General features: G+C 67.6%; 49 protein-coding genes (2 of these 49 running past the window's edge). 15 read left to right on the forward strand and 34 right to left on the reverse strand.

Annotation, left to right across the window (positions count from 1 at the left end; translation table 11 throughout):
* Both J2728_RS06780 and J2728_RS06785 read left to right on the forward strand, forming a co-directional pair.
* On the forward strand, positions 1–544 hold the 3' portion of the coding sequence (locus J2728_RS06780) for a TonB-dependent receptor (protein ID WP_309997737.1). 1625 nt of this gene lie to the left of the window's left edge; 544 of the gene's 2169 nt are visible here — the last part of the coding sequence; its start codon lies beyond the left edge, outside the window; it ends in the stop codon at positions 542–544.
* Positions 544–1623, forward strand: coding sequence for a PepSY-associated TM helix domain-containing protein (locus J2728_RS06785; RefSeq protein ID WP_309997740.1), 1080 nt, complete (start codon positions 544–546; stop codon positions 1621–1623). Before J2728_RS06780 ends, J2728_RS06785 begins: the two co-directional genes overlap by 1 nt.
* Positions 1624–1633: 10 nt before the next feature.
* On the opposite strand, the gene J2728_RS06790 is transcribed toward J2728_RS06785, so the two are convergent.
* From J2728_RS06790 to rhmD, 13 genes are all read right to left on the reverse strand, one after another.
* Positions 1634–2098: a hypothetical protein gene (locus tag J2728_RS06790; protein ID WP_309997741.1), complete on the reverse strand. Its 465-nt coding sequence runs from the start codon at positions 2096–2098 to the stop codon at positions 1634–1636.
* 70 nt (positions 2099–2168) lie between these two features.
* Positions 2169–2711: a DUF6702 family protein gene (locus J2728_RS06795; protein ID WP_309997743.1), complete on the reverse strand. Its 543-nt coding sequence runs from the start codon at positions 2709–2711 to the stop codon at positions 2169–2171.
* Complete coding sequence (locus J2728_RS06800) at positions 2708–5131, reverse strand: M1 family metallopeptidase (RefSeq protein ID WP_309999415.1); 2424 nt, start codon at positions 5129–5131, stop codon at positions 2708–2710. The genes J2728_RS06795 and J2728_RS06800 overlap by 4 nt, the downstream gene beginning before the upstream one ends.
* An 86-nt stretch (positions 5132–5217) precedes the next feature.
* The gene (locus tag J2728_RS06805) at positions 5218–7212 is read right to left on the reverse strand and encodes a TonB-dependent receptor (protein WP_309997745.1); all 1995 of its coding nucleotides are present in this window, start codon (positions 7210–7212) and stop codon (positions 5218–5220) included.
* 45 nt (positions 7213–7257) lie between these two features.
* Positions 7258–8205 (reverse strand): UDP-glucuronic acid decarboxylase family protein, encoded by a 948-nt coding sequence (locus J2728_RS06810; protein ID WP_309997746.1) that lies wholly within the window; start codon positions 8203–8205, stop codon positions 7258–7260.
* A 176-nt stretch (positions 8206–8381) separates the two neighbouring features.
* Positions 8382–9953, reverse strand: coding sequence for an MFS transporter (locus J2728_RS06815; protein ID WP_309997747.1), 1572 nt, complete (start codon positions 9951–9953; stop codon positions 8382–8384).
* Between the two features lie 90 nt (positions 9954–10043).
* Positions 10044–11153 (reverse strand): beta-galactosidase BglB, encoded by a 1110-nt coding sequence (gene bglB / locus J2728_RS06820; protein ID WP_309997750.1) that lies wholly within the window; start codon positions 11151–11153, stop codon positions 10044–10046.
* A 39-nt stretch (positions 11154–11192) separates the two neighbouring features.
* Positions 11193–14972, reverse strand: a complete 3780-nt coding sequence (locus tag J2728_RS06825; protein ID WP_309997752.1) for a beta-galactosidase — start codon at positions 14970–14972, stop codon at positions 11193–11195.
* Positions 14973–14976: 4 nt separating this feature from the next.
* Entirely contained in the window at positions 14977–15312 is a 336-nt protein-coding gene (gene rhaM / locus J2728_RS06830) for an L-rhamnose mutarotase (protein ID WP_309997754.1), read from the reverse strand.
* Between the two features lie 29 nt (positions 15313–15341).
* A complete protein-coding gene (locus J2728_RS06835; protein WP_309997755.1) occupies positions 15342–16250 on the reverse strand; it encodes an amidohydrolase family protein in 909 nt (302 codons plus the stop codon).
* Positions 16251–16263: 13 nt separating this feature from the next.
* Positions 16264–17016 carry an SDR family NAD(P)-dependent oxidoreductase gene (locus tag J2728_RS06840; protein ID WP_309997756.1) on the reverse strand — a complete coding sequence of 251 codons (753 nt, stop codon included), beginning with the start codon at positions 17014–17016 and terminating at the stop codon, positions 16264–16266.
* The gene (locus J2728_RS06845; RefSeq protein ID WP_309997757.1) at positions 17013–17876 is read right to left on the reverse strand and encodes a fumarylacetoacetate hydrolase family protein; all 864 of its coding nucleotides are present in this window, start codon (positions 17874–17876) and stop codon (positions 17013–17015) included. Before J2728_RS06845 ends, J2728_RS06840 begins: the two co-directional genes overlap by 4 nt.
* Before the next feature lie 21 nt (positions 17877–17897).
* The gene (rhmD, locus tag J2728_RS06850) at positions 17898–19076 is read right to left on the reverse strand and encodes an L-rhamnonate dehydratase (protein ID WP_309997758.1); all 1179 of its coding nucleotides are present in this window, start codon (positions 19074–19076) and stop codon (positions 17898–17900) included.
* A 252-nt stretch (positions 19077–19328) separates the two neighbouring features.
* Between rhmD and J2728_RS06855 the strand changes: the two genes are divergently transcribed.
* The 5 genes from J2728_RS06855 to J2728_RS06875 are packed head-to-tail and all read left to right on the forward strand — an operon-like array spanning position 19329 to position 24078.
* Positions 19329–20126, forward strand: coding sequence for an IclR family transcriptional regulator (locus J2728_RS06855; protein WP_309997759.1), 798 nt, complete (start codon positions 19329–19331; stop codon positions 20124–20126).
* A 26-nt stretch (positions 20127–20152) separates the two neighbouring features.
* Positions 20153–20914 carry an L-rhamnose 1-dehydrogenase Lra1 gene (locus tag J2728_RS06860; RefSeq protein WP_309997762.1) on the forward strand — a complete coding sequence of 254 codons (762 nt, stop codon included), beginning with the start codon at positions 20153–20155 and terminating at the stop codon, positions 20912–20914.
* Between the two features lie 4 nt (positions 20915–20918).
* Entirely contained in the window at positions 20919–22061 is a 1143-nt protein-coding gene (gene lldD / locus J2728_RS06865) for an FMN-dependent L-lactate dehydrogenase LldD (protein WP_309997765.1), read from the forward strand.
* Positions 22058–22837, forward strand: coding sequence for a rhamnogalacturonan acetylesterase (locus tag J2728_RS06870; protein ID WP_309997767.1), 780 nt, complete (start codon positions 22058–22060; stop codon positions 22835–22837). Before lldD ends, J2728_RS06870 begins: the two co-directional genes overlap by 4 nt.
* Before the next feature lie 2 nt (positions 22838–22839).
* On the forward strand, positions 22840–24078 hold the full coding sequence (locus tag J2728_RS06875; protein WP_309997768.1) for an SGNH/GDSL hydrolase family protein: 1239 nt from the start codon (positions 22840–22842) through the stop codon (positions 24076–24078).
* Positions 24079–24100: 22 nt separating this feature from the next.
* On the opposite strand, the gene J2728_RS06880 is transcribed toward J2728_RS06875, so the two are convergent.
* The gene (locus J2728_RS06880; protein ID WP_309997769.1) at positions 24101–25441 is read right to left on the reverse strand and encodes an oligogalacturonate lyase family protein; all 1341 of its coding nucleotides are present in this window, start codon (positions 25439–25441) and stop codon (positions 24101–24103) included.
* Positions 25438–27408: a rhamnogalacturonan lyase gene (locus J2728_RS06885; RefSeq protein ID WP_309997771.1), complete on the reverse strand. Its 1971-nt coding sequence runs from the start codon at positions 27406–27408 to the stop codon at positions 25438–25440. The genes J2728_RS06880 and J2728_RS06885 overlap by 4 nt, the downstream gene beginning before the upstream one ends.
* Positions 27409–27674: 266 nt before the next feature.
* On the opposite strand from J2728_RS06885, the gene J2728_RS06890 reads away from it, so the two are divergent.
* Positions 27675–31316, forward strand: coding sequence for a TonB-dependent receptor (locus J2728_RS06890; protein ID WP_309997772.1), 3642 nt, complete (start codon positions 27675–27677; stop codon positions 31314–31316).
* Between the two features lie 74 nt (positions 31317–31390).
* Here J2728_RS06890 and J2728_RS06895 read toward each other — a convergent pair whose 3' ends face one another.
* The 6 genes from J2728_RS06895 to J2728_RS06920 form a co-directional block, all read right to left on the reverse strand.
* Complete coding sequence (locus tag J2728_RS06895; RefSeq protein WP_309997774.1) at positions 31391–32086, reverse strand: DUF6250 domain-containing protein; 696 nt, start codon at positions 32084–32086, stop codon at positions 31391–31393.
* Positions 32083–33483 carry a rhamnogalacturonidase gene (locus tag J2728_RS06900; protein WP_309997775.1) on the reverse strand — a complete coding sequence of 467 codons (1401 nt, stop codon included), beginning with the start codon at positions 33481–33483 and terminating at the stop codon, positions 32083–32085. The genes J2728_RS06895 and J2728_RS06900 overlap by 4 nt, the downstream gene beginning before the upstream one ends.
* Entirely contained in the window at positions 33480–34448 is a 969-nt protein-coding gene (locus J2728_RS06905) for an alpha/beta hydrolase (protein WP_309997777.1), read from the reverse strand. Before J2728_RS06905 ends, J2728_RS06900 begins: the two co-directional genes overlap by 4 nt.
* Complete coding sequence (locus J2728_RS06910; RefSeq protein ID WP_309997779.1) at positions 34438–35658, reverse strand: rhamnogalacturonan acetylesterase; 1221 nt, start codon at positions 35656–35658, stop codon at positions 34438–34440. The genes J2728_RS06905 and J2728_RS06910 overlap by 11 nt, the downstream gene beginning before the upstream one ends.
* 97 nt (positions 35659–35755) lie before the next feature.
* Positions 35756–36763 carry a flippase-like domain-containing protein gene (locus tag J2728_RS06915; RefSeq protein ID WP_309997781.1) on the reverse strand — a complete coding sequence of 336 codons (1008 nt, stop codon included), beginning with the start codon at positions 36761–36763 and terminating at the stop codon, positions 35756–35758.
* Entirely contained in the window at positions 36760–37962 is a 1203-nt protein-coding gene (locus J2728_RS06920; protein ID WP_309997783.1) for a glycosyltransferase family 4 protein, read from the reverse strand. The genes J2728_RS06915 and J2728_RS06920 overlap by 4 nt, the downstream gene beginning before the upstream one ends.
* Positions 37963–38339: 377 nt before the next feature.
* Between J2728_RS06920 and J2728_RS06925 the strand changes: the two genes are divergently transcribed.
* Positions 38340–39101: a phosphocholine cytidylyltransferase family protein gene (locus J2728_RS06925; protein ID WP_309997785.1), complete on the forward strand. Its 762-nt coding sequence runs from the start codon at positions 38340–38342 to the stop codon at positions 39099–39101.
* Here J2728_RS06925 and J2728_RS06930 read toward each other — a convergent pair.
* Genes J2728_RS06930 through J2728_RS06950 form a run of 5 tightly spaced genes read right to left on the reverse strand, consistent with a single transcriptional unit; the run spans position 39098 to position 43716 of the window.
* The gene (locus tag J2728_RS06930; protein ID WP_309997787.1) at positions 39098–39949 is read right to left on the reverse strand and encodes a nucleotidyltransferase family protein; all 852 of its coding nucleotides are present in this window, start codon (positions 39947–39949) and stop codon (positions 39098–39100) included. The genes J2728_RS06925 and J2728_RS06930 overlap by 4 nt on opposite strands.
* Positions 39853–41007: a ceramide synthase gene (gene bcerS, locus J2728_RS06935; RefSeq protein WP_309997788.1), complete on the reverse strand. Its 1155-nt coding sequence runs from the start codon at positions 41005–41007 to the stop codon at positions 39853–39855. Before bcerS ends, J2728_RS06930 begins: the two co-directional genes overlap by 97 nt.
* On the reverse strand, positions 41007–42068 hold the full coding sequence (locus J2728_RS06940; protein ID WP_309997790.1) for an LptF/LptG family permease: 1062 nt from the start codon (positions 42066–42068) through the stop codon (positions 41007–41009). The genes bcerS and J2728_RS06940 overlap by 1 nt, the downstream gene beginning before the upstream one ends.
* On the reverse strand, positions 42065–43282 hold the full coding sequence (locus J2728_RS06945) for an LptF/LptG family permease (protein ID WP_309997792.1): 1218 nt from the start codon (positions 43280–43282) through the stop codon (positions 42065–42067). Before J2728_RS06945 ends, J2728_RS06940 begins: the two co-directional genes overlap by 4 nt.
* Positions 43279–43716, reverse strand: a complete 438-nt coding sequence (locus J2728_RS06950; protein WP_309997793.1) for an HIT family protein — start codon at positions 43714–43716, stop codon at positions 43279–43281. The genes J2728_RS06945 and J2728_RS06950 overlap by 4 nt, the downstream gene beginning before the upstream one ends.
* A gap of 63 nt (positions 43717–43779) precedes the next feature.
* Between J2728_RS06950 and J2728_RS06955 the strand changes: the two genes are divergently transcribed.
* Positions 43780–44271 carry a DUF2141 domain-containing protein gene (locus J2728_RS06955; protein WP_309997795.1) on the forward strand — a complete coding sequence of 164 codons (492 nt, stop codon included), beginning with the start codon at positions 43780–43782 and terminating at the stop codon, positions 44269–44271.
* Here the strand turns inward: J2728_RS06955 and J2728_RS06960 are convergent.
* Entirely contained in the window at positions 44259–45170 is a 912-nt protein-coding gene (locus J2728_RS06960) for a metallophosphoesterase family protein (RefSeq protein ID WP_309997796.1), read from the reverse strand. The two genes, J2728_RS06955 and J2728_RS06960, sit on opposite strands and share 13 nt — an antisense overlap.
* A 161-nt stretch (positions 45171–45331) precedes the next feature.
* Here J2728_RS06960 and J2728_RS06965 point away from each other — a divergent pair, with 161 nt between their 5' ends.
* From J2728_RS06965 to J2728_RS06975, 3 genes are read left to right on the forward strand one after another with little or no spacing between them, the layout of a single operon-like run.
* Complete coding sequence (locus tag J2728_RS06965) at positions 45332–46390, forward strand: CDP-alcohol phosphatidyltransferase family protein (protein WP_404979741.1); 1059 nt, start codon at positions 45332–45334, stop codon at positions 46388–46390.
* Positions 46309–47304, forward strand: a complete 996-nt coding sequence (locus tag J2728_RS06970) for a diacylglycerol/lipid kinase family protein (protein WP_309997799.1) — start codon at positions 46309–46311, stop codon at positions 47302–47304. Before J2728_RS06965 ends, J2728_RS06970 begins: the two co-directional genes overlap by 82 nt.
* Positions 47301–48194: a hypothetical protein gene (locus J2728_RS06975; protein ID WP_309997802.1), complete on the forward strand. Its 894-nt coding sequence runs from the start codon at positions 47301–47303 to the stop codon at positions 48192–48194. Before J2728_RS06970 ends, J2728_RS06975 begins: the two co-directional genes overlap by 4 nt.
* A 57-nt stretch (positions 48195–48251) precedes the next feature.
* Here the strand turns inward: J2728_RS06975 and spt are convergent, their stop codons facing one another.
* From spt to lptC, 7 genes are all read right to left on the reverse strand, one after another.
* Positions 48252–49466, reverse strand: coding sequence for a serine palmitoyltransferase (gene spt, locus J2728_RS06980; protein ID WP_309997804.1), 1215 nt, complete (start codon positions 49464–49466; stop codon positions 48252–48254).
* 3 nt (positions 49467–49469) lie between these two features.
* Positions 49470–49721 (reverse strand): acyl carrier protein, encoded by a 252-nt coding sequence (locus J2728_RS06985; RefSeq protein WP_013079816.1) that lies wholly within the window; start codon positions 49719–49721, stop codon positions 49470–49472.
* Positions 49722–49813: 92 nt separating this feature from the next.
* Positions 49814–50752: a ceramide reductase gene (gene cerR, locus J2728_RS06990; RefSeq protein WP_309997812.1), complete on the reverse strand. Its 939-nt coding sequence runs from the start codon at positions 50750–50752 to the stop codon at positions 49814–49816.
* Positions 50742–52460 carry a fatty acyl-AMP ligase gene (locus J2728_RS06995; protein WP_309997814.1) on the reverse strand — a complete coding sequence of 573 codons (1719 nt, stop codon included), beginning with the start codon at positions 52458–52460 and terminating at the stop codon, positions 50742–50744. Before J2728_RS06995 ends, cerR begins: the two co-directional genes overlap by 11 nt.
* Positions 52423–53802, reverse strand: a complete 1380-nt coding sequence (locus tag J2728_RS07000) for a lipopolysaccharide biosynthesis protein (RefSeq protein ID WP_309997817.1) — start codon at positions 53800–53802, stop codon at positions 52423–52425. Before J2728_RS07000 ends, J2728_RS06995 begins: the two co-directional genes overlap by 38 nt.
* The gene (locus J2728_RS07005; RefSeq protein WP_309997818.1) at positions 53799–54920 is read right to left on the reverse strand and encodes a glycerophosphotransferase; all 1122 of its coding nucleotides are present in this window, start codon (positions 54918–54920) and stop codon (positions 53799–53801) included. Before J2728_RS07005 ends, J2728_RS07000 begins: the two co-directional genes overlap by 4 nt.
* 1 nt (position 54921) lies before the next feature.
* Positions 54922–55551 (reverse strand): LPS export ABC transporter periplasmic protein LptC, encoded by a 630-nt coding sequence (gene lptC, locus J2728_RS07010; protein WP_309997819.1) that lies wholly within the window; start codon positions 55549–55551, stop codon positions 54922–54924.
* Positions 55552–55703: 152 nt separating this feature from the next.
* On the opposite strand from lptC, the gene J2728_RS07015 reads away from it, so the two are divergent.
* Both J2728_RS07015 and J2728_RS07020 read left to right on the forward strand, forming a co-directional pair.
* Positions 55704–57359 carry a sulfatase-like hydrolase/transferase gene (locus tag J2728_RS07015; RefSeq protein WP_309997822.1) on the forward strand — a complete coding sequence of 552 codons (1656 nt, stop codon included), beginning with the start codon at positions 55704–55706 and terminating at the stop codon, positions 57357–57359.
* On the forward strand, positions 57356–57671 hold the start of the coding sequence (locus J2728_RS07020) for a formylglycine-generating enzyme family protein (RefSeq protein ID WP_404979719.1). The gene runs 704 nt beyond the window's last position; 316 of the gene's 1020 nt are visible here — the first part of the coding sequence; its start codon is at positions 57356–57358; its stop codon lies off the right edge, out of view. The genes J2728_RS07015 and J2728_RS07020 overlap by 4 nt, the downstream gene beginning before the upstream one ends.

Consider the following 57671-nt stretch of genomic DNA (forward strand, 5'->3'; position numbering starts at 1 on the left):
CGCCAGCGTCGCCTACTTCTGGTCCTCTTCGAAGCTCGGTCAGCTGCTGGTCAAGAACGCCGGCGGCGTCTTCGACGTGCAGCGCCAGCGCGTGGCGATCGAGGGGCTGGAGGTCAATCTGAAAGCGCGCACGCCCGTGCCGGGTCTTGATCTCTCGGCCGGCTACGCGCGGCTGCGCGGCAAGACCGACTCCAACGCCGACGGGAAGGTCGAAACTGATCTCGACGGCGCCAACATCTCGCCCGACCGCCTGAACCTCGCCGCCGACTACCAGACGGGCAAGTGGGCGCTGCGCGTTCAGATGCAGTCGTACCTGTCGCGGAACATGCAGCGCGCGCTCGTGAAGGACGACTTCGAGGGCTACACGGTCGCCGACGCCTTCGTACGCTACCAACTGCCGGTCGGCGCCGTGTCGCTGGGCGTCCAGAACCTCTTCGACAAGCAGTACCTGACCTACTACTCGGACACGACCCTGCCGGCCAAGGACAAGGTCTACGCCGGACGTGGCCGTACCGCGACCCTGGGCTGGGAAGCCCGCTTCTGATGAAGACCCTGCGTCTGCTGCACCGCTGGACCGGCGGCTTCGTCGGGCTGCTGCTGGCGCTGCTGGGCCTGAGCGGCGCGCTGCTGGTGCACGAGGACGCCTTCCTGCGCGCCACCGTGCCCCACGCCGCGGACGCGCAGCGGCAGGACACGGCCAGCCTGGCGGCGGCGGCGACGAAGATCTTCGCCGCCGAGGATCGTCCGCGCTCCATCGTTCTGGCGACCGACCGGCTGGGCCTGCACAAGCTCGCCTATAAAAGCGAGCGGGGCGCCTACGCCGATCAGGATGGGAATATCGTCCAAAGCTGGACGTCGAACTGGGCGCGGCCCGAGGCGTGGCTGTTCGACTTCCATCATCATCTCTTCAATGGCGACGCCGGCGAAATCGTCGGCGGCGTCATCGGGCTCGTGGGCCTGGGCTTTGTGGCGACGGGCCTGATCCTGTGGTGGCCCACGCGGCGGCTGTTCCAGTTCCGGCCATGGCCCAAGGCGGCGAAGCGCGCGGCCATCGTCCATCATCACCGCGATCTGGGGGCTTGGGTGGCGCCGCTGCTGATCCTGTCGCTGACGACCGGCGCGGCGATGAACCTGAAGTGGTTCTCCCGGGCGCTTCGAGCGCCGTTCTCGCCGCCGGCCGTGGTCGAAGCCGCGTCCGCCCCGCCCAAGGTGGTCGGGGGCAAGCTGGCCAAGGACCTCGATTGGGCGAAGGTGATCGGGGCGGCGAAGGCGCGCTTTCCGGACGCCGAGGCGCGGACGATCGCCTTGCCGGCCAAGAAGGGCGGCCTGATCCAGATTCGTCTTAGACGCCAGGCCGAGTGGTTGCCGAACGGCCGGACGGTGGCCTGGTTCGATCCCGCCGATGGCCGCATGGTGGCCAGTCGCGACGCCCTGGCCCTGCCGCTGGGCGCCAGGATCGCCAACGCCGACTATCCGCTGCACGCGGCGAAGGTTGGCGGCCTGCCTTACCGCCTCGTGATGACGACATCGGGTTTGGCGCTGGCGCTGCTCGGGAGCCTGGCGGTGGTGACCTTCTGGGGCAATCCAAGTGGCCTGCCGCGTCGCCGCGTCGCTCGGCGGTAGCCGCGCGTCGTCAGCGCGGTTCGAGCGCCCGCAACGCCTTCACCAGGCGCTGGATCTTGGCGTGCGCGCGGCGCGCGGCGTCCAGGCGCTCGGGCGAACGGTCGCTCGCTTCGGGGATGACAAAGCCATCGCGGCCGCGGCGAACGATCTGGCCGGCGGCCTCCAGCGCGACAAAACGGCGGCGCACGGTCTCGTAAGGCTGGCCTAGGGAATAGGCGACCTGTCGTATCGTGAGGGGACGGCGCTCGCGATCCGGCGGCGCCCTGTCCAGCGTGGCGAACTGGTCAGCCGGCAGATGGGCGCAATTGCCCGCGCCTAGCGCGGCCAGCACGAGAACCGCCAGCAGATCGCCATCATGGGCGTCGATCCCCGCCACCAGCTGGTCCAGCAGGAAGTCCATGGCGACGCGACAAGCGGCGCCGCCCGGCGGGCCGCTTTCGGCGAAGGTCTGGGGCGGCGTGCTCGGGTCCGCCAAGGCTAAGCTCTGCATGCCTATGCAAAAGGCCGACAGCGCGCCAAAGGCCATAGGACAGGTTGCCGCGGCGTCAGGGCGAAGCGGCTTCCCGCGAGGAACTCGCCAGGGCTTCCACCGTCTGCGGATCGCCGGCGTCGGACGCGCTGAAGATCAGAGTGCGGGTCACGCCCAGGCGGCGGATATTCACCTGATTGACCTGGTCGCCATAGACGTCAGCGAACATGGGCGCGCGCACCGTGACGGCGGTCGAGACATCGGCCGGCGAGGCTTGCCCCGCGTACTCGAAGCGGACCTCGTCGGCGCCCAGGGTCATGTCCTTGAGCGTGAGCGGCACGGGCCGGCCGGCCACGGAGACGCTGAAGCGCTGGGCCATGTAGCGCTTCAGCGTCTCGACCGCTTCGGGGTCGTCCAGGCTGGCCTGGGCGTTCGGCGCGATGACCGCCAGGGCCGGCTCGGCGTCGTGCGCGGGAACGCGGTGGCTGACCGTCACCGCGCCGGTCTTGGCGTCGATCTCCACGACGCTCAAGGCGCCGTGGCCGCGGTGCGCGGCCGCCGGAGACGCGGCGAGGGCGAGCCCCGCCGCCGCCAGCAGGACGGCCGCGCGTGGGATCACTTGGCGCCTTCGCCCTTCTTGGCGTCGCCGCTGGGACGAGTGGCCAGGCTGTCGCGACCGACTTCCAGATCGGCGTCCTTCATCCGGTTGCCGGCTTCCGGCGGCTTGGAGATCTTGAGGGTGGTTGGGACGATCGCGCCTTCGTAGACGTTGTTACCGCGATCGGCGTCGGCGGTCTCCCATAGCGGGTCGAGCTCGGCGCCCTTCAGTTGCTTGGCCGAGGCGTACTGCCAGGTCACTTGCTTGGAATTCCGCCGCCAGATCTCGGCCGGGATGCGGACGGTCTCGGACGTGCCGTCGGCGAAGTCCATTTTCAGGATCACCGGCATGACCAGGCCGCCGACATTGCGGAAGGTGAAGCGGTAGAGGTTGTCCTTGAAGTTCTGCGCGGCCTGTTCCTCGGGGGTCAGGTCCTCGCGCGACGACTTGGCCTTCTTGCGGGCGCTGTCGAAGACGGTGAACTCGTCGGTCTGGTCGTAGAAGTCGCGGGTCTTCGGATCCAGTTCGACGACCGTCTTGCCGGTGTTGCGGCTGGCGGTCAGCGATTCCGGCTCCTTGGCGCGTTCGGCCTTGCGCACGGCGGCCTCGGCGTCCGGATCGCCGCTGTCGACGCGGCCTTGGACGATCTTGTCCAGCGCGATGTCGACGTGATCGGTCGAGTAGAACCAGCCGCGCCAGAACCAATCGAGGTCGACGCCCGACGACTCTTCCATGGTGCGGAAGAAGTCATACGGCGTCGGGTGCTTGAAGCGCCAGCGGTTCGAATATTCCTTGAAGGCGCGGTCGAACAGCTCGCGGCCCATGACCGTCTCGCGCAGCACGACCAGCGCCGTCGCGGGTTTGCCATAGCCGTTCGGGCCGAACTGAATCACCGAGTCCGACTGGGTCATCAGCGGCACCTGGTCCTGGCTGACCATGTACTCGACGATGTTCTTGGGCTCGCCTCGACGCGAGGGGAACTTCTTGTCCCATTGCTTCTCGGCCTGGAACTGCAGGAAGCTGTTCAGGCCCTCGTCCATCCAGGTCCACTGACGCTCGTCGGAATTGACGATCATCGGGAAGTAGTTGTGGCCCACCTCGTGGATCACAACGCCGATCAGGCCGTACTTGGCGCGGTCGGTATAGGTCAGCTTGCCGGTCTTCTTGTCCTTCACCGGCCGGGGGCCGTTGAAGCTGATCATCGGATATTCCATGCCGCCGACCGGACCGTTGACCGACTGGGCCACGGGGTAGGGATAGGCGAAGGTGAAGTCCGAATAGACCTTCAGCGTGTGGGCGATCGACTTGGTCGAATAGGCGTCCCAAAGCGGCCGGGCTTCCTTGGGGAAGAACGACATGGCCATCACCACCGGGTGCTCGGCCTTGGGGTCTTCCTGCTTCACGCCCAAGGCGTCCCAGACAAACTTGCGCGAGCTGGCCCAGCCGAAATCACGGACGTTGCTGGCCTGGAAGACCCAGGTCTTCTCGGTCGTGGCCTTGCCCTTCTCGGCGGCCACGGCCTCCTCGGGCGTCACGACATAGACTGGCTCGCTGGCCGTACGGGCCTTGGCCAGGCGGTCGCGCTGGGCCGGCGAGAGCACCGCGGCCGGGTTCTGCAGCACGCCGGTGGCCGAGACCACGTGGTCCGATGGCACCGTCAGGGCGACGCGGTAGTCGCCGAACTCCAGCGTGAACTCGCCCGAGCCGAGGAACGCCTTGTTGTGCCAGCCTTCATAGTCCGAATAGACGGCCAGGCGCGGGAACCACTGGGCGGCCTCGTAGATGCAGTTGCCGTCCTCGTCCTTGCCGGTGAAGCACTCATAGCCGCTGCGACCACCGACGATCTTGTTCTCGATCAGCGGCAGCGTCCATTCGATCACGATCTTGGTTTCGCCGCCGTTGGCCTTGACCGACTGGGGCAGGTCGACGCGCAGCAGCGTGTCGACCACGGTGAACTTCAGCGGACGGCCCGAGGCGTCCTTCACCGACTTGATCGTGAAGCCGCCTTCCCACTCCTTGAAGCGCTGGATGCGGCGGATCTCGTTCAGGCTGACGCTGTCGCCCGAGACGGTATCGGTCATCTCGGCGATCGAATTGCGCTTGGCGTCCTGTTCCAGCAGCAGCCACAGATAGGGCAGGCTGTCCGGCGAGTTGTTGCGATAGTTGATCGTCTCGCGGCCGGTCAGGGTCTTGGTGTCTTCGTTCAGGCGCACGGCGACGTCGTAGTCGACCTTCTGTTGCCAGTAGCGATAGCCCGGCGCGCCCGAGGCGTTGCGGTAATCGGTCGGGGTGGGCCAGTCCTCGCCTTCTAGCTGCCGGAACTTGTCCTCGAACGGCGCCTTGGTCTGCTTGATGGCGTCGGCGTGAGCAACGGAAGCGGACAACGCGGCCGCGATGACGCCGGCCACGGCGTAGCGAATGGAACCCTTGGACAAGCTCAGCCCCTCAATTCAGAACCCTGATGAACCCCGCCGGCACCTTGACCATGGCCGAGGGGGAAATCATCCCTTTTTTCCGTCCGGGAGCGTCAGAAACTGATCTTGATCCCGGCGCGTGCGGTCCGCGGCTCCACGGGATGGAAATGGACATCCTCGACGCCCTCGGCCGGCTCGCCGGGCAGCCTCGACGCATACAGGTAGGCGATGTCGTCGCGCTTGCTGTTGGTCAGGTTCAGCACCTCCACCATCAGGCTGGCGCGGCCCAGGTCCTGGACGAACAGGGCGTTGACCAGGCTGGTGGGGCGCGAGCGGACCGAATTGTCCTCGATCAGCGGCGCGCCGCCCAGGCGGCGATAGGTCAGCGACAGGGTCGAGCCCTTGATCGGTGTCCAGTTGGCGCCCGCGCTTAGCACCGAGCTCACCGCGTTCGGAATGCGGTCGCCGTCCGGCGGATCGCCGGCGAAGCGGGCGTGGGTGGCGGCGTACGAACCTGTCAGGCCGAGGCTGGACGTTGGCCGCCAGTCGGCCAGCAGCTCCACGCCTCGTCGGCGCGTCGCGCCGCTGGCCTCGGTGAACCCGGCGTCGCCGACATAGACGAGCTCCGAGTCCACTCGCAGCGCCCAGGCGGCGGCGGTCAGCGTCAGGTCGCCGCGCCGCCAGCGTAGGCCCAGCTCCGCGCCGTCGGTGGGCGACAGCAGCGGGGCGCGTTCGGCGGGATCGCCGGTGACCGGATCGACCGTGATCACCGCGCCGCGCGCGTCGTTGGAGTGGAAGCCTCGTCCCGCGTCCGCATAGAGCTCGAAGGACTTGGAGACGCGCCAGGCCAGGGCCAGCTTGGGGCTGAGCTGGAGGTCGCTGACCGTTCCGGCGTTGCGAGGATCGCCGGCGTCGACGTCCGCGCCCATGGCGTCGGCGCGCAGGCCGAAGGTGGCGTCCACCTTGCCAAAGCGTCTGGAAGCCTCGCCCCACAGGGCCGTCGACCATTCCGTCAGCGCGTCCTGGCGAACCGTCGCGCGCCGGGCGCGGGCGGTGGTGCGGTAGAGACCAACCTTGCCGATGTCGTCCACGCGGGCCGAGACGCCCGTGCGGGCGTTCCAGCCGTCGCCCAGGCTCCATCGCTTGATCAGCGAACCGCCATAGACCCAGCGGCGGTCAACCTGCTCGAACTGGTCGCCGTTCACCGGATCGTCCAGGAAGTAGGTGAAGTTCGAGTAGAGATCGAGCGTGTAACGCTGGACGTAGACGACGGCGTCCAGGCCCCTCAGCAGGTCGCGGCGGCGGGCCGACAGCATGTAACGCGAGGTGTTTCCGCCGTCGGTCGTGTCGACGGCGTCGAGCCGGCCCAGAGCGCCGGCCTCGACCGCGCGGCGCGGAATCTGGTCGGTGGCGTCCCACTTGGCGTCGTAGGCGAGGGCGGTGATCGACCAGCCACCGACAAGCGCGCGGCTCAGGATATTGATCTTCCGGAGGTCTTCGGGGTTCGACCACGCGCCGCGCGTGGTCGAAAGGTCGGCGGCCACCAGCAGGTTGTCGGTCAGCGCCTTCGAGCCGACCGCGCGATAGTAGTCGTTCTCGCCCGCCCAGGCCTGGAGCCCGTCGCCATGCAGGTGGTCGGCGGTCTCGAAGGCGACCGCGCCAGCGGTGGCGAAGTCGCCGTTCTCGGCCGAGTAGGGGCCTTTCTTGAAGCCGATGTCGTGGACGAACTCGGGCGTCAGCAGGTTCAGGTCCAGATAGCCTTGGCCATGACCGTGTGAAGGCAGGTTCAGCGGCACGCCGTCCAGCGAGGCGGCCAAATCCGTGCCGTGGTCCAGGTTGAAACCGCGCAGGAAGTATTGGTTGGCCTTGCCCGCGCCGGAATGCTGGGTCGCGGCCAGACCTGGCACCGCCTCGATCAGCTCGCCGGGCCGGAGCAGGGGACGGACGGCGAAGTCCGCGTAGGCGATGCGCCCCTCGCTGGCCGAAGTCGCGCGGCCAAGGTCGTTGGCCCGCCGGCCCCAGACCGAGATCGCCTCGACCTCCTGGGCTTCAGCGAAAGCGGGGAGGGTGGCTAGCACGAGGGCCAGCAGGGAAATGTTACGCGCCATGGCCGGCTGTTACCGGCGAGCCCCGATGGGAGCAAGATGGTCGCGTCACGCCGCTTTCAGCAGGCCATCGAAGTACTCGATGGTCTTCATCAGCCCGACCTTGAGCGGCGCGGTCGGCGTCCAGTCCAGATGCCGCTTGGCCAGCGTGATGTCGGGCTGCCGCTGCCGCGGGTCGTCGGAGGGCAGGGGACGGTGAACGATCTCCGATGGACTGCCTGTCAGTTCCAGCACCAGTTCAGCCAGTTGCTTCATCGTGAACTCGACCGGATTGCCCAGATTGATCGGGCCGGTCATTTCGTCACCGGTGTTCATCAGCCGGATCAGGCCTTCGACGAGGTCATCGACATAGCAGAACGAGCGCGTCTGGGTTCCGTCGCCATACAGCGTGATGTCCTCGCCCTTCAGGGCCTGAACGATGAAGTTCGACACCACCCGCCCATCGTTGGGGTGCATGCGTGGACCATAGGTGTTGAAGATCCGCGCGACCTTGATGCGTAGCTTGTGCTGGCGCCAGTAGTCGAAGAACAGGGTCTCGGCGCAGCGCTTACCCTCGTCGTAGCAGGAGCGGATGCCGATCGGATTGACGTTGCCCCAATAGCTCTCGACCTGGGGGTGGATGGTGGGGTCGCCGTACACTTCGGAGGTCGAGGCCTGCAGGATCTTGGCCTTCACCCGCTTGGCCAGGCCAAGCATGTTGATCGCGCCGTGGACGCTGGTCTTGGTCGTCTGCACGGGGTCGAACTGGTAGTGCACCGGGCTGGCCGGACAGGCCAGATTGTAGATCTGATCGACCTCGACATAGAGCGGCATGGTCACGTCGTGACGCAGCAGCTCGAAGCGCGGGTTCGACAGGTTCTGGGCCACGTTCAGGCGCGACCCGGTGTAGTAGTTGTCGACGCAGAGCACCTCGGCGCCGCTTTCGAGCAGCCGGTCGCACAGATGCGATCCGACAAAACCCGCGCCCCCGGTCACGAGAATTCTCTGCGTATGCATCGCGCGATCGGTCTCCCCAGGGACTCAAGTCGATTCTGGTTGTAACGCGCCGCGGGTCGCGTCTCCAAGTTCGGGTTTCGCGAGGAGCCGTGACAAGGTGACGTTGGTCATTTCGGCCTGGTGAAGGATGTCGCTGATGCGCCGGCGGAGCGGTCGAACGGCTGAACTCCAGTCCGCTAGCCGCGCCCCCAGAGCCGTTCCCATTTCCAGCCGGTCAGGTCCTCGACGATCCGCTTGGACTCGGGACTCTCGGCCTCGGTCGCGCCCGCGCGCAGGCGCTCGACCTCGTGGACCAGAACCTCGTGCGTGCGGGCGTTCAGGCGGAAGCGCCAGGAGATGAGCATGCCAGCGATCATCACCAGCAGCGGCCCGCCGACCATGACCAGCACCAGAGCCTGGATAGCTTCCGGCGTCTGCTGGGCGAGCGGCTGGCCCTTGGGGGCCGAGACGAAGCCGCCCAGGCCGATCAGGCTGGTGGTCAGCAGGATCGCGCCGGATTGGGCGACCTTGCGGGTCAGGGTCATGACGCCGGCGAAGATGCCTTCGCGACGCTGGCCGGTGACCGCCTCGTCCACATCGGGCAGGTAGTTGTAGACGCCCCAAGGCACGAAGTTCAGCGTGCCGCGGCCCAGGCCCGCCAGGATGATCGGGACGAACAGCCAGAACAGCACCGCCGGGCTCGAAGCCAGATTGAAGATGTTGCCGTTCAGCGCCGCGACGCCTTCGGCAAAGCCCGCCGGACGGATCAGGTAAAAGGCCAGGAACAGCAGCAGGGCCGCGCCGACGCTGGTGATGGCCATGCGGTAGGCGACCACCGGGCCGGTGCGGATGATGACCCGGATGGCGATCATCACCGAGATCAGCTGCGCCACGTACATGGTCGTCATCAGCTGCGAGATGATCAGCGTCGAGCCGACCATCACCGTCGCCACGAACAGCGGGAAGGCGGTGTTGAAGATGTCCTGGCTGATATAGCCGCCCAGATACAGCGACAGGTGCTGGCGGAAGGCCTTGATCTTCAGGGTCGAGAACAGGTCGCGGAACATGTTGACCGGGATCAGCGCCGCCTTGCCCCAGTCCATCGGTTCGGGGCGGATCAGCTTCTCGTCCTCGGTGTAGGGGCGCTCCCACGACAGCAGGATCACCAGGGTCACGACCAGGCTGAACAGCACGCCGAAGATCGCGGCCATGATCAGGAAGGTGTTGGGCGAGTCCTTGCCGCCGAAGTGGTTGATGATCAGGGTCGGCAGGTACGAGGCCAGGATCGCCGAGCTCTGGGCCACCAGCATGCGCGCGCCGGCGAACTTGGCCTTCTCCTTGTAGTCCTTGGTCATCTCCGCCGCGAGGGTCTCCCACGGGATCAGGAACATCGTGTAGACGAACTCGAAGAAGATGAAGGTCGTCAGGTAGTAGGCGAAGGTCTGGCCCGTCACGAAGATCAGGGCGAAGGCCGGCAGCAGCGGGATGGTCAGGATCAGGAAGATCTTCCGCCGCCCGATCTTCCGCCCCACCCAGGTGTGACGCAGGTTGTCGGAGATGTAGCCGATCAGCGGACACGTGATCGCTTCCAGCAGGCGCGGCAGGCCCAGGATCAGACCCGTCTCGACCGGCGAGAGCCCGCAGAATGTGATGAAGAAATAGGCCAGCCAGCCGGTGATCACCGCCTGGGCGCCAGCGCCGAGCATGTCGCCCGAACCCCAGCCCCAGTAGTTGATCCAAGTGGGCTTGCGCGCGTCCGAACTGGCCATGTGCTTCCGTTCCCGGTTCCGGGGTCTTACCGCCCCATCCGGTCCGACCGCGAGGGCCGGACCGGTAATCGATACAAAGGCTTGTGGGGCCTAGATGAAGGCGCGCTGGAACTCGCCCAGCGCCAGCATGGCCAGCGACTGGCCGTAGGGCATCGAGGTCAGCGGGATGTCCTTGTAGCCCTGGATCGTGTCGAACACCGGGGTGCCGAACGAGACCTGCTGCAACTCGCCCTTGTCGTCGATATTGGCCAGCACGCCCTTGATCGCGCGGATGGCGACGGTCTCGTATTCCTTGCCGATGTAGCGCTTACGCACGGCCTTCAGGATGCCGTAGGCGAAACCCGCCGTGGCCGAGGCCTCCAGGTACGAGGTCTTGTCGTTGATGATCGTGTGCCACAGGCCCGTCTCCTGGTCCTGGAACTGCGTCAGCGCCTTGATCTGAGCTTCCAGCGCGTCGATCAGGAAGGCGCGCAGGCCATCGCCCGGCTTCAGGTCGAGCAGCTCGATGAACTCGGGGATCGCGATCGTCACCCAGCAGTTCCCGCGCGCCCAAAGGGCGTCGGCGAAGTTGTGGCGGCCCAGGAACGTCCAGCCGTGGAACCACAGGCCGGTCTTGCGGTCGGCCAGGTACTTGATGTGGACCATGAACTGGCGCTTGGCCTCCTCGACGAAGTCGGGGCGGTCGAGCAAGAGGCCGATCTTGGCCAGCGGCAGCACGCTCATCATCAGCGTGTCGTCCCAAAGCTGCTGGGGGTTCTCGCTGTTGAAGACGATGTGCTGGAAGCCGCCTTCCTCGGTGCGCGGGCCCTCGTACATGACGTAGTCGGCCCAGGTCTCGAGATAGGGGATGTAGGTGTGGTCGCCGGTGGCCTCGTACAGATGGGCCAGGGTCAGGAACGGCGAGACCGTGTTGATGTTCTTGGTCGGGGTGCCGGCCTCGAAGCGGTCGGCGAACCACTGGGTCATGATGTCGAAGGCGCGTTCGTCGCCGTGCATCTCGTACTGCTTCCACAGGCCGTAGAGGCCGACGCCGTGGGTCCATTCCCAGTCGTTCCAGCCCTTGGTGTCGATCACCCGGCCGTCGTCGAGGCGCAGCAGGAATTCGCCGGTCTCGTCGGTGATGTCGACCAAGTTGCTGATCAGGGCGGCGATCTTGGCCTTGATGTCCTTGGCCTCGAGGCCGTGGGCGAGATTGGGCACGGGTGTCTCCAGTATCAGTCGGCGGGGGAGCGCCGGTCTTTAGGGTTTGAAGTCGGGCGCCGGGACGCGGGCGACGGGGACACCGCCGCGCACCGTGCGCAGGTTGACGAGCTTGACGGATTCCAGCGCGTCGCCGGGCGCGCCGTCGCTGGTCACGGCCAGGGCGATGGTGTTCTTGCCGCGCGGATCGATGATGCCGGTCGGCAGCACGAAGGTCCGTTGCGGGCCGACATGGGCGATGAACTGCCCCATGTTCCAGCCGTTGACGAAAATCAGCACGCGATAGCGCTTGTTCGGCGAGCGCGGCTTGTCCGGATCGCCGATGGTCAGGCCCAAGCTCACGTCGTGATCCTTGGGCAAGGCGAGGTCGAAGCTCGTCCGATACCAGGTCGTGCCGGCGTAGGGCTGGGTGGCGGCCATGTCGGCCTTGGCCCAGGCCGTATCTGGGAAACCCGGCAGGTGCCAGCCCTGGCGCTCGCCGTACTGGCCGCCATTGTTGAGCGAGCCGCGCACGGGATCGACGATGTCCTCGCCGCCCTTGTTCCCCTGGATCTTCCAGGCGATCGGGACCGCGAAGCTGTAGGTTCCTGGGCCCGACAGCGAGGCCGAGACCAGGCCGCGCGCCTCCTTGTGGAAGTCGTCGGCGTCGAGATCCCAGTTGTGGCCGTTGTTACGGACCATGACAGAGAGCACGTGCTCGCCTGTCCCGCGCAGCTCGGCGGGAATCTGGAAGGTCGCGACGCCGGTCGTGATCGGACGCGGAAGGCCGCCGTCCAGCTCGTGCTGGCCCAGGAACTTACCGTCCAGCCAGACCTGAAGCATCCCCGCGCCGCCGGCGCCGTAGTGCAAGGTCAGGGTGTCGATGTCGGCGCGGCCCTGATAGCGGCCGCGATACCAGACGTCGCCGTTGTGGAAGCCGTAGGTGCTCATGTCGAGCGCTGGCTGGCCGGTCGGGCCGCGCACGGTTGACGCGCTGCGCCGGCCTTCGGTTTTCATCCAGGCGCTGTCGTCGAACTTGGGATCGGCCTCGGGCGAGCCGGTGGCGGTCTTCCAATCGAGTTTGGCCAGATCGGGCAGGGTGATCGCCGCCGGGCCGGCCAGCGGCTTGTCGGCTAGCAGGCTGCCCGACGCGGTGGCTTTGGCCACGACCTTGGCGCCGTTCCAGTGAAGGGCGGTCGCGGCCTTGGGCGCGAAGACTTCCAGCGGACTGTCGGCCTCGGTGTCGCCGGTCAGGCTGAGCACGCCGCCCTTGACGGGAGCGCCGCGCACCAGGCCTGGGCCGCGCAGCAGCACGTCGTCACGTCGCCAGAAGGTCTGGCCGGTCTCGGCGTCGGCCAACAGCAGGGTGAGGGGAGGACGGCCGCCGCCGGTGATCCGGACGCGGGCCAAGCCCTTGTGCGCGTAGGTCAGCTTCAGGTCGCCCTTGACCGCGTCGAAGCTCGACGCCACGTCGCCCTCAATGATCTCGACCTTCGGGGCGCTCGCGTAGCGCAGCACCGTCTCGCCAGCCTCGCCAGCGCGGCCGTATAGCAGGGCCAGATCGCCGTCGTTCCACTTCAGGTGCGTCTGGATCTCGGACGTCGAATAGACCAGCCGCTGGCCGCCCAGGTCATAGCTGGCCATCAGCAACTTGCTGTCCTGGCCCTTGATCCGCGAAGGGACCACGTACTCGCCGTCGCGGGTCTTCACCGTGAAGGTGAAAGCCTCGTCGCCCGTGGCGCTGCTGGGGTTATGGACCACCACATAGAGGTGGCTGCCCGTCTCGGCGTTGACGTTATGATAGACCCGGACCTTGTCGTTCGAGGGAACGACGGCCTCGCCCTTGTCCATGCGGGTGAGGTCGGGGACGGCGTTGATGAAGTCGCCCATCTGCTTCATCACCCGCGCCTTGTCGCGCAGGCCGCGAGCCTCGTCGATGGCCGAGCCGTAGTCGTAGGACGTGAACACCACCGGCGCTGGCAGCCAGCCCCAGCTGGTCCCGCCATAGGTCATGTAGAAGCTCTGCAGGGTCAGGCCGTTGGCGATGTTCGTGCCGTAGAACACGCGCTGATAGCCGACGCCGCGGTGAAGGGCCGTGCAGTCGTAGTCGCCGTTGCTGCCCCAGTAGTCGAACCAGCCGCCGCCAAACTCCGCGAGGAAGCCCGGCGTATTCGGGCTGGCCGAGGCGCCGCCCTTGGCGCCGCCGGTTCCGTAGATCCCCCAGTCCGGCGCGACACCGGGGCTGGAGGGCGTGGAGTCGACCTTGCAGCTCCCGCCAGGATAGCCGTCGAACGCGTAGAGGTCGTTGGGTCCCTCGACCGTCCCCGGGACGTTGGAACCCTTGGGGACCCAGTAGCCGTTGCGACCCTTGTCGTTATGGAAGATCGGAACGGTGATCCCGTCCGCCTTGGCTTTGTCGGCCAGCCACTTCATGTAGCGCTGCTGCGGCGCGCCGACGACGTCCAGCTCGTTCTCGATCTGGTGAGCGATCACCGTGCCCTGGCCGGTGGTCAGCTGGTGGCGCGCGATGACGGCGTTGATCTGGGTCAACCACTCGTCGGCGGCCGTGATGTATTCCGGCGCGTCGGTGCGGGCGCGGGCCTGCTGGTTGACCAGCCAGCCGGGGAAGCCGCCGCGCGTCAGCTCTGCGTTCACATAAGGCCCGGCGCGGGTGATGACGTAGAGGCCTTCTTCCTTGGCCATGGTCAGCACGCGGTCCATGTCCCGGATGCCCGAGAAGTCGTAGACCCCTTGCTTGGGCGAGTGGTAGCCCCAGTCGAAATAGATCGCGACCGTGTTATAGCCGCTGGCCTTCATCTTCTGGAGGATGTCGCGCCACAGGTCCGGGCTCGGGACGCGGAAGGGGTGGAACTCGCCGCCCCACGAGAAGAGCCGCTGGCCGTCGACCATCAGCGAGTACTTGTCCCAGGTGATCTTGTGGGCCTGCGCCGGCTTGGCCGCGACTGCCTTGTCGCCGCCCTCCTTCAGCACGGTGAAGTGACGGACCGTGCCCGAAAGCTCGGGCAGCTCGGTCTTCGGCGTCCAGGTGCGGAAGCCGTCCTTGCTGTCCGAGAACCAGTAGCGCTTGGACATGTACTCGTCGAAATAGATGCGCCAGCCGCCGTCGGGCGTCCGGGCCATGGCCGGCCCTTCCAGGAAGCGGCCCCAGCCAGCCCAGTCGCCCGTCCCCTTGGGCTGCCAGGGGCCGTCCAGCGAGGGCGCGGTCCAAAGCTCGATGAACTTGCTGGTCTCGTTCTTGGCGAAGGCCTGGTAGAGGCTTCCCTCGCGCAACACGAAGGTGTCGATGAAGTTTGGACCCAGGCCCGCGAGTGGCTTTGGCGCGGTCCAGTTGGCCAAGGACGTGTCGTTGGCGGTGATCCGGTAAGGCTGGAACTGGCCGGCGATTCCCGTGGTCGAGACTGAAAGGATCAGGCTGATCGAGCCGTCGGCGTCGACGAACCATTCCGGCGCCCAGCTGTTGGTGGCGCCCGGAACCTCGATCTTCACATCGCGCAGGAACGTCCAGTCCGTGAGGTCCTTGCTACGCGCTAGGCCGATCGTGTCGCCCGACCAGCCGGTGGTGTAGGCGACGTAGTACCAGCCGTCGGTGTGCTTCATCACGCTGGGATCGCGGATCAGCCCCTTGGGCGGCGTGTAGGCCAACGGTTTCTTCAGGGTGAAGCGCGTCCCGTCCGCCGAGTCGTAGACGCTCATGTTCGACTGGCTGGCGTTGGTGAACGCCGTCATCGTGTAGCGGACGGGCTCGGCCCCAAAAGACGGGATGGGGGCCGAGGTCGCCAGCAGGGCGGCTGTCAGGCCAAGGGCGGGGAGGGCGCGCATGCTCTCAACCCTCGAAGTAGAAGACGGGCTTGAGCGGCCATTCGACCGGCTTGTTGTCCGGATGCACGTCCATCAGGTCGGCCATGTAGGCCCACCAGCGCTTCATCACCGGCTGTAGCGGCAGGGCGTCCTTCTTGTGGTCGGGGCGCAGGCGCAGCACGGCGAAGAGGCTCATGGTCTCTTCGTCCAGGAAGATCGAATAGTCATGGACGCCCGCTTCGCGCAGGGCTTTGGCGAGGTCCGGCCAGAGTTCGTCATGGCGGCGCTCGTACTCGGCCGCGACGCCCGGCTTCAGCTGCATGCGGAAGGCGAGGGGGCGGCTTTCCGTGGTCGTGCTCATGTCGTCCTCCCGTTTTGGTCTTGTTCTTGTCAGTTTGGCAGTCGGTAGATCCGCCGGGCGGAGCCGGCGAAGAGCGCCTCTCGCTCGTCGTCGCTGAAGCGGGCCGTGATCGCGTCGTAGGCCGCGTAGAAGCCGCCGAAGCTCCCGTGAACCTTCTCGACCGGGAAGTTGCTGGCGAACATGCAGCGCTCGACGCCGAAGGTCTCGATGACCTGGAGGACGAAGGGCCTGAGGCTCTCGACGGTCCAGGCGCGATCGATCATGGCGAGACCGGAGATCTTGCAGCTGACGTTCGGACGCTGGGCCAGCGCCGCTAGGCCGTCGCGCCAGGCGGCGAGGCCGGCCTCGTCCCGGTCCGTGGGCATGCCGGCGTGATTGATGATCAGCGGAATGTCCGGATGGGCGTCGGCCAACTCGGCGGCGACGGCCATCTGCGAGGGATAGAGCTGGAGATCGAAGGACAGGCCGTACTTGGCCAGCAGAGCGAAGCCCTCGCGCCAACGGGCGTCGAGCAGCTTGTCCGTGGGGCCGTAGGTCTTGGCCGGGTCCTGGTGCCAATTGACGATCTGGCGGATCCCTCGGACGTTCCGCCGCGCCGCGTGCGCCGCCAGAATCGCCTCGACTCCCGGATCATCGAGATTGGCCCCGGCGACGATGCCGCCGATCACGCCGCTCTGGTCGGCGATGGATTGCAGCCAGTCGGTTTCCGATAGCTGGTCCTTCGGCGGCAGGCCGCATTCGACATGGACCACCTCGACGACGTTCCAGCCCTTGGCGTCGGCCAGATAGTCGTCGAGGCGATAGGACTTGTAGGCGATCGGGGACATGTCGCCGGCCGGATTGTTCGGCAGCGGCGTGTCCTGAAGCCAGGCGTAGTAGTGCCGATCGAGGTCCCACAGATGCATGTGGGGATCGACGATGGGGCCCGTGTACGCCATGGCTCCAACCTTCCTAGAACGTGGTCCGGCCGCCGGAGGTGTCGAAGGTCGCGGCGGTGGTGAAGCTGCACTCCTCCGACGCCATGAAGCAGACCATGGCGGCGCTCTCGTGGACTTCGCCGAGGCGGCCCATCGGGATCTTGCCCTTCATGTACTCGACCTGGCTCGGCGGAAGCTGTTCCAGGATCGGGCTTTCGAAGGTGGCCGGGGTGATGCTGTTGGCGATCACGCCCTTGGTGGCCAGCTCCTTGCCCAGCGACTTGGTCAGGCCGATCACCGCCGCCTTCGACGCCGAATAGGCGCCGGCGTTGGGATTGCCCTCCTTGCCCGCCACCGAGGCGACGTTGACGATTCGGCCGTAGCCGTTCGTCAGCATGAACGGCACGACGGCCTTGCAGCTGTAGAAGACGCCGTTGACGTTGATGTCGAACACGCGCTTCCAGCTGTCGGTTGGATACTCGTACACGGTTGCCGTGGCGCCGGTGATCCCGGCCGAAGCGATCAGGATGTCGATCCGACCCAGCGCGGCGTTGGCCGCTTGGGCGGCGGCCAGGACGGCGGCTTCGTTGGAGACGTCGAGCGCCACGGCGTGGCTCGCGCCGATCTCCTCGGCGGTGGCCGTCAGGGCTTCCGCATGGAGGTCCCACAGCGAGACCTGGCCGCCCTCGGCGATGATCCGGGCCGCGACCGCCTTGCCGAGACCCGAGGCCCCACCGGTGACGACGGCCGTGCGGCCAGAAAAGCGATTGGCGTAGACGGTGCTCACGCGACGCCTTCCTTGGTCCAGGAAACGACGATCTGGCGCTGCTCGCCCAGCTTCTCGATGCCGAGGCGCATCTCGTCGCCGGCCTTCAGATAGACGGGCTCGGGCTTCTGCCCCATGCCCACGCCGGGCGGGGTCCCGGTGGTGATCAGATCGCCCGGCTCCAGCGTCATGAATTCGCTGATGTACGAGACCAGCTTGCTGATCGGGAAGATCATGGTCTTGGACGAGCCGTCCTGCTTGCGCTGGCCGTTGACCTCCAGCCACATGCCGAGGTTCTGCGGGTCGCCGACCTCGTCCGAGGTCACCAGCCAGGGGCCGATCGGGCCGAAGGTGTCGCAGCCCTTGCCCTTGTCCCAGGTGCCGCCGCGCTCGATCTGGAAGGCGCGCTCGGAGACGTCGTTGATCAGCACGTAGCCGGCGACATAGCCCAGCGCCTCGGCTTCGGAGATGTAGCGGGCGCGCGAACCGATCACGACGCCCAGTTCGACTTCCCAGTCGGTCTTCAGCGCGCCCTTGGGCAGCATGACCGGGTCGTTCGGGCCCTGGATGCAGCTGACGGCCTTGGTGAAGATCACCGGCACTTCGGGGATCGGCAGGTTCGACTCCGCGGCGTGGTCGGCGAAGTTCAGGCCCACGGCGATGAACTTGCTGACTCCGGCGACCGGGCAGCCATAGCGGGGCGCGCCCTCGACGAGGGGCAGGGTGGTCGGGTCGATCGCGGCTAGCGCGTTCAGGCTGGCGGGCGACAGCTGGGCGCCGGTGATGTCGGACACGTGAGCCGACAGGTCGCGGATCTTGCCGTCGGCGTCGAGGAGGCCAGGCTTTTCGGAGCCCTTGGGGCCGTAGCGGAGCAGTTTCATAGGTCTCGCCTTGAGGGAGGACTAGCGGACGTAAGGCCGGTGCAGACCGACCTCGCGATTGAGTTCGACGCCGAAGCCCGGCGCGTCGGAAAGCTTGAGCTTGCCGTTCACCGGCACGGGTTCGCCGATCAGCTGCGGGTGGAACATCGGCACCACCTCGTCGGCCTTCGGAGCCATCATCAGGAACTCCGCGAACGGGCTGTTGTGGCGCGTGATGACGAAGTGGTAGCTGTAGACGGACGAGCCGTGCGGGATCATCATCACGCCCTTGCTGTCGGCCAGGTTGGCGATCTTGATCAGCTCGGTGACGCCGCCGCACCAGCCCACGTCCGGCTGGATGATGTCGCAGCACTCCATCTCCAGCAGCATGCGGAAGCCCCAGCGGGTGGCTTCGTGCTCGCCGGTGGTGACCAGCATCCCGGGGGGCGCGTTCTTCTTCAGGTCGCGATAGCCCCAGTAGTCGTCGGGGCTGAGCGCTTCCTCGATCCACTTCAGGCCATGCTCATGGGCCTTGTGGGCCAGCCTGGTGGCGTAGTTGAGGTCCAGCGACATCCAGCAGTCGAACATCAGCCAGAAGTCCTCGCCGCAACGCTCGCGCATCGTGGCCAGCTCTTCGATGTTCTTGCGCAGGCCTTCCTCGCCCTCGGCGGGGCCGTGGTGCAGGGGCATCTTGCCGCCGATGAAGCCCATCTGCTTGGCGAGGTCCGGGCGCGCGCCGGTCGCGTAGAAGGTCAGCTCGTCGCGGACCTTGCCGCCCAGCAGGGCGTAGACGGGTTCTTGGCGCAGCTTGCCGAGAAGGTCGTAGAGAGCCAGGTCGACGCCCGAGATGGCGTTCACCACCAGGCCTTTGCGGCCGTAGTACTGGGTCGAGAAGTACATCTGGTCCCAGATCTTCTCGACCTCGGTCGGGTCGCGGCCTTCCAGGAAGCGGGAGAGGTGCTTTTCGACGATGTAGGCGGCCGGTTCGCCGCCGGTGGTCACCGCGAAGCCGATCGTGCCGTCGGCGGCCTCGATCTCGACGACCAGCGTGCCCAGCACGTTGATGCCGAACGATTGGCGGCTTTGACGGTACTGGGGATAGCGCGACATCGGCGTGGCGATGTGATCGTCGATCCAGTGACCCGCGCCCTGATCATGATAGTCGGCGCCGCCCCCTCGGACGACGAAGGCGCGGACGTGTTTGATGACGGGGAACGCCATGGACGACGAGGCTCCAACCTAATGGGCGGTCGCCCTAGACGACACCCGAGACAAGGAAGGCTCTCCCGCCGAACATTTCGACAAGACTCGGCGCGGTTTGGCCGCGCCTACCTCCCCAACACAACCTATGACACGCTATCGGTTCATCTGGCTCGTCGGCGAGAAGAGTCGCCGAGCGCCCGCTTGCCTTGCGTTCCACAATATGAGAGGTAGTGCTATAAAATGAAACGAGCGTCAAGGGGACCGGAGACAATGGCGGAGGGCGATAAAACGGCGCCGAAGTCTCCCAGCGGTAGTCAGACCCTGTTTCGGGGCCTCGACCTTCTGGACGTGGTCGCCGAGTCCGGAACCATCGCCCTGCCGGCGCTCGCCAAGCAGTTGGGCCTCACCCGCAGCACGACCCATCGCTTGGCCACCGCCCTGGTCGAGCGCCGGTTCCTGTCGCAGGCGCCGCGCGAGGGCTACAGCCTTGGCTCGAAGCTCCTGGAGCTGGGCTATCTGGCCAGCCAGCAGATGGACCTGCCGCGGATCGCCCGGCCACATCTCGAGAAGCTCTGGGAAGACACCGAGGACACCGTGCACCTGGGCGTGCTCGACGACGGGCGGGCGCTCTATCTCGACAAGCTGACCGGCCGGCGTCGGATCAACATCAGCTCGCGCGTCGGTGATCGCCAGCCGATCCGCTCGACGGGTCTGGGCAAGGCTCTGGTGTTGGACGAGGTCGAGGACCGTTGGCGCGCGCTCTATCGCTCGGAAGGCGCGCCAGCCCCAGGCGCGCCCGATGAAGCCCAGTGGATCGACTGGATGCGAGACTACGCCAAGCGCGGCGTGGCCTTCGACCTCGAGGAGAACGAGGACCGCATCCGCTGCGTCGCCGCGCCGATCCGCGGCCCCTCGGGTCAGATCGTCGGCGCGATCAGCGTGTCGGGCGCGGCCCAGTACATGGACGATGACCGCATGAAGGCGCTGGTCGACGACGTGCGCGACACCGCCGACGCCATCGGCCGCGACCTGGGCTGGAACGGCAAGAGAACCGTCGGCAAAAGCTAGGCGGACTGTAACGGAGTGGAGAAACGATGCTTCTGAAGGACAAGGTGGTGCTGGTGACCGGCGCCTCGCAGGGGATCGGCAAGGCCGCCGCGATCGGCTGCGCGCGGCACGGCGCGGACGTCGCCATCAACTACCACTCCGATGAAGCGGGCGCGGCCGACGCCGTGCGCGAGATCGAGGCTCTGGGCCGTCGCGCCATCGCCGTGAAAGGCGACGTGGCCGAGGTCGAGACCGCCGCGACCTTCGTTCAAGCCGCGGTCGATGCGTTCGGCAAGGTCGACGTCTTCGTCAACAACGCCGGTATCTGCCCCTTCCACGCCTTCCTGGACATGCCGCCCGAGGTCATGGAGCGGACGATGAAGGTGAACCTGTTCGGCGCCTACTACATGGTGCAGGCGGCGGCCAATCAGATGGTCCGCCAAGGCCACGGCGGCGCGATCATCGCCGTCAGCTCGATCAGCGCCCTGGTCGGCGGCGGCATGCAGACCCACTACACCCCGACCAAGGCCGGCGTGCACAGCCTGATGCAGTCGACGGCCATCGCGCTGGGCAAGCACGGCATCCGCTGTAACTCGGTGCTGCCGGGCACCATCGAGACTGCGATCAACAAGGAAGACCTCGCCGACGTCGCCAAGCGCGAATACATGAGCGGCCGCATTCCGCTGGGCCGTCTGGGCGAGCCCGACGACTTGGCCGGGCCCATCGTGTTCCTGGCCTCGGACCTCGCCAAGTATGTCACCGGCGCGGCGCTGCTGGTCGACGGCGGCGCTTTCGTGAACCTGCAGTAGGCTGATGATCGTTTCATCCACGACCGATTTTCGCGAGGCGGCGCGGCGCAAGCTGCCGCGCTTCCTGTTCGACTATATCGACGGCGGCGCCTATGCCGAACGGACCCTGGGCCGCAACGTCTCGGATCTGGCCGACATCGCCCTGCGCCAGCGGGTGCTGAAGGACGTCTCGGCCGGCGATCCCTCGACCACCCTGTTCGGCGTCAAGCAAGCCCTGCCGGTCGCCCTGGCGCCGGTGGGTCTGACGGGCATGTACGCGCGGCGCGGCGAGTGCCAGGCCGCTCGGGCCGCCGCCAAGAAGGGTGTTCCGTTCTGCCTGTCGACGGTCTCGGTCTGCGATGTCGACGAGGTCAGCAAGGCGTCTTCCGCGCCGATCTGGTTCCAGCTCTATGTCTTGCGTGACCGCGCCTTCATGCGCGACCTGCTGATCCGGGCGCGAGAGGCCGGCGCCACGGCCCTGGTCTTCACGGTCGACATGCCCGTGCCCGGGGCCCGCTATCGCGACGCCCATTCGGGCATGAGTGGCCCGAACGCGGCGGCGCGGCGCATAGCCCAGGCGATGTTCAAGCCGTCCTGGGCCTGGGACGTCGGCGTGATGGGGCGTCCCCACACCCTGGGCAATGTCGCGCCGGTGCTGGGCGAGAACTCCGGGCTCGAGGACTTCATGGGCTGGCTGGGGGCCAACTTCGACCCGTCCATCCAGTGGAAGGACCTGGAGTGGATCCGCGACCTCTGGAAAGGCCCGCTGATCATCAAGGGCGTGCTTGATCCCGAGGACGCCAAGGCCGCCGCCGATATCGGCGCGGACGGCGTCGTGGTCTCCAACCATGGCGGCCGGCAGCTGGACGGGGTTCTGTCCAGCGCCCGCGCCTTGCCGGCGATCGCCGACGCGGTGGGCGACCGCCTGACCGTCCTGGCCGACAGCGGGGTTCGCTCGGGCCTCGACGTGGTTCGGATGCTGGCGCTGGGCGCTAAGGGCGTCCTGCTTGGGCGGGCCTTCGTCTACGCCCTGGCCGCGCGCGGCGAAGCGGGCGTCACCCAGCTGCTGGACCTGATCGAGAAGGAGATGCGCGTGGCCATGGCCCTGACGGGCGTGCGCGACGTCGCCAGCATCGACCGATCCATCCTGGCGGACCTGAAATCTTGATCGCCGCGCTGGTCGTGGCCGCCGCGCTCGGCGTTCCTCAATCGCCGCCGCCCAGGATCGTCATCGCCAGCGACTCCACGGCGGCCAACTATGGCGCCGAGCGGTATCCCCAGATGGGCTGGGGGATGGTGCTGAAGTGCTCGCTGGACGCGAGCGTCCAGGTCGTCAACCTGGCGCGCGGCGGCCGCTCGACCAAGACCTTCATCGAGGAGGGCCTCTGGGACCAGTTGGTCGCCCAGCTCCGCTCCGGCGACACGGTGCTGATCCAGTTCGGCCACAACGACGCCGACACCAAGAAGATGGAGCGCCACACCGATCCGAACGGCGCTTACGAGGTCAATCTCCGCCGTTTCGTGACCGAGGTCCGCGCGGCCAAGGCGACGCCGGTGCTGGTGACGCCGATCGCCCGCTGGATGTGGGAGAATGGCGAGCCCAAGGACGCCCATGGTCCTTACGCGGCGACCATCCGTCGGGTGGCCAAGGACCTCGAGGTTCCGCTCGTCGACTTGAACGGCGACATGATGGCGGCGCTGAAGGCGAGGGGGATGCTGGCCTCGCGCGGGCTCTATCTGTTCTACCAACCTTATGACCATGTCGGGCGCTACCCCGAGGGGATCAGCGATGACACCCACATCAACGAGGGGGGCGCTCGCCTCGCCGCGGCGCTGGTCGCCACGCGACTGGCGAGCCTGAAGCCGCCGATCTCGCGCCATGTCCGTCCGGCGTCGGTCGCCGGACAGCCGCGTCTGGGCGGCCCCAACTGTCCGGGAGACTGATCATGAAACGCCCACGCGCCTGTCTGGCCTTGGCGGCCATCGCGGCCGTTCTGACCGCCAGCCCCGTCATCGCCGCGCCGAAGCTCAAGCCCGCCGTCACCGGCGCGCCGCTGTCCACTTGGTCGACGGCCTGGTTCATCGCGCCGCTGCCGGCGGCGGCGGTCGCGCGGCCCAATGAGGCGCGGGCCTTCACCGACGCGACGGTCCGTCAGGTCGTCAGGCTCAATCTCGGCGGCGACGCCGTGCGCCTCAGGCTGACCAACGAACTGAGCGAACGGAGCCTGAAGGTCGGCGCGATGACCGTCGCGCTCGCGGACGCCGACGGAAAGCTCAAAGGCTCGCCCATTCCCGTCACTTTCGGCGGAAAGTCCGAGGCTTCGATGCCGCCTGGCGCGCCGCTGCTGAGCGATCCGATCGCTCTGCCGGTCAAGGCCATGGACCATCTGTCGGTCTCGACCTTCTATGTCGAGCCGACCGTTCCGGCTGGACACCGCCTGCGCTTGTTCGTCTCGCCGCCAGGCAACCACGCCGGCAAGCGCGAGGTCCCCGGCGAGCAAGCGCTGCGCGGCCCTGGCCTTGTTTCTGGCGTCGAGGTGCGGGGCGCCAGCCAAAGGCCCGTGATCGTGGCCATCGGCGACTCCATCACCGAGGGCGCGCGCTCGACGCCGGACGCCGACATGGGCTGGCCGGAACAGTTGGCGGCGCGGATCGCCGCGCGCGGTATCGATATCGGCGTGGCCAATGCCGGGATCAGCGGCGGCCGCGTGCTGCGCGAAGGCTCCGGCCCCAGCGCCCTGGCCCGCTTCGATCGCGACGTGCTGTCGATCCCGGGCCTATCGAGCGTGGTCTTGCTGGAAGGCATCAACGACATCGGCCGTCCCGCCCAGCCCGGCTACGCCAGCGAGGCGATCACCGCCGACGAGCTGATCGCCGGCTATCGCCAGCTGATCGCCCGAGCGCACGCGCGGGGCGTGAAGATCCATGGCGGGACGCTTTTGCCGTTCGAGGGCGCGATGTACTTCCACGCCGCCGGCGAGGCGACGCGCCAAGCCGTCAACGCCTGGATCCGGACCAGCGGCGAGTTCGATGGCGTCATCGACTTCGACGCGGCGATGAAGGACCCGGCCAAGCCGACGCGGATGCTGGAGGGCCTGCACAGCGGCGACTTCCTGCATCCGGGCGATGCGGGGTACGCGCGCATGGCCGAGGTCGCGGACCAGGCGCTGTTCGGCGCCCGATAGTCCAGCCCCGAGGTCGCGGCCCTCAGGGCCGCGCCTTGGCGATCTCGACGGCGTAGACCTGGTTGCCGCCGTGCATGTTCGAGCGGAACACCAGCCACTGGCCGTCCGGGGTGAAGTTGACGTTCGGCTCCAGGCGGTAGTCGTGGCCGCGCATGTCGACCAGGCGCTCGGAGTCGAGCACCCCAGGTCTGATCAGGTGCTCGGCGCCCGGCGCGTGGATGCCCGCGACGTCCGGAATGGCGCGGGGCTTCAGCAGCACGATCCATTTGCCGTCCGGCGCGTGGGCGACCATCTCGCTGTCGCCGCCGTCGCCGGCGAACAGCTTGCCGTCCGGCGATGAGTTGAAGTGCACGGACCAGTCGTTGCGCTGGACGTGCATCCAGGTGCGCTTGCCGGTGGCGACCTCGTAGCCGGCGACCCAGAAGTCCTCGCCGCGCGGGGTCTGCAGGTCGTACCAGACCGTCTTGCCGTCGGCGCTGAACCACTCGTGGCCCGCGATCTCCATGTTCATCGTCCGGGTGTGGATCTTCACCGGCTTATTGCCCGGGTCATTGGGGGCCTTGTCGGTCCGCACCAGCCAAAGCCGGTCGACCTTGTGCCACGGACCTTCGTGGCAGAACATCAGGAGTCCCGGATCGGTGGGCGAGAACTGCAGGTGGTTCAGCCAGTCGGTGGCTTGGTGGACGACCTTGCGTTCGCCGGTGACCGTGTTGATCGTGAAGATCTCCATCGGGATGCGGCTGTCCAGGCGCGCGTTCAGCTGCACCTCGCGGCCCTCGGCGTAGGACAGCTCCTTGCCGTCGGCGCTTTTGACGTCGTCGGGGTTCTTGGGCAGGGCGTCGGCCAGGTTCGGCGGGATCGGCGTGTCCGTGCGCACCGCGACGCCGGCCAGCAGGGTCTCGTCGGCGTTCAGGGTCTGCAAGCCGCCGCGATCCATCTTGGCGACCTCGCGCGTGGCCTTGGTGTAAGGATCGGTCGCCATGATCACCTTGGGCCCCATGGGATCGGCGGACAGCGCCTTCTCGTAATAGACCGCGCCGGTCTTGCGGCCGACGAAGAGCAGCTTGACCTTGCCCTCGACGATCCTGGTCAGGGCCCGCGTCTTCAGGTCCATGGCCGTGATGCCGGTCGGGGTCGAGAAGACCAGGCGATCGCCCTTTGGCGTATAGCCGTTGTAGTTGAAGTACAGGCTGGAGCTGCCGGCCTCGCGCGACAGACGCACGACCCGGTGGCCGGTGGCCTTGTCGACCCACTCCAGCGGCGGTTCCGGCTCGCCAGGCTTGGCCAGGGTTTGCATGTCTTGAGCGTGCGCCAAGCCCGACAAGAGCAGGGCGGCCGCGCCGCCAATCAGAAACGACTTCATTGTGAGGCCTTGCGTGTGACGATGGAGGCCGGCTTGGGCGTCTTCATGCCCGCGCCGAGATGGAAGCTGGTGTGCGGCGGCTGGTTGTAGGCGGTGTTCTGCCAGGCGATCGAGACGCGGTACTGCGGATCATGCATCAGCGTCACCAGCCGGCGCTCGGTCGGATAGGGCGTCGCGTAGATTCGCAGGGACCGGTTGTCCTCGGCGCGCCAGATCACTTCCTCGCGCCAGTCGCCCAGGATATCAGCCGACAGCGTTGGCGTGGCTTTCGTGCCGTTGTTCGAGGTCACGCCCTCGGCGGTCAGCAGCGGCGTGGCCTGGCCGGTCTTCCAGTCCCACTTGCTGATCTGGTTCTTGTCGAGCAACTCGCGCAGCTCGTCGCCGTCCCACCAGATCGCGAAGTTGGTCTGGCGTGGATGCTTCACGCCCTCGATGACCTTGCCCTGGGCGGTGTGGAGCGCCTCCTGGTTCGAGCCCCAGGCCTCGGCGCCGGGGAAGCGCGGATCGATATCGGCGGCGAGGCCTCGGCCGGTGTCCTTATCCGTCGGCGTGCTCCACAGGACCTCGCCGGTCTTGGCGTCCAGCATGGCCGCGCCGATCCCGCCGTTCGCCTTCGGGCTTTCGTGCACGCCGAATTTCTCGAGCCCCGGATGGGCGGGGTCCAGGTCGCCGACGTGCATCGCGTCGCCATGGAACAGGCGAGCGCTCCATAGCCCCTTGCCATCGTCGTCGATCGCCATCGCGCCGTAGAGGATCTCGTCCCGGCCGTCGCCGTCGACGTCGGCGACGCCGAGCTGATGGTTGCCTTGGCCGCCGAACACTTCGTTGCCGGGCGCGGCGCTGTCGAACAGCCAGCGCTGCGTCAGCTCGCCGTCGCGATAGTCCCAGGCGGCGATGGTCGAGCGGCCGTAGTAGCCGCGGGCCATGATGATGCTGGGCCGCTGGCCATCCAGATACGCCGTGCCCGCCAGGAAGCGATCCGAGCGGTTGCCATAGCCGTCGCCCCAGACTTCCGTCATCTGCTCGACGCTAGGCGCGTCCGTGCGCGGGTCGCGGGGGGGCGAGTAGGGGGCGCTGGCGAGCGCCTTGCCCGTCGCGCCCTCGAAGACGGTCAGGAATTCGGGGCCCCTGAGAATGCGGCCTTGGACCTTGGCGACCTTGGTCCCGTCCGGTTGGATGAAGGCGCCGGTGCGGTCCGCCTGGGGCCGCTCGCCGCCGGCCTCGCGCCAGTCGGCGTTTGGATCGCCCAACACCTTGCCGGTCCCGTCGACCGCCCCGTCGCTGGCCCGGACGGCGATCTCGGCCTTGCCGTCGCCGTCGTAGTCATAGACCTGGAACTGGGTGTAGTGCGCGCCGGCGCGGATGTAGCGGCCCAGGTCGATGCGCCACAGCCGCTTGCCCTCCAGCGTTAAGGCGTCGAGATAGACGTTTCCCGTGTAGCCGCCGAAGGCGTTGTCCTTCGAGTTGGTCGGGTCCCACTTCAGAACGATCTCGTAGCGTCCGTCGCCGTCCAGGTCGCCGACGCTGGCGTCATTGGCGGTGTAGGAATAGGCCTCGCCGGTCGGCGTGACGCCCGCCGGCGGAGGCTCGATCGGGACCGAGAGATAGCCTTCCGCCCAGACCTTGGCGGGCGCGCTGGCGGGGCCTTCCTTGCCCTTGTGAACCGCGCGGACCGTGTAGGTTCCATCGCCGGGCGTGTTGTCGATGAAGTTCGCGCCACCCGTCAGGGGCTTGGCGTTCAGCTTTCGCCCGTCGCGATAGACATTGAACGCCGTGTTCGTGGGATCGTCGCCCAGCAGGCGCCAGCTCACGAGGACGCCTCCGTCGACGGCCGGAGCGGCGACGACGCCGCGATCCAGCGATTCCATCCAGCGCGGCTCGGCTCGCGCCACGCTGGCGTCGCAGACTAGGGCCAGGCCGCAGACGCCCGCCCAGAGCTGCTTTCTCCCGCGGAGAACCATCCGCATGGGACCTCCCTTAAGCTCTACGCCGGCCCTGGGCCGCCCTGGAAGGCGGCTTCTGATCAGTCGTTTCGGCTGTGTTGGACCATCGCCGGTTACACCACGAAACCCTTGTTATGTCTTCCCATAAATTGCGTTGACATCTCAACATATGGCACTTACCCATTTATCCCAAGAATGAGCCGTTGTGTGAGCCAGCTGAAGCTCGCCGCGTGACGGCCGATCGAGACCCCCGGGGGACGAGGGTTTCGGGGTTAAGAGGGAGGGACACCATGCACTTCACCATGGCGCGTCGTCGCGCGGCCGCCGCTACGGCTTCGATTCTAGCGCTGAGCGCCGGACTGGCTCTGACCGATCAGGTTCAAGCCCAGACCGCGCCCGCCACGGCCGACGGCAACGCCGAGATCAACGACACGAATACCGTCGAGGTGATCGTGGTTGGCGCCCGAGCCTCGCAGCAGTCCTCGATCCAGCGCAAGAAGCGCAGCAAGACCGCGCAGGACTCCATCGTCGCCGACGACGTCGGCTCGTTCCCGGACAGCAACGTCAACGAAGCCATGTCGCGCATCGCCGGCGTCGCCATCGAACGGAACGGCTTCGGCGAGGGCGATGGCGTCGTCATTCGCGGCAATGGCGCGGACCTGACCCGCGTCGAGATGGACGGCATGGGTGTCGCCGCCTCTGGCTTCAGCCTCGCCGCGGGCGGCGGCGATGGCCGTTCGTCCGACATGCGCGAACTGCCGGCGGAGATGATCAAGAGCCTCGACGTCATCAAGGGCCAGACCGCCGACATGACGCCGGGCGGTCTGGGCGCGACCGTCCAGATCCAGACCCGCACCGGTCTAGACTTCAAGAAGCCGTTCCTGTCGCTGCGCGGCGCGGCCGCTGGTAACACTCTGTCCAAGAAGGCTTCGCCCGAGATTGGCTTCGTCGGCACGCGCAAGTTCTTCGACGACCGCCTGGGCGTGATCGTCAATCTGAACTCGACCAAGCGCTACAACGACAGCCACGCCCTGAACAACGGCGGGTCCAACAACCTGCAGGGCTACACGCGCTTCGCGGACTTCGACAATTCGCCGGACAAGACCTGGAGCTACAACCCCGCCGCCACCGGCGGTCCGGACGCGAGCACACCGATCGGCTCCTGGGCGCTGGCGGGCGGCGGCGGAAACTTCAATGCGCCGACCCCGCTGGAGGTGGTGACAAAGTCGGCGAACGCCAAGAGCAAGGCCGACTGTCTCGCGGCGTTCCCGCTGCTCACCGACGCGCAGCTCAACACCATCTCGGCGGGCAGCAACAACGCCAACCGCCAAGCCGCGCAGGCGGCGATCATCAACTCGCAGATCAGCTGTCTCAACCAGTGGAACGACTACACGCCCAATCTGGTCCGGGACCAGAACTGGTCGCAGTATGAAAATCGTCTCGCCTGGGACATGCGCCTCGACTATCGCGTCAGCGACAACCTGACGGTCTTCGCCAAGTATCAGGTGACCAATCGCAGGCAGGATGAGAACAACCGCCAGCGCACGCGGGGCGGCATCACCTCTCTAGGCGTGGCCACCGTGGGCTCGGTCACTTCACCCTTGCTCACCAACAACTTCTACTCGGCGGGGACGCCCAACCCGCTCGCCGCCGTGCCGAACTCGGGCTACTACATCTACGGCCCTGGCTTCCCGACCGGCGTGACGACGATCGACACGACGCCTGGCTCGGTGGTGACCAACAACTCATTCCCGACCTACGGCGTCGCCGCCAACGTCATTCCGGGTTCGGTCAAGGTCGACGAGGCCCACCACCTGACCTCGTTCGACATCACCAACGCCGCGGTGAGCATCGACCACATCGAGAACACCCAGGACTGGAAGACGAACTACCTCACCTACGGCGCCGACTACGACAACGGTCCGCTGAAGGTCGAATTCCGCGGCGGCCGCACCGAGTCGGACTATTCGCGCTACGACCGTCGCCTGTCGCGCAGCTACATCTACGGCAACGCGACCATGCGCGTGCTGGAAAACGGGATCTGGACCATCGACACGCCGGCCTCGTACGACGAGACCAACATGGCCAACTTCGTACAGATGCTGGCCCCGACAGCCGCTGGTCAGCCCAGGTACAGCACCGCCTATCGCCTGCAGTGGAACCCCCGGCTCGTCGAGAGCGGCGAGGACCAGTACAAGCTCGACGTCAGCTATCTGGTCGATGACAAGCTGCCGTTCTTCACGCGCTTCAAGGTCGGCGGCTTCTATCGCGAGGCCACCACCAACTCCTGGGGCGCGGGCGGCTATTCGCCCACGGCGGGGGTCTTCGTGCCGACGATGGCCCTGCGCAGCGACGTCCGCGCGTGCGAGAACGTCGCCAGCACCACGGCCACCAACGCTTGCGTCTACGGCTATGCTCCGAACCCGACCACGGGCAGCAATTTCCTCTACGGCGTCGAGACCCTGCCGCGCGATCAGCTGATCTCGATCTTCCAGAGCAGCCTTCAGGACAACTCCGGCCCCTTCATGAAGGGGTACGAGGGCACCAAGGGCCTGAAGGTGTGGGACAGCATCAATGTTCCCGCGGCCTTCAGCCAGCTGGCGGCCGCCCAGAACTACAACTTCGACTGCGTGAAGTCCTGCAAGGGCAGCGACGGCAAGGTCTATGACCAGCCCGTCAACAAGGCGCTCGAGAAGTACTATTCTTGGTACTGGATGGCCGAGTTCGAGCAGCAGTTGCCCTTCGACATGGAGCTGAATGGCAACCTTGGCATGCGGATGCTGAAGACCGAGGTTTCCGGCTCGGGCTATGTCGGCCTGTCAGCCACGCTCAAGACGCCGCAGTTCAATCCGAATGATCCGACGAACGCGAACGGCGTCACGACCACCACGATCACCAAGCCGGTTTCGCTGAACCGCGAGTACACCTCGTGGATGCCGGCCTACAACGCCGCGCTGTGGATGATCCCGGACAAGGTGGTGCTGCGCTATTCGTGGGCCAAGACCATCGCCCCGCCGCCGCTGAACCGCCTCTTCCCGGCGGGGACCTGCACCTATGACGAACGTCGTGACGGCGTCGCCGACGCGGACGGCTCCGAGCAGGACATGACCTGCACGCGGGTCGGCAATCCCGACCTGAAGCCCTACACGGCGACCAAGAACAACACGAGCCTGGAGTGGTACCCGAACCGCGACACCTCGTTCAGCATCGCCTACTACCGGCAGAAGGTCCGGATCGGCGCGCCGGTCGAGGTTCCAGTGAAGAACCTGGCTCTGTTCACCGGCGTGGACGAGGTGATCCCCGGTACGAACAAGAAGTTCTCCGACTATGAGTTTGGCCTGAACACCTACCTGAATGGTCCGGGCTATGTTCAGAGCGGCTGGGAGTTCGTGGCGCGGACGGCCTTCACGCGCTTGCCGTGGATGCTCAGGCACACGGGCGTGGACTTCAACGTCTCGACGACCAAGTCTGGCGGCGCGGCGGCCTATATCGACCCGTTGACGGCGGAGTCGCTGGATCCGGCCGGCCAGTCGAAGTACTTCGCCAACCTGGTGTTCTGGTACGACGACGGCGTGACCAAGGCGCGTATCGCCTATCAGACCCGCGATCGCACGTTGCTTTGCATCTCGCCGTGCAACAACACCGCGTCTTCGCCAGTCGCCAATTCGCCCAACACCAACGTCGGCAACTTCGTGCGCTTCCCCTACAACCCGGGCGAGCCGGTCTATTCGGAGAAGTATGAGTACCTGGACGCCAAGATTTCGCGGCAGGTCAATCCGAACCTGGAGCTCTATGTGGAAGGCCGCAACCTGCTGAACGCGGCGCGCCTGACCGTGGGCTCGGATCGGGCTGGCTTCGCGGGTCGCAAGAACCCCTGGTCGGTCCAGTTCGGCGGCGCTCGCCTCGCGGTGGGCTTCGTCTACAAGAACTAGGCGCGTCCGACGCCCGAGTTGGAAAAGCCGGCCGAGGCCCCGCCTCGCGCCGGCTTTCTTCCTTGGAGGCGCTGTTACCGAACCAATCGGAAGACCGCGAAGTCTCGGATGCGCAGATGGCTCTGGGTGGTCCGCAGGCCGAACCAACCGCGCGCGTAGGGCGCGGGGTCATCCAGATCGAATAGTCGCCGCCCATCGTTCCAGTATTCGACGCGAGACCCGTCGGCGATCAGGCGCACGGACGTCCAGCGATTGGGCGTCAGCATCTCGTCTGGCGAGGCGTGATCGTGCCTGGGCAGCAGCGGACGCTCGCCTGGCCGGCCGACATAGCGGCGGAAGCGGGTGCTCGTGTTCCCGTTGCCGCCCTGGCCCACATAGTAGGTCTCCAGCGTGTCGTACTCGGCGAAGGCGCCGCCGCGCGGATGCTCCAGCGGCGAGCCGCCGCCGACCTCGCGCGCCATCCAGAAGGCGTTCAGGTCGCTGACCCGATCATAGGGCCCGCCCGCCGATACGGCTTGCGCCTGGTAGGCGATGGCCACGGGACCGATCAGCTCCGGCTTGAACCATGCGGTCAGGCCGGCCGGCGTGACGATATCCAGCACGCCGTCCCGCGCCACGACCGTCGCGGGCTTTTCCGCCTCGATCGCCCAATGATCCAGGCCCGCGCGGAAGTCGTCGGTGAATAGGCGCTGCTCGCGGGTGTAGGGCTTCTGGTCCGCGAACGGGGTCGCGGCGAAGCCGGTCAGAAGGGCGCGGCGGTCGAGCATCATCCAGTCTCCGTCTCGCGGACGTTTTCGAACAGGCGCTCGGGGCGCGGGTCCGGCGCCATGGTCTCGATGGACAGGTTCTCGATCGTCAGCCCGTCCACGTGCCGCGCCCAGAGGCCGTGGGCCGGGGAGGGGCCGAACATGCTGGGTTCCGGATAGGCCTCGGGCAGATCGCCAGGTCGCCGCTCGGCCCAGGCCGGTGAGCCACCGCCCCGATAGGCCAGGCGAATGTTCGACAGCGTCACGTCGGTGATCGGCGAGTCCGGCAGACCGGCGATCGTGGCGGCGTAGTCGGGCAGGATATCGGTCGCCTCGATGTCGCGCAGGACGATGTCGCGCATCGCGCCCAGGGGCGCGCCTTCCGGTCCCCGCCGCCGGTCGCCCACGCGCAGGAAGATCGGCGCGGTGGTGACCTCCCGCATCACCAGGCGCTCGGCCAGGACATTCTCCATCGTCCCCCCGTCGACGACCTCCAGCGCGAGGCCTCGCGACCGCGTGAAGCGGCAGTCGCGGATGACGATGTCGCGGAAGCCGCCGTTGGACTCCGTGCCCAGCTTGATCCTGCCCGTGACGCGATCCTGGTCGGGCGCGAGCTGCTGGGTCCGGCCGAAGGTCTCGTCCAGCATTGTTCCCAGATCGAAGCCGCTGACCGCGCAACGCTCGATGGTCACCCGTTCGGTCGTGACGAGTTCGCCCAGGGCGAGGGAACTTTTCAGCACGATGGCGTCGTCGTTTGGCGTATTGACCCGACAGCCCGAGACCAACACGTCGCGGCAGGCGTCGATGTCGAGGCCGTCGCGATTGGTGTCGATGACGAGGTTGCGGAGGATCAGGTCCTCGCAGCCCGTGGCCAGTACCGCGAAATGGCCGCCTCGGACGATGGTCACGCCCTCGATGCGGGCCCGTTTCACCCGCTTGAGGGCGATGGCCTTGTTGCCCAGGCCGGTCATGGCCTCGATCGCCGGCGAGAGCTCGGCCATGGCCTCGGCCGAAAGGCCCGCCATGCTGACCGGGAATTCGCCGGCCTGGCGCGACCAGCGCGAGCCGGGGCCTTCGCGCGTCAGGCCGGCGCCGTCGATGCGGCCCGGACCCAGGATCGCCACGTCCTCCAGGTCCTCGCCCCAGATCAGGCTGTTGCGCCAATGGCTGTGGCCGAAGTCTTGCCAAAGATCGTGCGGATTAGGCTCGGCTGGATCATAGGCTCCGCCGTGGATCGCGGGATCGGCCGCCTCCAGCACGCAGCCCTCTTCCAGACGCAGGGTGACCCCGCTGAGCAGCCGGATCGAGAACGACAGATGACGGCCCGCCGGCAGCACGACCTCGCCGCCGCCCCGGGCATGGGCGTGGACGATCGCGGCGTTGATCGCCTCGGTCGCCAGGGCGGACCCGCGCGTCGTCACCCGTAGAGGCCGTGTCGTCGGAAGAAGACGTCCAGCGCCAGCATGCTCGGGGCGATTTGGCCATCGGACCCTTTCAGGCCAAAGCCGTGCCCGCCGACCTCCTGCAGGTGCATCTCGACCGGGATCTTCCTGGCGCGCAGAGCCTGCCACATCAGCACGCTGTTCTCGACCGGCACGACCTTGTCGTCGGCGGCCGCGGCGATGAAGGTCGGGGGCGCGTCGACCGGCACATGCCGCTCGGCCGAGATGGCCAGGCGCTGGGCCTCGGTGGGGTTCGCGCCCACGAGCTGCTTCAGGGACTGGCCGTGGGCGTAGGGCGCCGTGCCCGTGATCACCGGATAAAACAGGCCCGCCGCGAAGGGACGCGTGGACTGCTTGTCGGCGTCGTCGACGGCCGCATAGGTGTCGCGGCCGTACTGGGTCGCCAGGCGCGCGGCGACGTGGCCGCCGGCCGAGAAGCCGATCACCGCGACCTTGGCGGGATCGACGCCAAGGGACGGAGCGCGGGCGCGGATCAGGCGGATGGCGCGCTGGGCGTCCTGCAAGGCCACGTCTGGACCAGCGGCCCAGCCGTCGGCGGGCAGGCGATAGTCCATGACGAAGGCGGTGATCCCCAGGCTGGCGAGCCACGCGTCGATCGGTCCGCCGTTCTTGCCCACGGCCACGCGTACATAGCCGCCGCCGGGGATCATCAGCACCGCCGCGCCGTTCGGCTTGGCGGGGCGACGCATCGTCAGCCAGGGCTTGGTTACGTTCAGGAACGCGGTGTCGTTCGGATCGCCGCCGGGCGTGCGCGGGATCACCCGCTCGGTGACCGTGACCTTTTCGCCGCCCGGAGGGGCTCCCGGCCAGAGGTCGACGGTCTCGATGGACGAGGGGGCGTCCTGGGCGCGGGCGAGGGCGGGCAGAGCCGCCAGGCCAGCGGCGAGGCCAAGCAGGGCGCGGCGGTCGGTGTCAGTTGCCACGAGGCGCTTCCTGGCTGGCGGCCGCGCTGGGCGGCAAGGCGAAGGTGTCGGGGAGGGGCGGGCGCGCCGGATCGAACGGCGCCAGGTCTGCCGACAGATGCGCGGCCAGGGCGGGGACGTTCGCGCGGAGCCCCTCGACCACGCAACGCGCCAGTTGATAGGCGCCGTAGTTGTTGTGATGGGTCAGGTCCTTGCCGCCGTCGTTGAAGGCTTTCCAGGCCTCCCTTGGCCCGAGCGCCTCGTAGAAGACGGCGCTCATGGCGTGCAAGTCGATCAAGGGCGCGTTCAGCTCACGCGCGGTCTCGCGCATGGCGTTCGGATAGTCGCCCAGCGTGTCGACCACCTTGCCGGCCGCGTCGAAGCGGTGGCGATGCATGGAGGTGACGAACACCGGGCTGGCGTCGCGTCGCCGGGCCTCGGCGGCGTAGACCCGCAGATAGTCGCGATAGGTGGTGGCGGCCTCGGCGTAGGATTGCGGCCACTGGGTCTTCTGGTCGTTGTGGCCGAACTGGATCAGCAGCCAGTCCCCAGGCTTGATCTGGGCGAGGAGCTTGTCGAGGCGTCGCTCGATCAGGAACGACTTCAACGTCTCGCCGGACTCGGCGTGGTTGGCGACCGAGAGCTCGGGCTTGAAGAAGCGGGGCAGCATCTGGCCCCAGCCCGCGGCGGGCTCGAACCGCTGGTCGGTCACGGTGGAGTCGCCGGCCAGGAACACGGTCGGAACCGTGACGGGCTCGATGCGCGCCCGGCGGACGGCGGCGGTCGGACCGCTGAACTCCAGGGTCAGCTTGTCGTCCCAGTCAAAGCTGCCTTCCTCGCGCGCATTGAGCAGCACGTGGGTTCCGCCGGGCGCGTTGGGCGGCGGCGGGGCGAGGTCGGGACGGCGGACATTGACGATGAGGGTCCGGGTCTCGGTCTTGCCGGCGGCGACGCCCACGCTCTCCAGCATCAGCCGTCGAGCCTCCGCCTTCACGGTCGTCTCGCTGGCTTGATCGCCGCCCAGGTCCAGGGTGACACGGTAGTCGCCCTCTGGAACCTTCACGGAGAACAACCGTCCGGGACCGGGCTCCCATCCATGGCCCGCGCGCGGGTCGTAGGGTTTGTCGTGGGTCTCGAAATCAAAGGTCCACACGGACGCGGCCTCCCTGGCGAGCGCGATGCTGGGCGCGAGCGCGAGGCTCGTCAGCAGGGTACGCCGATCCAGGATCATGCCGCCTCCCTCGCGCGCGGACTCCGTCCTTTTTGGTAACGGCGCGGGGGTCTGGATTCAATGCCAAAATACAGGACTTTGTCCTGATATATGGGAGTTACTCGGCGGCGGTGGCCGTGGCGGGGGTCTCGCGAATGAGGGACGGAGCCTCTGGACGTGTCGCCCGCCACAGGACCAGGCCCAAGGCTCCCAGGGTGAGCTCGCGCAGACGCCGCAGCAGCGAGAGCGCCAGCGCCTGGTCGGGCGACAGACCCAACGCGCCGCCCAGCAGCAGATAGCCGCCTTCCTGCACGCCAAGGGCGCCGGGGATGGCGAAGCCGACGACCTTGGCCGTCTGGGCCAGACCCTCGACGATCAGGGCCTGAACAAGGGTGGGATGCAGGCCCAGGGCCCACATGGCGACATAGGTCTCGAACGCGCCCGCCAGCCAAGCGGCCATATGCCAGGCCCAGGACGCGCCGATCTCCTTCCGACGCGCGCCGATATCGCGGAAGGCGTCGCCCAGCGCGCCGACGCGGCTGGGGATCGCGGTCCAGCGTTGCGAGAACTGACCTATGCGCCGACCGACGCCGGCCTTGTGGGCGATGAACAAGGATCCCGCGATCAGGGCGACCACGCCGACCACGGCCAGGCCAGCCTGCGCCAGAAGCGGATCGCGCAGGGTGGCCATGGCGAGCGCCAGGCTGGTTAGCACGAACAGCACCAAGCCGACCGTCCCAGCCAGAACATCGACGACACAGCTGGCGGTGCTCTCCGCCAGGCTCAAGCCTTTGCGAACGGCCAGCTTGGCCCGGACCACCTCCCCGCCGACCTGGGCGACCGGCAGCAGGGCGTTGACCGCCTCCTTGATCAGCCGCAGGCGGAACAGAAAGGGCAGGGACGGACGGCGGTCGGGCGGCAGCAGAACCTGCCAGCCTATGGTGGCGAGGAAGGTCACCGGCAGGTGCGCGACGATGACCAGGACGGCTTGCCAACCGACCTCGGCCACGATCTGCCGCACCGCTCCGGCGCCGTGCGTGGCGAGCAAAAGCGCCAACAGGGCGACGCCCGCCGTGAGCAGCCAGCCTCTCACGGCTCCGGCGCGCTTACCGCTCTTGTCGGTCATGCGGCCGAGCGGGCGCGAGCGGCCGGAGCCGCTCCGAGTTCGCGATAGACGTCCAGCACCTCCGAACAGATCGCGCCCCAGTCGTAGGCCGCGCTGGAAGCGCGGGCCGCGCGACCGATCCGCAAACGACGCAGGGGCTCGGAGACCAGGCCGCGAATAGCGCTCGCGTAGCTTTCGGCGTCGGCGCGCGGCGCCAGGACGCCGTCTTGGCCGTCGGTGATCAGGGCGCTGGTGCTGGGCGCGCGAGGGCACAACACCACCAGCCCCGCAGCCATGCCTTCCAGGCTGGCGTTGCCGAAGGCCTCGGTCAGGCTGGGGTTGAACAGGATGTCGGCGCTGGAGACGGCGCGGCCCAGGGCGTCGCCGTCCAGGTGGCCGGTGAAGATCGCGTCCGAGGCCCGCGCATGCAGGAAAGGCCGAGCCGGGCCGTCGCCGATGATGAGGGGGCGGATCGGTTGACCCTTCAGCCGGGTCAGGGTCTCGGCCAGCACGTCGAGGCCCTTCTCCATGACCAGACGGCCCAGGAAGGCGACGACGATCTCGTGGTCGGCGATCCCCAGCGAGCGCCGCCAGGCCATATCCTTGCGCTCGGGCGAGAAGCGGTTCCGATCAACGCCGCGCCCCCAGACCCGCACCCGCTCGCCCAGCCCCTGTTCGCGCAGCAAGTCGGCGATCGGCGCGTTGGGCGCCAGTACACGGTCGCAGCCCCGATAGAAGCGGTCCAGATAGCGTTCGGCGCTGGGCCGCAGCCACTCCAGGCCGTAGTAGGATAGGTAGGTCTCGAAGCGCGTGTGCAGGCTGGCTACCACCGGCAAGCCCATGCCGCGCCCCCACTTGCCGGCCTGAGCGCCGAGAAGATCGGGCGCCGAGAGATGAACCAGGGTCGGTTGGAACGCGGCCAGGTCGGCCTTGAGTCCGGGCGTCAGGCCCAAGGCTAGTCGATACTCGCCACGTCCTGGGATCGCGACGGACGGCGCCGAAACCAGCTCGCCGGCGGGCTCGAAGGCCGGGGTGTCCGTGGTCGGGGAATAGACGCGGACCGTCGCGCCGGCCTCGATCAGATAGGCCGCGAGGCGATTGAGCGCCTGGTTCGAGCCGTCTCGCGTGTAGTTGTAATTACCGGAGAAAAGGGCGAGGCGCAGGCCTTCGGCGGGCTTTTCCTCAGCGGGCTGACGAATGGTTCTTTCCGCGCGCTGCACAACGCCTCCTGGTCTTAAGTCCGAGGCCCCCACCCGATTATGACAATGGCCATATGGTGGAATGGTTCAGGTTCCGGAAGGGGAGGCCCGTCGATCCTCCACACAATCTTCAGGTCAAGCTGAACCGAAGCTGAACCATGGGGTGTGACGCGTTCCGTGGGCGACTAGGCGAAATCGACCGTTGCCGATTGAGCGTTTTGGCCAAAAAAGACTCCGACGAGGCTTGCGCGACGTAAGGTGTGCGGGTTTGAGGGGCGCGCGGACTTGCCCAGCGGGCGGTTCGTGCTCAGTTATGCGCTCGCGACCGCGCGGTTGCGGTCCAACGATTCCTCCAGGGGCGAGAAAAAGCCCCGATCCAGCGAGATTTTTAGAACGACATGCAGCCGGTCAAGACCCTCATCCTCGCCGCCGGTCAGGGCAAACGGCTGTCGCCGCTGACCGATGATCGGCCCAAGTGCCTGGTGGAGCTCGCTGGCAAAACCGTTCTTGAATGGCAGCTGCGCCACCTGCACCAGGCGGGTGTCCCCGAGGCGGTGGTGGTTACGGGCTTCCGCGGCGACCTGGTCGAGGCCGAGATCGCGCGCCTGTCGCTGCCGGGCATGACGGTGCGCACGCTCTACAACCCGTTCTACAGCGTGACCGACAACCTCGCGACCTGCTGGCTGGCGCGCGAGGAGATGCGCGGCGGGCCGTTCATGATCCTCAACGGCGACACCCTGTTCGAGCCGGCGATCGCCGAGCGTCTGATCAGCGCGCCGGACGCCCCGATCACCGTGACCGTGGACCGCAAGGCGGGCGGCTACGACGCCGACGACATGAAGGTGCTGACCGAGGGCGACGCCCTGCGCGCCATCGGCAAGACGATCACCGAGTACGACGCCGAGTCGATCGGCTTCCTGCGCTTCGACGCCGACGGTTCGGCGCTGTTTATCGAGACCCTGGAGGCGATCATGCGCACGCCCGAGGGCCTCAAGCGCTGGTACCTCAGCGTGATCAACGAGATCGCCCAGAACCACGACGTCGTGCGCGTGCGCTCGATCGAGGGCCTGGACTGGGCCGAGATGGATTTCCCGGAGGACCTCGTCCGCAACCGCGCGCTCACCGCTCAGTGGGCGGCGAAGGAGGCCGAGGCCGTCTAGGCCTCGCCCACCAGCTGCCGGACCAGGTCCAGGTCCGAGGGCTTGTCCACGTCGACGGCGGCCAGACCATCGTGCGCGCGCACGGCGGCCGCCTCGACGTTGGCCAGCTTTCCCAGTCGCGCCACCGCCTCGTCCAGCGTCAGCAGGCCCAGGGCGTAGCGGATCAGGAAGCTGGGTCCCAGCATGGCGGCGATCTTCCAGGGCTGCTTGCGCAGCGCCTCGACCTTGCGCCAGACGGCGATGACGTTCAGCGCGTTCTCGTTGCGCAGCAGGAAGAGATTGCAGCCTGAATAGCGGCCGTCGCGGAATTTCAGATAGGTCCGCTTGGTCTGGGGCGCGGCGGCCCGCACGCGCTCTTCCGGGGCCAGCAGCACCGCCACGTCGGCGGAGGCGGGCGTATCGGCCAGGAACCGCGTAATCCACTCGGGCTTCAGGAGGGCGTGGTCGACCGTCGTGACGACCAGCGGGAAGCCCAGGGTCGTCGCGCCATCGGCGACGCTCTGGCTGGGCCCAGCGGCCGGCGGCAGGACCTTCACATTGGCGCCCGCCAGCGCCGCGCGGATCGCCTCGTCATTGGCCGAGACGCCGATGGGCTCGGCCCCGGCCGCTTGGACGGCGCTCAGCACCCGGTCCAGCAGCGTGCGGCCCTGGAGCAGGATGAGGCCCTTGTGAGCGACCCCGGCATAGGCGGCGGCGGGATCGACCTCGCCGCCCCGCGAGCCGGCCAGGATCAGAGCCTTGAAGGGTTGGCTCACAGGGCCTTCTCGTAGATCCGGTAGGTCTTGTAGTGGGTTCCGCCGACGTTCTCGGCGATGTGGCACATGGCCTTGTTGTCCTCGAGGACCCACGAGATTTCATAGCGATTGTAGCCGAGGCTCATCGCCATATCCCGGCTGGCCTTCATCATCCAGAAGGGCAGCATGCGGCCGCGCTGCGTGGCCGAGAACTTGCGTTTCACGCCCATCAGCGGAATGCGCGCGGACTTCACGCCCTTGACCTTCAGGCGCCACAGCAGCTTGGCCCAGCCAAACGGCAGAAGCTTGCCGTTCAGGTCGGCGATGGCCTCGTTGACGTTGGGCAGGAAGACCACCACGCCGGCGGCTTCGCCATCGATCTCCGCGAACCAGATCAGGCGCTTGTCGATCACCTGCCGCAGGGCCTTGCCCAGCTGGGCGGTTTCGGCCTCGGTGGTCGCGGTGAAGCCCCAGTTGTCCTTCCAGGCGTCGTTGAGGATGTCCGTCAGGGTCTGGACCTCCTCGTCGTAGCGCTTCATGTCCAGTTGGCGCAGAACCACGCCGGCCGGCAGGCCTCGCTTCACGCGCTTCTGGGCGACCTCGGGAATGTCTCCGGTTTCGTCGGCGCGATACGCGAAGACGTCCTTGGCCTTGAGGTAGCCCTGCTCCTCGACGCGCTTGCCCGCATAGGCCGGGTCGTGACCCATCAGGATCATCGGCGGCGTGTCGAAGCCGTGGACCAGCAGGCCGACCTCTTCGTTGATCGACAGGTTGAAGGGCCCGACGACGTGGGTGCGTCCCCGGGCGCGCAGCCAGTCCTCGGCGGCGCGGAACAGGATCTGGAAGACCGCCCCGTCATCCTCGGCGGCGATCATGCCGAAGTGGCCGTCCAGGCGCCCCGGCGTCGGTTGCGGCGTCAGATGGTCGATCTGGGCGCTGATCCGGCCCACGTCGCGGCCGCCGCGCGTCGCCAGGAAAAGCTGCACCTCGGCGTGGGCGAAGAACGGATTGGTCTTGGGCGTCAGGGCCTCGGTCCGCTCCATGAAGAGCGGCGTGATCCAGTTCGGATCCTTGGCGTTCAGGCGCGCGGGCAGGGCGATGAAGCGCTTCAGCTCGTCTGGCGTCTTGACCGGGATGACCTGCAGGTCGGCGTTCGTGGAGTCGAAAGGCATCACCCCTCCAGGGCCAAGAAGGTGCGCGCCGCCAGCGCGCCGAAGATGGCGGGAGCGGCCCAGACGGCCAGGAAGGGCGACAGGGCGCCGGACTCGCCCAAGGCGGTCAGCATCCCGTTCGCTACCAGGAAGAGGAGGCCAGCGCCAAGGCCCGCCGTCAGCAGGACCGCGCCCTGACCGCTGCGGAAGTTGGCTAGCGCCACCGGCGCGCTCAGCAGCAGCATGACCAGCGACACGAAGGGGCTGGCGAACGCCGACTGGAAATGGGTCGCGTAGAAGCTCTCCGGCCGGTCCGAGCCGCCGTTCTCCAGGGCGCGGTGGGCCGAAGCGGCGGTTGGGGCGCTGTCGTCCCCGAACAGGCCCTGGATGTCCTGCGGCCGCAGGGCCGTCGGCCAGTTGGTCGAAGCCGCTGTCGAGGTCTGGGCCAGATCGCCGGCGAAACGGGTCGTCACGGGGCTGTCGAGGGTCCAGGCGCCGGCGTGGTAGAGCGCCTTCGACGCCTCCACCTTTTCGACCAGTATGCCGTTTTTGTCGCGGCGGAAAATGGTGAGGCCGGTGATCTGGCGGCCATCGGCCGAGGCGTCCGTCCCGATGACCAGATCGGCGCCCGCGCGGAAGGTGCGCGGCGACGGCGCCTTGCGCTCGGCGATCGGGGTCGTGTTCCTCCACCAGTCGGCCAGGGTCGGATCGGCGCGGGGGGCCAGGACCTGACCGCACAAGGTGTCCAGCAGCATGACGACGATCACGGCGGGCAAGGCCATGGCCACGATGCGATAACCCGAGACGCCGCTGGCGCGCATGGCCACCACGGCGCTCTCGCGGGCCAGTTGCGAAAAGGCGAAGAGGCCGCCGGCCAGCACGGCGATCGGCGCGACCTGCTCGAACAGGCGCGGCAGGCGCAGGGCGGCGTAGTAGGCCACGCCCGCCATGCCCAGACCCCGGTCGAGGATGTCGGTGGTGACGTCCAGGAGGTCCAGGATCTGCAAGATGGACATCAAGATCAGCGCGGCGCCGAGGATGCGGGTGGCGACCGTCCGCAGGACATAGAGCTGCAGGTTCATGCGGGGTGTCGCTTCGGCGAGGGCAGGGCGTGGATCACGCGTTTGACCAGGTTGTTGATGCGTCGGACCAGACGCGAAACCGGCGTGTCGCCCGGGCGGGTGCGGCTGCCCAGGAACAGCCAGACGGCGAAGCCCGAGAACAGGGCGAAGGGGATCCAGATCGCCGGGGCCGCCGCGACCTTGTCGGCCTTGGCCAGGCTTTGACCCAATAGCAGGGCGTGCTGGAAGGCCAGCAGCAACACGCCGGCCATGATCAGGCCGGGCGCGCGATTGCCGCGCTTGGAGGCTAGGCCCAGCGGAAAGGCCAGCAGCGGCAGGAAGGGCAGAAACGCCGCGCGCGCCAGGCGGCCGTAAAGCTCGCCCAGGAGCGTGCCCTTCGGCACCACGGGATTGGGCGACTCGGCCTGTTTGGCCAATTCGCCCAGCGTCAGTTCGCGCTCATCTCCGCCTCGGTCGCGCAACAGGACGGCGGCCGCCGCCAGCGGGCTCTGGGTGGTCAGGCTGCTGAAGGCCAGGTTGCGATAGTCGCCCTTGGCGTCGCGGGCGATGCGGCGGCCGTCGCGCAGATCCATGGTCACGGTCTTGCCGTCGGGGTCCATCTTGAGATCGGCCGAGGCCGCGGTGATGATCTCTTCCTCTCCCTTGCCGTCCAGGCGCCGGATAAAGACCCGGGTGAGGCGTTGGCCCGCGATGTCGGCGCTGTCGGCGGTCAGCAGCGAGCCCTTGTCGTCGATGAAGGCGCCGCCCGCGAGGCGTCCATTCCAGCCCGCGTTGACGGCCGCGTGCATCACCGCGCGATAGGCGTAGCGGCTATAGGGCTGCATGTAGCCGAAGACGATCAGGCTGAAGACGCTGAGGAAAAGGCCGACCGCCAGGAACGGCGCGGCGATGCGCTCGAGCGACTGGCCGCTGGCCAGCAGGGCGTCGACCTCGGAGCCGTCCGACAGCTTCGAGATGACGATGAACAGCGCCACGAAGAAGGCCACGGGCAACGCCAGGCCCAAATAGTGGGGCACCAGGTTGGCGGCGAGTTGCGCGACATAGCCGAACCGCGCGCTGCTTTGCGACAGAGCGTCCAGCAGGCGCAGGATGCGCTCCAGCAACAAGGCCACCACGGTGACGCCCAGGCAGCCGACCAGCGGCCAGAACAGCAGCCGCAGCAGGTAGCGATCGATCAGCCGAACAGGGCCGGTGGAAATGTCCTTGGCGCTCACGCTTGGACCCAGGCCTTGGCGAAGCGAGCGGTGAGCCGTTCGACCGCGTCCGGGGATAGTTCGAGGGCCGAGCCCAAGGCCGGCGCGGCGGGCCAGCCAGCGTCGGGGAAGGATTGGCCCTCATGCTCTCGGGCTCCGGCGTACCGGGGCAGCACGTGGAAGTGGACGTCTTTGTCGACCATCATCAGCATCAGGTAATTGATCTTCTCATAGTCGACCTGCTCCTTCAGCAGACGCTCGATGCCCGCGACGGCGACTTGCAGATCGGCGAAGGCGGCGGGACTCACTTCGGAGAACGCCTGAACGGTTTCCTTGCACACCAGGACCAAAGACCCAAATGTCGGCTGCTTAGGGCGGAGCAGAATCAGCCAGTGATCGGTCTCCGCGATCTTCGAACCGGGATAGCCGAACGCCAGGGCGGTGGGATTGGTCATGAGAAAGCCGGGAACTTCAGGCTGGTGTCGCCAGGGCGTAACAATAGGGATGCGGCGTTTTAGATGAAAGCACGATCCGTTCTCATCGGCGCGATCTTCGCGACTTTGGCGGCGGGCTCGGCGCGCGCCGAAGGGCTGGCCGCGCCCCTGACCGACAAGGACTGCGTCGGGCGAAAGGGGGACGTGCGGCTGATCGTGCAGGTTGGGGCGCTGCGCTCGAACGCCGGCGAGGTGGCGATCACGATCTATCCGTCGGATCCGGAACGGTTTCTCGCGCCGCGCGGCAAGTTACTGCGCCAAAGGGTCAAGGCCTCGGCGCCGATGACCCAGGCTTGCTTCAACCTGCCGGTGGCCGACGCCTACGCCGTGGAGGCCTATCACGACGCCAACGCCGATCGGGAATTCGACCGCAACACCCTGGGCATGCCGACGGAAGGCTACGCTTTCTCGAACGACGCGCCGAGCAGGTACGCCAAGCCCTCGTACGACGCCGCGCGCTTCATGGTGAAGCCGGGCGACAACACCATCCGGATCAAGATCCGCTATCCGCGCTGAGCCGCCGCGTCCGACAGGCTGAAGCGGCCGAGTTCACCAAGGCCCCCGCCGTCGGTCTCGATTCCCCGCGCCACGATCCGCGCGTCGAAGCCCCCGGTGGCCCGGGGTTCGATCTCGATGGCGTTCCAGCGCGCCGGACCGTGCCGGTTCGGGCGCGCCGAGGCGGATGGGACGCCCAGAACCGGGATCGTCGCCCCGTCCGGCCCGCTTAGGGCGCCGAGCAAGGCTTCGTGGGCGTGGCCGTGCAGCACAAGATCGGCGCCACGCCGCTGGAGCACCTCGCGCAACGCGTGGCGGTCGTCGAGCGACTTGCGCTTGGAGACCGCGCCCTCGTGCGGCGGGTGGTGCAGAACGACCAGGCGAAAGAGGCCCGCGTAGGCCGGATCGGCGAGGGCGGCGTCCAATTTCCCAAGCTGTTCCGCGCCCAGTCGGCCGGTGGCCAAATGCGGAGCCGTCGGCACGGCCGAACAGAGGTTGAAGATCGCGACGGGGCCGCGGACCCGCACCTGTGGGAAATGGCTCTCGCCAGTGTCGCCCAGCCAGGGCGCCCAGACCGCGAAGCGTTCGTGTCCGCCTTTGCCGGCCAAGGCGTCGTGATTGCCAGGGCTGACGGTGAAGTTGGTTGGTTCTCCCAGGGATTCCAGCCACTTGCGCGCCGCCGAAATCTCCGTGGGCGAAGCGAAGTTGGTGAGATCGCCGCTGATCACCACATGATCAGGCGCGGCGGCCTTCAGGTCCGCCACCAGAGCCGCCAGCACTTCGGGCCGATGCACCTTGCGTTTCTTGCGCCAGGCGATGCGGCTGAGAAGGCGCTTGGTGAAGACGTCCTTCCACCCGAACGCGCCGGGCGGCGGCGGCAGGTGGGGGTCGGACAGGTGGGCGATGCGGTAAATGGACAAGATCTTTCGGGTCGTTCTGGTCGAAGCAGCCGAAGCTGCTTATCAATCGGCGCGGGTTTCAAGGGGTATATCGGTTCTTGAGCGCTGAAATTCAAAACACGGCCGCGACGGGCGGCCCTCGGGCCGTCACCGTCGGTGAGGCTGGAGGCCGCATCTGGGGCATGACCTCGCGCGAGCGGCTGTCGCGCATCTATCGACGGCTCGGCCTGGTCGAGACGCCGGCCGTCGACCTGTCGCGCGCGGTCGTCGTGGTCGACGCCGGCTGGGTGTTCGACGAGTCGCTGATCAAGGCCCTGGCGGGTCGCGAGGGCGCGGTGCTGGTCGACGAGACCGGCCGCGCGGTGGCCGCCCACGCGCCCGCCGACCTGGCCTACGCCGCCGCCGAGGCCTTGGCCGCTGGGCAGGACCCCTCGGGCCTGGACGCGCGCCTGACGCGCCTGTCGGCGCTGGAACTGGGCTCGGCCTACAACAGCGCCCTGCGCAAGCGCGAGCCGCCGGTCCTGGAGCGCCTGACGCCGGAGACCGTGCGCGCCGTCGAGAAGCGCCTGTTCCAGGGCTCGTACAAGGGCGTCACTGACTTCGTCACCAAGTACGTGTGGCCAACGCCCGCGCGGGTCGTGACCCGCTGGTGCGCCCTGGCCAAGATGACCCCGAACCAGGTGACGTTCATCGGCTTCCTGATGACCCTGGCGGCCACCTGGCTGTTCTGGCATGGCCAGTTCGGCTGGGGCCTGGTCTGCGCCTGGATCATGACCTTCCTCGACACCGTCGACGGCAAGCTGGCGCGCGTGACCCTGACCTCCTCGAAGTGGGGCAACGTCTTCGACCACGGCATCGACCTGCTGCACCCGCCGTTCTGGTGGTGGGCTTGGTTCGTGGGCGTCTACGCGGTCGGCCAGTCGATCCCTTACCCGGCGCTGAGCCTGGCCATCGTCATCGGGGGTTATGTCGCCCAGCGGGTGGAGGAGGGGATCTTCCTGGCCCTCTTCAAGCTCGAGATGCACGCCTGGCGGCCGTTCGACAGTTTCTTCCGCCTGATCACCGCCCGTAGAAACCCGAACTTGATCCTGATGACGGGCTGCGCGTTGGTAGGTCGCCCGGATGTTGGTTTCACCCTGGTGGCGATCTGGACCGCGGCATGCTTCCTGGTGCATGCCGTCCAGATCCTGCAAGGCTTGGCCGCCCCCAAGGGCTCGATCCAATCTTGGCTGTCGAAATGAGTCGCATCGCGGTCATCCGCAATCCGAAGAGCCACGGCAATCGGATAAACCCGCCCGGGCCGACGCCCGAGGGGGTGCGGCTGGCCGAGCCGTTCGGGCGCGACGCTCTTCGGACGGTGCTCGAGGATTTCGCCCGCGAAGGCCTGGATCTGTTGGTCATAGACGGGGGCGATGGCACGGTGCGCGACGTCATCAGCCTGCTGCCTCACACCTTCGGCGAGGATCCGCCGCTGCTGGCGGTGCTGCCGTCGGGCAAGACCAACGTGCTGGCGATCGACCTGGGCACGCGTCGCGACTGGCGGTTGGAGGAGGCGCTGAACGCCGCCCGCCAGACCGAGCCCCGGATCAAGTCGCGGCCGCCGCTGCGGATCAGCTGGGTCGACGGACACCGCCCTTGCCTGCAGGGTTTCTTCTTCGGCGTCGGCGCCCTGGTGAAGGCCACCAATCTTTCCCAGGAAGTCCATAAGGTCGGCTTCTTCCACAATCTGGCCGTCGGCGTGACGATCGCCACCGCCACCTTCGGCGCGCTCTTCGGCGGGGCGCGCGACGAATGGCGCGAGGGCGTGCCGGCCAAGTTGACCTTCGATGGCGAGGCGCAGCCGGGCGACGAGCGTTTCGCGATCGTCGCCACCGCTCTGAAACGGTTGCCGTTCGGGCTGAAGCCCTTCGGCGAGCCGCGCGAGGGCCTGAAGATCCTCGATGTCGACGCGCCGCCCCGAAAGCTGTGGAAGGCCATGCCGCTGGTGCTGAGTGGCAAGGCCGAGCCAAAGCTGGAGAGCATGGGCTATCGTCGCCGCGACCCTCTGATGGTCGGCCTGGCCGGTTGCGCGCCGTTCGTGCTGGACGGCGAGGTGTTCGAGGGCGGCGAGCTGATCATCGCCTTGGGGCCGGCCTTGAGGTTCCTGGTCGGATGAACCACCTGCGCGACCTCGTCGCGGCCGAGCTCGCCACGCCGCTCCCGGCGCCGATCACCGCCTTCGCCGAGCATCTGACCACTCTATTTCCGGGCGCGCGGGCGGTGCTGTTCTATGGCTCGATCCTGCGGACTGGCGATCTGTCCGGCGTGCTGGACTACTACGTCCTGACCGAGCGGCCGCCGGTCGGCTGGCGTGGCGTCTTCACGCGCATCCTGTGGCCGGACGTCAGCTATCACGAGCTGACGCACGAAGGGCGGGTGCTGCGGGCCAAGGTCGCCTCGATGACGCTGGCGCAGTTCGAGCGGGCGGTGAGCGGGGCGGGGGCGGACACCACCATCTGGGCGCGCTTCGTCCAGCCTAGCGCCCTGGTCTGGGCTTCGGAGGGCGTTCGCGAGCGGGTCGTCGACGCGGTCGCGGAGGCTTGCCGGACCGCGGCGCGCTTCGCTCAAGCCCTGGGCCCCGACGGCGGCGCCCCCCGCGCGCTGTGGACGGCGCTCTTCCAAGAGACCTACAAGGCCGAGCTGAGGGTGGAGAAGGCTGGTCGCGAGGCGTCGATCCTGGCCTACGACCCCGAGCGCTACGACCACGTGATGACGGCCGTCCTCGACGATCAGGGCGGAGCGCTCGACCCGGCGGAGCGGACCCGTCTGCGCAAGGCCTGGGGGCCTCGCAAGCTGATGGGCAAGCCCTTGAACGTCGCCCGGCTGATGAAGGCGGCGTTCACGTTTCAGGGGGCCTCTCGCTACGCCGCCTGGAAGATCGAGCGGCACACGGGGGTCGAGATCGAGGTCACCCCCTGGCGAGAGCGTCATCCGATCCTGTCGGCGCCCACCGTGCTGCTGAAGGTTTGGAAGGGGCGGCGCGGAGCCTCCGGACCCTCTCGCTAAACAAAAACGCCCGGGCCTGGGCCCGGGCGTTCTCGTTGTTCACCGATGAGAGCGCTATCAGGCGCGGGCGCGCTTGAGCGGCTCGATGACGCCCAGGGCCGCGCCGATTTCGGCGAAGGTCTTGAGGACCGCGTCGATCTGCTCGTCGGTGTGGGCGGCGCTGACGCTGGCGCGCAGCAGCGGACGGCTGTCCGGCGTGGCGGGCGGCAGGGCCAAGTTCAGATAGACGCCGCCTTGCAGCAGGGCGTTCCACATGGCGATGGCGCGTTCCTGGTCCGGCATGGTCGTGGCGACCACGGGGCTGGCCGTCGGGCCGGTGTGGAAGCCCAGCGCCGTCAGGCCGTCGTACAGGCGCTTGGCGTTGTGGTTCAGGCGGTCGCGCAGCTGCGGCTGCTCGATCATGCGACGCAGGGCCGTGATGGTCGAGGCGACCACGGCCGGCGGCAGCGAAGCGGTGAACATGTAGGGGCGGCAGACGACGCGCATGACGTCGAAATCGTCCATGTTCGAGACGCAGAAGCCGCCGATGGCGCCCAGGCTCTTGGAGAAGGTGCCGACGATGAAGTCGACGTCCTCTTCCACGCCCGCCGCTTCGGCCAGGCCCCGGCCGGTGGCGCCGAGCACGCCCATCGAGTGGGCCTCGTCGACCAGCAGGTAGCCGCCCAGCTCGCGCTTCACGGCGGCGATTTCCTTAAGCGGCGCGACGTCGCCGATCATCGAATAGACGCCTTCGACCACGATCAGGCGCTCGCCCGGGGCGTCGCCCAGACGACGCAGGCGCTTGGCGAGGTCTTCGGGGTCGTTGTGGCGGAAGCGGATGACCTCGGCCTGACCCAGACGCGAGGCGTCATAGATCGAGGCGTGGCTGTCGGCGTCGAGGATCAGGTGGTCGCCGCGGCCGACCAGGGTCGACAGCACGCCCAGATTGGCCTGGTAGCCGGTCGTGAAGACCATGGCGTGCTTGCGGCCGTAGAACTTGGCCAGTTCCTGCTCGAGCTCGACGTGGGCTTCGAAGCTGCCGTTGGCGATGCGGGAACCCGTGGTGCCCGTGCCGCGTTCCTGCACCGCCTTGACCGAAGCGGCGATCGCTTCCTCGTCAAAGGTCAGGCCCAGGTAGTTGTTCGTGCCGAGCAGGATGGTCGGGCGACCGTCCACCACGCCTTCGGTCGGCGAATGCACCGCGTCGAAACGGACCTTGAAGGGGTCGGCCCCGGCGTTCTGGATGGCCTTGTACGCATCGCGATAGGCCAGGTGCTTATCGAATAGCCCCATTAGTTAAGCCCTAGTCCGGAGATCATTGATCAGTTTGGAAAGGTCGCCGGCGGTCTCGACCGAAGCTAGGCGATCCAGGGGGATGGAGATGTCGAAGGTGTCTTCCAGCTCCATGATGATGTTCATCAGGGCAAGGGAGTCCACGGCGAGGTCACGGCCGATGTGAGACTCCGCGCGAACCTCTACCGGTCGCCCCAGAACCTTGCTCGCCGCTACCCCGATCTCGCGCAAGCTGAGATCCGTCACCGTTTCCATTCTAAATCAAACCTCCGGGAGCCCCACCCGTGACACTACTGTAACGGCGAGTCTGTCAGATAGCCGCCTCATTTGCGTGAGGCGACTGAATTTTAGGGCAGCCAGCCCTGTTTTCGGTACCAATCGACGGTGTGAGCGAACCCGTCGAGAAGGCCGAATACGCTGGGTACTCTCTCCGCCTTCGGAGCGCTAGATGGGGTCCAATCGGCGTGAAGCAACTCCCTCGCCTTGCCTAAACCAAACACGGTGGGGGTTTGACTGGCGAAAGACCAAGCATCCGCAAGGGCTCCGGCGGCCAGGATGCCCGCGCCTGGAAGCCTTACCAGGCTTGGTTTTCGCCCCATGACGGTGGCCGCCGCGCTCATGATTTCCGCCCAGGTGTAACCATCGCGCCGCACATCCGAAAGCTCCACAAGGCCGGAAATCGGGTTCGCGCAGTAGGCCGCGAGCTGGGCCGCGGCGTCGTGAACGTGGATCATCGCCACGCGCGCGGTGGGCGACAGCACCGGCAGAACCGGGCTGGAAGCGGCCAATTTGAAGACTTCCAAGGTCTCGGTGTCGCCTGGCCCGTAGATCGCCGGTGGGCGGGCGATCAGCGCGTTCGGTGAGTCGGCCCTCACGGCGTCCTCGCCCGCGCGCTTGCTGGCGGCGTAGTTCGACAGCGCCGGTTCGCGGGCGGCGTAGCTCGAAACCAGGATGAAACGCGCCCCGGCTTCGCGCGCCGCCTTCGCGGCGGCCAAGGCGCCGTCGCGATTGACCGCGTTGAAGCCTTCCAGCGAAGCGGCCTTGATCAGGCCCGCCACGTGGATCACGACGCCGGCGCCTTGGCTAAGCCGTTGCAAGGCGCCGGGCGTCTTGAGGTCGCCGGCCACGACCTCGACCTCGAAGTCGCTCCACAACGGATGGATGGGATCGCGCCGGACCAGGACTCGAGGCGTCCAGCCGTCCTGGGCCAGGGCGCGGACCAGATGGCGGCCCAGGAAGCCCGTGGCGCCGGTGACGGCGACGACGCCTCTCGTCTCAGTCTCCATAGGCTCCGGCCAGATAGGCGGCGCGGGCCTTGGAGCGGCTGAGCTTGCCGGACGAGGTCTGCGGCAGGGCGTGGGCGCCGACCAGCTTCACCTTGGCCTCGACGCCGTGGCGGGTGCGCAGCAGGGTGGCGACTTGTTCGACCAGGGCCGCGCGGCTGTCGGCGTCGCCGCCGCGGGCCTGCACCAGCACCATGATCTGATCTTCCGGCTCGGCGGGAATGGCGAAGGCGCAGACGTCGCCGCTGCGCAGGCCGTCGATCTCGTGATCGGCCGTCCATTCCAGGTCCTGCGGCCAGATGTTGCGGCCGTTCAGGATGATCAGGTCCTTGGCGCGGCCGGTGATCACGATCTCGCCGTCGATCTTGAAGCCGAGGTCGCCGGTGTCCAGCCAGCCGTCGGCCGACAAGACACGGGCCGTCTCGTCCGGATTGGCGAAGTAGCCGCTCATCACCGAGGGGCCCTTGGCGAAGATGCGGCCGACGCCGCGCTCGGGCAGGACCTGACCATCCTCGCCGCGCACTTCCAGGAAGTGGTCAGGGAGGGCGGGGCCGCAGCGGGCGAAGTCGCGGGCGCGTTCGGAGCCCTCGGGAGCGTTCACGGCCAGGGCGTCGCGCTCCAGGCGCTCGACGTCCAGGGTCTCGGCGCGCAGGCCCTTGCCCAGCGGGGCCATCGACAAGGCCAGCGTCGCCTCGGCCATGCCGTAGCTGGCCACGAAGGCCTTGTCCGAGAAACCGGCGGGGCCGAACGCCTCGACGAACGCCTTCAGGGGCGGCATGCGGATCATGTCGCCGCCCAGACCGGCGCTGCGCCAGTGCGACAGGTCATAGGCGTCCAGCGGCTGGCCCTGGACGCGACGGGCGCACAGCTCGTAGCCGAAGGTGGGGCTATAGGCGATGGTGGCCTTGTTGCGGCCGATCAGGTCGATCCACAGCAGCGGGCGGCGGACGAAGGCGCCCGTGGGCAGCAGGTCGACCGACATCTGGCAGCTCAGGGGGCTCAGCAGGAAGCCGATCAGGCCCATGTCGTGATACAGCGGCAGCCACGAGATGGCGCGGTCTTCCGGCTTCACCTGCAGCCCATCGCGGGTGATCGCCACGCAGTTGGCCATCAGGGCCTTGTGCAGGACAAGAACGCCGGTCGGGGTGCGGGTGCTGCCCGACGAGAACTGTAGGTAGCAGGGGTCTTCCGGCGTGATCGTCGGCAGGGCCGCGCCACCGTCTTCCGGCAGGTCGGCTAGGACGCCGGCGAAGTCCAGACCCGCGCGCTGGCCGATCTCGGCCACCCAGTCCTTCAGGCCGACCGGGCCCAGCAGGATCTTGGCCTTGGCCGAGCGGGCCAGGTTGGTGATCTGCTCGATATAGGCCTCGCGTCCGCCCAGCGGCGTCGGCAGGGCCATCGGCGCGGGCAGCAGGCCGGCGTACTGGCAGGCGAAGAAGGCGCGCACGAAGTCGCCGTCGGTCTCGGCCAACAAGGCGACGCTGTCGCCGACCTTGGCCCCGGTCGCCAGGAGGCGACGCGCCAGAACCAGGGCGTCCTCGCGCAGCTTGGCGTAGGGCAGGGCCTCGACCAACTCGCCGCGCAGCGAATACAGGTTGATCCCCGTCTCGCCGGTCGCGGCGAAATCGAGGGCCTGGGTCAGGGTCGGGAAGTCGGCGAACCGAACGGTGCGGTCAGACGCCGTGGGCGTGATCATACTTGGGGCCTTCATCGTCTTTCGTCGTGCGCGCGGAGTCGTCCTCCGCCGCGAGTCGGGCGAGCCAACGGCGCGCCATCAAATACATGCCGATGGCCATCGCCAAGGCGGATGCGACCAAAGCCGCGCCCGCGCCGGTCAGGCCGAAACGCTGAATAAGCGGAACAAGCGCCGCGAAGTAGCAGATCACAACGACCAGCCGAACTATCAAGGCCGCGCCGGCGGCGCGCATCGAGACCAGCATGGGCTCGAGCGGCAGCGTCATGACGCCGATGGCGGCGGCGGCGACCTGCCAATTCATGACGCCGGCGGCCGCGCCGAAGGCTGGACCCATGACGGTCTCCAGGATCCAACGGCCCGCCAGCAGGCTGACCAGCAGCAAGACGCCGGCCGCGGCGCCGCCGATCAGGGCGATCTGGATCGCCAGCTTGGTCATGGCCTGCTGGCCGCCGGCGGCGCGCATCTTGGCCAGTTCCGGATAAAGCGCCGGCACCATCAGCCGCGCGGGCTTGGCCATGCCGTCCGCCACCTGCTTGCCGATGCGCCAGAGGGCCGCCTGAGCGGGGCCCAACAGGGCGCCGACCGCCATGGTCAGCACATGGGTGAAACCGACGTCCAGGGTGCTGGAGAAATTGGTCGCCATGGCGAAGCGCCAGACGCCCGGCAAGTCGCGACTGGTCGGACCGAGGAGCGAAAAGCCCTTCAGCAGGCCGCGCCGGTTCAAGTCCCAGATCGCGATCGAGGCGATGTAGAAGAACGAGGCGAAGGTTCCGGCCGCCCAGGCCAGCAGGAAGTAGGGTAGCGGGGCCTGGGTCAGGGCGCAGATCGCGCAGCCGATCATGCGGACCAGCGAACTGATCGCCTGCTCGGCCGCCAGGAAGCGAAAGCGGTCGAAGAGCCGCAGCAGGCCCACGCCCGTGGCCGAGCTCATCACCGGGATCGACAGCGCGTAGAGCGCGCCATAGCCGCTCATGCCTTCCGGCCATCGCAGGGCGTGCCAGAAGAACCACGCGCCGGCCACGCCCAAAGCGACGCCCAACACGCCGCTGATGCCGTCCAGAAGCAGCGAGAACCGCAACACCTGTTGGAACTTCACGCGCTCGTTGGCCAGAAGCGGACCCGTCCCGTAGGTCAGAACCGTTTGCCACGATTGGAAATGGGCCACCTCGCCCAGGAACTGGGCGAAGGCGTTGATCAGGACCAGGACGCCCATCGCCTCCTTGCCGAGGCTGCGGGCGGTGAGGGCGATATAGGCCAGGCCCACGACGGCGTTGACGACCCGGCCGCTGAGCAACTGCCCCGCGTTGGCCAGGACGCGCTTTATCGGCGACGTCGTGTGTTCCGGCGCCGTTGTCACGGGCGCGCCTCCAGCCGCTGGGCGATCGCTCGGGCGGCGCGTAGCGAGGAGGGCTCGTCGGTGATGTCGAAGGTCTCGGCGATGCCCTCGGCCTGGATCGGGCGGAAGTCGGCGTGGGTCGCGAAGGCGCGATCGACGGCGGCGCTCAGGTCGTCGACGCGGTCCAGAACCGGACCGAACAGCCAATGGTGGAAGCTGGGATCGCCCCGCCAGTCCGCGCCGCTGGCGTTCAGGAACAGGCACGGCTTGGGCGCGCGGAGGAACTCGTAGACCTGGCTGGAGACGTCGCCGAGATAGAGGTCGGCCGCGCGGGTATAGGTCATGTCCGCCGCCGCGGGGCCGCCCAGGTCGACATGGATGCGAGGATGCTCGGCGAAGCGCTCGAAGGCGGCGCGGTCGTCGCTGGAGGCGGTCTCGAAAAGCCGGATGTGCGGCGAGAAGATCAGGTTGTGGCGATCACTGGCGGCGAAGGCCTCAAGCACCCGCCAACCCCATTTCGGCCAGGAGCTTAGCTCGGGATGGAAGTGCGGATTGTAGAGCACGACCGGGCCGGGCTTTTCGAAGCGTGGGGCGGCGCGCTGGGGCAGGGCGTCGACCAGATCGAACTTGGGGTAGCCGACCATGGCGCAGTTTCGAGGCTTCACCCAACCTTCGCCGACCATGCGGTCACGCTGCTTGGGACCCGCGGCCATGACCAGGTCGAACACCCGCAAGCGCGGCTCGAAGGGACCTTCGCGGTCCCCGGCCCCGTGCTGGGTATAGACCAGGATCGGATGGCGAACGCCGAGCTTTCGAAGGAGGGCGGTGGTCCGCTCGGGCGTGATGACGGCGTCGTAGCGCGCCAGGCGCATGGCGTTGGCGATCAGCATCGGCGCCTTGGGCGGGGCGCCGCCGCCCGGGCGACGCATCCAGCTGGGCGGCAGGAGGACGAGCGTGATCGGCGCCCCGCCAAGCTCCGCCAGCAATCCCGAGACGTAGTCGAGCAACTCCTGGGTCGTCGCGGAGATCTCGACCTTCAGGTCCGGCCAGCCGCGCGCCATGGCGACAGCCACCGACAGGCTGTGCCAGACCTGATGGTGTTGGGCTATGTAGAGGAAGCAGACCCGTTTTTTGGCCACGTCAGGGACGGGGCTCCAGCCGCGTCCGGACGCGGCCATTCAGAATGACCCGGTCGCCCTTGTCCTTGACGCTATAGGTGTTGGCGCGCGTGCTGGCGTTGGGGCCCGTGCCCGCGACGCCGCCGTTGCCGCTGACCTCGCCGGTGCGCATGTCGATCAGCGCCTGGGGCGCGTCGAACTCGTAGCCTTCGCCGTTGGTGATCTTCACGTCCTGGGTAAGCAGCAGGGTATGGGCGGCCTCTCGATAGACACCGCTCTTGGCCGTGGCCTGGCTGGCGTCCGGCTGACCGTAGCCGCGGACCAGCATCGGGGCGCTGAGGCGGACGAGATCCTGATCGTTCGGGTCGCGCTCGGCGCGGTCGGCGGTGATCAGGAACGGCCGACCGTCCTTCAGAACGCCGGTGAAGCGGGGCTTGTCGAGCAGCAACGGCGTCGAGGCCGCCTGGGTTTGCAGCTTGCTGGACGCCAAGCTGCGCCACGAGGCTTGGCCCACGACCGTCACGCCGACCGCGATCGCGAACACCGCCAGGCCAAGGCGCAGTCGGCGGACCGGGGCCCGGCGTCGATTGCGGGCCCGTTCCGAGGCGCTGAGGGGGGGGATGGCGGCGGCGCCGTCGGTCTGGGTGAGCATTTGGGGAATGGATAGTCCCACGCCGCCGTTCGCCCAAGACCTTTGTTTCTCGTTCGACGCGTTCTGACGGGCGAAACCGCGCCGATGGCGATCTATCGACACTTTTGGTGTCAATATATATGCTCCGCTCCGGTGAGTAGAGGAAGGCGAGCATGCGGGTCTTGAAGGTGGTTTGCGCCGCGGCGCTCGCCCTGGGGCTGGCCGGCGCGGCCCTGTGGTTCTTCCGCTTCGACCTGATCATCCTCTATGCCCGCGCCCAGCAGCCGAAGATCGAGTCCTATCGGCCGGTGTCGTGGAACGAAGGACCTCCGGCGCCGGCGCCGACGGCCGAGCGACCGCCGAACGTCGTGTTCATCCTCGCCGACGACCTCGGCTACAACGACATCACCCTGAACGGCGGCGGCGTGGCGGGCGGCGCGGTCCCGACCCCGGCGATCGATTCCATCGCGCGTCAGGGCGTCACCTTCGCCAACGGCTACGCGGGCAACGCCACCTGCGCGCCGTCGCGGGCGGCGATCATGACCGGCCGCTACGCCACGAGGTTCGGCTTCGAGTTCACCCCGACGCCCGTGGCCTTCTCGCGCGTGGTCGGGGGTCATTCCGGAGACCCTCTGCATCCCTCGCGTTTCAACGCCGCCGAGGTCAAGAACGCGCCCAAGGACGACAGCACCGAGGCCGTGCCGCCGACCGAGGTGACCATCGCCGAGGCCCTGAAGACGCGGGGCTATCACACGGTGCATCTGGGCAAGTGGCACCTGGGCGGGATCAAGGGTTCGAGGCCCGAGGACCAGGGCTTCGACGAGAGCCTGGGCTTCATGGCCGGCGCCTCGCTGTTCGCGCCGGTGGGCGACGCGTCCGTCGTGGAGTCCCGCCAGGACTTCGACCCGATCGACAAGTTCCTGTGGGGCGCGCTGCCCTATGCGGTCCAGTACAATGGCGGGCCGCTGTTCCACCCGAACGCCTACATGACCGACTACCTGACGGATCAGGCGGTGGCCGCGATCGACGCCAATCGGAACCGGCCGTTCTTCCTCTATCTGGCCTACAACGCCGTCCATACGCCGCTGCAGGCGCCCAAGGTCGACTACGACGCCCTGTCGGGGATCAAGGACCACCGTCTGCGGGTCTATGGCGCGATGGTCCGCAACCTCGACCGCAATGTCGGGCGGGTCCTTCAGGCGCTCAAGGACAGAGGGCTGGACGACAACACCCTGGTGATCTTCACCTCGGATAACGGCGGCGCGAACTATGTGGGTCTGCCGGACCTGAACCGGCCCTATCGGGGCTGGAAGGCGACGTTCTTCGAGGGCGGGATCAAGGTCCCGTTCCTGCTGCGCTGGCCCGCCCAGCTGCCGGCCGGCGCGGTCTATCGCAGCCCGGTCGGTCACGTGGACATCTTCGCCACAGCGGCCGGCGCGGCCGGCGCCCGTCCGCCGGCCGACCGGGTGCTGGACGGCGTCGACCTCGTTCCCTTCGTGAAGGGGCGGGCGGGCGGCGATCCGCACAAGGCGATGTACTGGCGCTCGGGCCGCTACAAGGTGGTGATGGCCGGAGGCTGGAAGCTGCAGGTCGCCCAGGAACCCAATAAGGTCTGGCTGTTCGACCTGGCCGCCGATCCGACCGAGCGTCGCGACCTCTCCAAGGCGCGTCCGGACAAGGTTCGCGAACTGACCGCGATCCTGGCCCAGCTAGACAGCCAGATGGCCAAGCCCGCCTGGCCCTCGCTGCTGTCGGGCGCGATCTATATCGACCATCCGAGCAACCAGTCCCCCAAGCCCAGCGACGAGTACATCTATTGGGACAATTGAAGTCGTCGCTCTCGTCGCTGGCCGGCGCGGTCGTCGTCCTTTCGCTGGCGGCCTGCGGGCCGAAGACGCCCAAGGCGTGTCTGGCCGACGCGCCGATCCCGGATCCCGCGCACCGCGCCGCCGGCATGGTCAGGCTGGCCGGCGGCGAGTTCCTGATGGGCGGCGCGCCGATCCGGCCCGAGGAGGGGCCGCCCGAGAAGGTTCGCGTTCAACCCTTCTGGATCGACCGGACCGAGGTCACCAACGCCGCCTTCGCGCGATTTGTCGCGGCCACGGGCTATCGCACGGTGGCCGAACGTCCGCTCGAGCCCG

Origin of the sequence: Caulobacter segnis (assembly GCF_031454995.1) — a bacterium.
Lineage (GTDB): Bacteria > Pseudomonadota > Alphaproteobacteria > Caulobacterales > Caulobacteraceae > Caulobacter > Caulobacter segnis_E.

What these genes read in the sequence shown, in the direction of transcription:
- rhaM (WP_309997754.1), bottom strand. Translation starts at nt 15,312, where the DNA reads ATGAGCACGACCACGGAAAGCCGCCCCCTCGCCTTCCGCATGCAGCTG.
- lptC (WP_309997819.1), bottom strand. Translation starts at nt 55,551, where the DNA reads ATGCTCACCCAGACCGACGGCGCCGCCGCCATCCCCCCCCTCAGCGCC.
- J2728_RS06985 (WP_013079816.1), bottom strand. Translation starts at nt 49,721, where the DNA reads ATGGAAACGGTGACGGATCTCAGCTTGCGCGAGATCGGGGTAGCGGCG.
- J2728_RS06860 (WP_309997762.1), top strand. Translation starts at nt 20,153, where the DNA reads ATGCTTCTGAAGGACAAGGTGGTGCTGGTGACCGGCGCCTCGCAGGGG.
- J2728_RS06995 (WP_309997814.1), bottom strand. Translation starts at nt 52,460, where the DNA reads ATGAAGGCCCCAAGTATGATCACGCCCACGGCGTCTGACCGCACCGTT.
- lldD (WP_309997765.1), top strand. Translation starts at nt 20,919, where the DNA reads ATGATCGTTTCATCCACGACCGATTTTCGCGAGGCGGCGCGGCGCAAG.
- J2728_RS06940 (WP_309997790.1), bottom strand. Translation starts at nt 42,068, where the DNA reads ATGAACCTGCAGCTCTATGTCCTGCGGACGGTCGCCACCCGCATCCTC.
- J2728_RS06965 (WP_404979741.1), top strand. Translation starts at nt 45,332, where the DNA reads ATGACCTCGCGCGAGCGGCTGTCGCGCATCTATCGACGGCTCGGCCTG.
- J2728_RS06955 (WP_309997795.1), top strand. Translation starts at nt 43,780, where the DNA reads ATGAAAGCACGATCCGTTCTCATCGGCGCGATCTTCGCGACTTTGGCG.
- J2728_RS06855 (WP_309997759.1), top strand. Translation starts at nt 19,329, where the DNA reads ATGGCGGAGGGCGATAAAACGGCGCCGAAGTCTCCCAGCGGTAGTCAG.
- J2728_RS06875 (WP_309997768.1), top strand. Translation starts at nt 22,840, where the DNA reads ATGAAACGCCCACGCGCCTGTCTGGCCTTGGCGGCCATCGCGGCCGTT.
- J2728_RS06845 (WP_309997757.1), bottom strand. Translation starts at nt 17,876, where the DNA reads ATGAAACTGCTCCGCTACGGCCCCAAGGGCTCCGAAAAGCCTGGCCTC.
- J2728_RS06885 (WP_309997771.1), bottom strand. Translation starts at nt 27,408, where the DNA reads ATGCGGATGGTTCTCCGCGGGAGAAAGCAGCTCTGGGCGGGCGTCTGC.
- J2728_RS06970 (WP_309997799.1), top strand. Translation starts at nt 46,309, where the DNA reads ATGCTTCCTGGTGCATGCCGTCCAGATCCTGCAAGGCTTGGCCGCCCC.
- J2728_RS06810 (WP_309997746.1), bottom strand. Translation starts at nt 8,205, where the DNA reads ATGCATACGCAGAGAATTCTCGTGACCGGGGGCGCGGGTTTTGTCGGA.
- J2728_RS06925 (WP_309997785.1), top strand. Translation starts at nt 38,340, where the DNA reads ATGCAGCCGGTCAAGACCCTCATCCTCGCCGCCGGTCAGGGCAAACGG.
- J2728_RS07015 (WP_309997822.1), top strand. Translation starts at nt 55,704, where the DNA reads ATGCGGGTCTTGAAGGTGGTTTGCGCCGCGGCGCTCGCCCTGGGGCTG.
- bcerS (WP_309997788.1), bottom strand. Translation starts at nt 41,007, where the DNA reads ATGCCTTTCGACTCCACGAACGCCGACCTGCAGGTCATCCCGGTCAAG.
- cerR (WP_309997812.1), bottom strand. Translation starts at nt 50,752, where the DNA reads ATGGAGACTGAGACGAGAGGCGTCGTCGCCGTCACCGGCGCCACGGGC.
- J2728_RS06950 (WP_309997793.1), bottom strand. Translation starts at nt 43,716, where the DNA reads ATGACCAATCCCACCGCCCTGGCGTTCGGCTATCCCGGTTCGAAGATC.
- J2728_RS06890 (WP_309997772.1), top strand. Translation starts at nt 27,675, where the DNA reads ATGCACTTCACCATGGCGCGTCGTCGCGCGGCCGCCGCTACGGCTTCG.
- J2728_RS06835 (WP_309997755.1), bottom strand. Translation starts at nt 16,250, where the DNA reads ATGGCGTACACGGGCCCCATCGTCGATCCCCACATGCATCTGTGGGAC.
- rhmD (WP_309997758.1), bottom strand. Translation starts at nt 19,076, where the DNA reads ATGGCGTTCCCCGTCATCAAACACGTCCGCGCCTTCGTCGTCCGAGGG.
- J2728_RS06895 (WP_309997774.1), bottom strand. Translation starts at nt 32,086, where the DNA reads ATGATGCTCGACCGCCGCGCCCTTCTGACCGGCTTCGCCGCGACCCCG.
- J2728_RS06805 (WP_309997745.1), bottom strand. Translation starts at nt 7,212, where the DNA reads ATGGCGCGTAACATTTCCCTGCTGGCCCTCGTGCTAGCCACCCTCCCC.
- J2728_RS06825 (WP_309997752.1), bottom strand. Translation starts at nt 14,972, where the DNA reads ATGCGCGCCCTCCCCGCCCTTGGCCTGACAGCCGCCCTGCTGGCGACC.
- J2728_RS06915 (WP_309997781.1), bottom strand. Translation starts at nt 36,763, where the DNA reads ATGACCGACAAGAGCGGTAAGCGCGCCGGAGCCGTGAGAGGCTGGCTG.
- J2728_RS06910 (WP_309997779.1), bottom strand. Translation starts at nt 35,658, where the DNA reads ATGATCCTGGATCGGCGTACCCTGCTGACGAGCCTCGCGCTCGCGCCC.
- spt (WP_309997804.1), bottom strand. Translation starts at nt 49,466, where the DNA reads ATGGGGCTATTCGATAAGCACCTGGCCTATCGCGATGCGTACAAGGCC.
- J2728_RS06815 (WP_309997747.1), bottom strand. Translation starts at nt 9,953, where the DNA reads ATGGCCAGTTCGGACGCGCGCAAGCCCACTTGGATCAACTACTGGGGC.
- J2728_RS06975 (WP_309997802.1), top strand. Translation starts at nt 47,301, where the DNA reads ATGAACCACCTGCGCGACCTCGTCGCGGCCGAGCTCGCCACGCCGCTC.
- J2728_RS06880 (WP_309997769.1), bottom strand. Translation starts at nt 25,441, where the DNA reads ATGAAGTCGTTTCTGATTGGCGGCGCGGCCGCCCTGCTCTTGTCGGGC.
- J2728_RS06785 (WP_309997740.1), top strand. Translation starts at nt 544, where the DNA reads ATGAAGACCCTGCGTCTGCTGCACCGCTGGACCGGCGGCTTCGTCGGG.